The sequence below is a fragment of the Enterobacter quasihormaechei genome, assembly GCF_004331385.1.
Lineage (GTDB): Bacteria > Pseudomonadota > Gammaproteobacteria > Enterobacterales > Enterobacteriaceae > Enterobacter > Enterobacter quasihormaechei.
Window position 1 is genome coordinate 1 of record NZ_SJON01000016.1, and the last position, 56,789, is coordinate 56,789.

54 protein-coding genes (1 of these 54 running past the window's edge) are annotated in these 56,789 nt (G+C 55.7%); 29 read left to right on the top strand and 25 right to left on the bottom strand.

Features of this window, described 5'->3' with window-relative positions:
- From E0L16_RS17500 to E0L16_RS17515, 4 genes are all read right to left on the bottom strand, one after another.
- Window positions 1–477: DMSO/selenate family reductase complex B subunit (locus tag E0L16_RS17500; RefSeq protein ID WP_063843861.1), on the bottom strand; the 477-nt coding region annotated here is incomplete at its 3' end.
- A 10-nt stretch (window positions 478–487) separates the two neighbouring features.
- On the bottom strand, window positions 488–2,926 hold the full coding sequence (gene ynfE / locus E0L16_RS17505; RefSeq protein ID WP_131637558.1) for a selenate/tellurate reductase subunit YnfE: 2,439 nt from the start codon (window positions 2,924–2,926) through the stop codon (window positions 488–490).
- A gap of 130 nt (window positions 2,927–3,056) precedes the next feature.
- Entirely contained in the window at window positions 3,057–3,362 is a 306-nt protein-coding gene (locus tag E0L16_RS17510; protein ID WP_045621663.1) for a DUF1161 domain-containing protein, read from the bottom strand.
- A gap of 128 nt (window positions 3,363–3,490) precedes the next feature.
- Window positions 3,491–4,294 carry a glycosyltransferase family 25 protein gene (locus E0L16_RS17515; protein WP_131637560.1) on the bottom strand — a complete coding sequence of 268 codons (804 nt, stop codon included), beginning with the start codon at window positions 4,292–4,294 and terminating at the stop codon, window positions 3,491–3,493.
- 169 nt (window positions 4,295–4,463) lie between these two features.
- On the opposite strand from E0L16_RS17515, the gene E0L16_RS17520 reads away from it, so the two are divergent.
- Window positions 4,464–5,174 carry a YnfC family lipoprotein gene (locus E0L16_RS17520; RefSeq protein WP_131637562.1) on the top strand — a complete coding sequence of 237 codons (711 nt, stop codon included), beginning with the start codon at window positions 4,464–4,466 and terminating at the stop codon, window positions 5,172–5,174.
- A 17-nt stretch (window positions 5,175–5,191) separates the two neighbouring features.
- On the opposite strand, the gene speG is transcribed toward E0L16_RS17520, so the two are convergent.
- Both speG and E0L16_RS17530 read right to left on the bottom strand, forming a co-directional pair.
- Window positions 5,192–5,752, bottom strand: a complete 561-nt coding sequence (speG, locus tag E0L16_RS17525) for a spermidine N1-acetyltransferase (protein WP_063451460.1) — start codon at window positions 5,750–5,752, stop codon at window positions 5,192–5,194.
- Window positions 5,752–6,090: a DUF1283 family protein gene (locus tag E0L16_RS17530; protein WP_063451459.1), complete on the bottom strand. Its 339-nt coding sequence runs from the start codon at window positions 6,088–6,090 to the stop codon at window positions 5,752–5,754. Before E0L16_RS17530 ends, speG begins: the two co-directional genes overlap by 1 nt.
- A gap of 150 nt (window positions 6,091–6,240) precedes the next feature.
- Between E0L16_RS17530 and E0L16_RS17535 the strand changes: the two genes are divergently transcribed.
- The 5 genes from E0L16_RS17535 to E0L16_RS17555 all read left to right on the top strand — a co-directional run bounded on the left by E0L16_RS17535 (window position 6,241) and on the right by E0L16_RS17555 (window position 12,062).
- Window positions 6,241–6,567: a YnfA family protein gene (locus E0L16_RS17535; RefSeq protein WP_131637565.1), complete on the top strand. Its 327-nt coding sequence runs from the start codon at window positions 6,241–6,243 to the stop codon at window positions 6,565–6,567.
- Window positions 6,568–6,677: 110 nt separating this feature from the next.
- The gene (gene manD / locus E0L16_RS17540) at window positions 6,678–7,892 is read left to right on the top strand and encodes a D-mannonate dehydratase ManD (RefSeq protein ID WP_063866823.1); all 1,215 of its coding nucleotides are present in this window, start codon (window positions 6,678–6,680) and stop codon (window positions 7,890–7,892) included.
- Window positions 7,893–7,906: 14 nt separating this feature from the next.
- Window positions 7,907–8,926, top strand: coding sequence for a Zn-dependent oxidoreductase (locus tag E0L16_RS17545; protein WP_063866822.1), 1,020 nt, complete (start codon window positions 7,907–7,909; stop codon window positions 8,924–8,926).
- Between the two features lie 72 nt (window positions 8,927–8,998).
- On the top strand, window positions 8,999–10,375 hold the full coding sequence (locus tag E0L16_RS17550; protein WP_131637567.1) for an MFS transporter: 1,377 nt from the start codon (window positions 8,999–9,001) through the stop codon (window positions 10,373–10,375).
- A 223-nt stretch (window positions 10,376–10,598) separates the two neighbouring features.
- On the top strand, window positions 10,599–12,062 hold the full coding sequence (locus tag E0L16_RS17555; protein WP_131637570.1) for a mannitol dehydrogenase family protein: 1,464 nt from the start codon (window positions 10,599–10,601) through the stop codon (window positions 12,060–12,062).
- A 44-nt stretch (window positions 12,063–12,106) separates the two neighbouring features.
- On the opposite strand, the gene ydfZ is transcribed toward E0L16_RS17555, so the two are convergent.
- Window positions 12,107–12,310, bottom strand: coding sequence for a putative selenium delivery protein YdfZ (gene ydfZ, locus E0L16_RS17560; RefSeq protein ID WP_063451453.1), 204 nt, complete (start codon window positions 12,308–12,310; stop codon window positions 12,107–12,109).
- A gap of 287 nt (window positions 12,311–12,597) precedes the next feature.
- On the opposite strand from ydfZ, the gene E0L16_RS17565 reads away from it, so the two are divergent.
- Window positions 12,598–13,029 carry a universal stress protein gene (locus E0L16_RS17565; protein WP_131637572.1) on the top strand — a complete coding sequence of 144 codons (432 nt, stop codon included), beginning with the start codon at window positions 12,598–12,600 and terminating at the stop codon, window positions 13,027–13,029.
- 34 nt (window positions 13,030–13,063) lie between these two features.
- Here E0L16_RS17565 and E0L16_RS17570 read toward each other — a convergent pair whose 3' ends face one another.
- Together E0L16_RS17570 and ydfG are read right to left on the bottom strand one after the other, a co-directional pair.
- On the bottom strand, window positions 13,064–13,750 hold the full coding sequence (locus E0L16_RS17570) for a GntR family transcriptional regulator (RefSeq protein ID WP_131637574.1): 687 nt from the start codon (window positions 13,748–13,750) through the stop codon (window positions 13,064–13,066).
- 90 nt (window positions 13,751–13,840) lie between these two features.
- Complete coding sequence (ydfG, locus tag E0L16_RS17575; RefSeq protein WP_063866818.1) at window positions 13,841–14,587, bottom strand: bifunctional NADP-dependent 3-hydroxy acid dehydrogenase/3-hydroxypropionate dehydrogenase YdfG; 747 nt, start codon at window positions 14,585–14,587, stop codon at window positions 13,841–13,843.
- A 143-nt stretch (window positions 14,588–14,730) separates the two neighbouring features.
- On the opposite strand from ydfG, the gene dcp reads away from it, so the two are divergent.
- Window positions 14,731–16,764 (top strand): peptidyl-dipeptidase Dcp, encoded by a 2,034-nt coding sequence (gene dcp / locus E0L16_RS17580; protein WP_131637576.1) that lies wholly within the window; start codon window positions 14,731–14,733, stop codon window positions 16,762–16,764.
- Window positions 16,765–16,903: 139 nt separating this feature from the next.
- Complete coding sequence (locus tag E0L16_RS17585; RefSeq protein WP_107535272.1) at window positions 16,904–17,707, top strand: DUF6694 family lipoprotein; 804 nt, start codon at window positions 16,904–16,906, stop codon at window positions 17,705–17,707.
- A gap of 189 nt (window positions 17,708–17,896) precedes the next feature.
- Here the strand turns inward: E0L16_RS17585 and E0L16_RS17590 are convergent, their stop codons facing one another.
- Window positions 17,897–18,136, bottom strand: coding sequence for a DinI family protein (locus tag E0L16_RS17590; protein WP_006808847.1), 240 nt, complete (start codon window positions 18,134–18,136; stop codon window positions 17,897–17,899).
- Window positions 18,137–18,462: 326 nt separating this feature from the next.
- Between E0L16_RS17590 and E0L16_RS17595 the strand changes: the two genes are divergently transcribed.
- From E0L16_RS17595 to E0L16_RS17605, 3 genes are all read left to right on the top strand, one after another.
- Window positions 18,463–18,882, top strand: coding sequence for a translesion error-prone DNA polymerase V autoproteolytic subunit (locus E0L16_RS17595; protein ID WP_063866815.1), 420 nt, complete (start codon window positions 18,463–18,465; stop codon window positions 18,880–18,882).
- 1 nt (window position 18,883) lies between these two features.
- Window positions 18,884–20,152 carry a Y-family DNA polymerase gene (locus tag E0L16_RS17600; protein WP_107535273.1) on the top strand — a complete coding sequence of 423 codons (1,269 nt, stop codon included), beginning with the start codon at window positions 18,884–18,886 and terminating at the stop codon, window positions 20,150–20,152.
- Between the two features lie 242 nt (window positions 20,153–20,394).
- Complete coding sequence (locus tag E0L16_RS17605; RefSeq protein WP_063866814.1) at window positions 20,395–21,156, top strand: OBAP family protein; 762 nt, start codon at window positions 20,395–20,397, stop codon at window positions 21,154–21,156.
- Between the two features lie 86 nt (window positions 21,157–21,242).
- Here the strand turns inward: E0L16_RS17605 and E0L16_RS17610 are convergent, their stop codons facing one another.
- From E0L16_RS17610 to E0L16_RS17625, 4 genes are all read right to left on the bottom strand, one after another.
- Window positions 21,243–24,551, bottom strand: coding sequence for an autotransporter outer membrane beta-barrel domain-containing protein (locus E0L16_RS17610; RefSeq protein ID WP_165498420.1), 3,309 nt, complete (start codon window positions 24,549–24,551; stop codon window positions 21,243–21,245).
- A 320-nt stretch (window positions 24,552–24,871) separates the two neighbouring features.
- Window positions 24,872–25,837, bottom strand: a complete 966-nt coding sequence (locus E0L16_RS17615; RefSeq protein ID WP_131637580.1) for a magnesium and cobalt transport protein CorA — start codon at window positions 25,835–25,837, stop codon at window positions 24,872–24,874.
- Window positions 25,838–25,910: 73 nt separating this feature from the next.
- Window positions 25,911–26,321 carry a GNAT family N-acetyltransferase gene (locus tag E0L16_RS17620; RefSeq protein ID WP_107535278.1) on the bottom strand — a complete coding sequence of 137 codons (411 nt, stop codon included), beginning with the start codon at window positions 26,319–26,321 and terminating at the stop codon, window positions 25,911–25,913.
- Between the two features lie 203 nt (window positions 26,322–26,524).
- Complete coding sequence (locus E0L16_RS17625) at window positions 26,525–27,382, bottom strand: alpha/beta hydrolase family protein (protein ID WP_131637582.1); 858 nt, start codon at window positions 27,380–27,382, stop codon at window positions 26,525–26,527.
- Window positions 27,383–27,751: 369 nt separating this feature from the next.
- Between E0L16_RS17625 and E0L16_RS17630 the strand changes: the two genes are divergently transcribed.
- Complete coding sequence (locus E0L16_RS17630) at window positions 27,752–28,117, top strand: hypothetical protein (protein WP_063866809.1); 366 nt, start codon at window positions 27,752–27,754, stop codon at window positions 28,115–28,117.
- 10 nt (window positions 28,118–28,127) lie between these two features.
- Entirely contained in the window at window positions 28,128–30,224 is a 2,097-nt protein-coding gene (locus E0L16_RS17635) for a pyrroloquinoline quinone-dependent dehydrogenase (RefSeq protein WP_131637584.1), read from the top strand.
- A 78-nt stretch (window positions 30,225–30,302) separates the two neighbouring features.
- On the opposite strand, the gene E0L16_RS17640 is transcribed toward E0L16_RS17635, so the two are convergent.
- Window positions 30,303–30,893, bottom strand: coding sequence for a DUF4142 domain-containing protein (locus E0L16_RS17640; RefSeq protein WP_102750664.1), 591 nt, complete (start codon window positions 30,891–30,893; stop codon window positions 30,303–30,305).
- A gap of 251 nt (window positions 30,894–31,144) precedes the next feature.
- Between E0L16_RS17640 and E0L16_RS17645 the strand changes: the two genes are divergently transcribed.
- A complete protein-coding gene (locus E0L16_RS17645; protein WP_063451437.1) occupies window positions 31,145–31,423 on the top strand; it encodes a YdgH/BhsA/McbA family protein in 279 nt (92 codons plus the stop codon).
- 59 nt (window positions 31,424–31,482) lie between these two features.
- Here E0L16_RS17645 and E0L16_RS17650 read toward each other — a convergent pair whose 3' ends face one another.
- Together E0L16_RS17650 and E0L16_RS17655 are read right to left on the bottom strand one after the other, a co-directional pair.
- Window positions 31,483–32,319, bottom strand: coding sequence for an alpha/beta fold hydrolase (locus E0L16_RS17650; protein WP_047050820.1), 837 nt, complete (start codon window positions 32,317–32,319; stop codon window positions 31,483–31,485).
- 271 nt (window positions 32,320–32,590) lie between these two features.
- Window positions 32,591–33,580: a 2-hydroxyacid dehydrogenase gene (locus tag E0L16_RS17655; RefSeq protein ID WP_063866805.1), complete on the bottom strand. Its 990-nt coding sequence runs from the start codon at window positions 33,578–33,580 to the stop codon at window positions 32,591–32,593.
- 210 nt (window positions 33,581–33,790) lie between these two features.
- Between E0L16_RS17655 and E0L16_RS17660 the strand changes: the two genes are divergently transcribed.
- Genes E0L16_RS17660 through E0L16_RS17670 form a run of 3 tightly spaced genes read left to right on the top strand, consistent with a single transcriptional unit; the run spans window position 33,791 to window position 36,943 of the window.
- Complete coding sequence (locus tag E0L16_RS17660; RefSeq protein ID WP_131637585.1) at window positions 33,791–36,430, top strand: YdbH family protein; 2,640 nt, start codon at window positions 33,791–33,793, stop codon at window positions 36,428–36,430.
- The gene (locus tag E0L16_RS17665) at window positions 36,427–36,618 is read left to right on the top strand and encodes a YnbE family lipoprotein (RefSeq protein WP_003857369.1); all 192 of its coding nucleotides are present in this window, start codon (window positions 36,427–36,429) and stop codon (window positions 36,616–36,618) included. The genes E0L16_RS17660 and E0L16_RS17665 overlap by 4 nt, the downstream gene beginning before the upstream one ends.
- Before the next feature lie 7 nt (window positions 36,619–36,625).
- Window positions 36,626–36,943, top strand: coding sequence for a YdbL family probable chaperone protein (locus tag E0L16_RS17670; RefSeq protein WP_063451434.1), 318 nt, complete (start codon window positions 36,626–36,628; stop codon window positions 36,941–36,943).
- Here E0L16_RS17670 and feaR read toward each other — a convergent pair whose 3' ends face one another.
- A complete protein-coding gene (gene feaR / locus E0L16_RS17675; RefSeq protein WP_131637587.1) occupies window positions 36,944–37,852 on the bottom strand; it encodes a transcriptional regulator FeaR in 909 nt (302 codons plus the stop codon). It lies immediately after the preceding gene.
- A 241-nt stretch (window positions 37,853–38,093) separates the two neighbouring features.
- Between feaR and E0L16_RS17680 the strand changes: the two genes are divergently transcribed.
- Window positions 38,094–39,593, top strand: coding sequence for an aldehyde dehydrogenase family protein (locus E0L16_RS17680; RefSeq protein WP_131637589.1), 1,500 nt, complete (start codon window positions 38,094–38,096; stop codon window positions 39,591–39,593).
- Window positions 39,594–39,663: 70 nt separating this feature from the next.
- On the opposite strand, the gene E0L16_RS17685 is transcribed toward E0L16_RS17680, so the two are convergent.
- The 7 genes from E0L16_RS17685 to paaZ all read right to left on the bottom strand — a co-directional run bounded on the left by E0L16_RS17685 (window position 39,664) and on the right by paaZ (window position 48,923).
- A complete protein-coding gene (locus tag E0L16_RS17685; RefSeq protein ID WP_131637591.1) occupies window positions 39,664–40,770 on the bottom strand; it encodes a GGDEF domain-containing protein in 1,107 nt (368 codons plus the stop codon).
- Between the two features lie 52 nt (window positions 40,771–40,822).
- Window positions 40,823–42,796 (bottom strand): alkyl/aryl-sulfatase, encoded by a 1,974-nt coding sequence (locus E0L16_RS17690; protein ID WP_107535285.1) that lies wholly within the window; start codon window positions 42,794–42,796, stop codon window positions 40,823–40,825.
- Between the two features lie 171 nt (window positions 42,797–42,967).
- On the bottom strand, window positions 42,968–45,238 hold the full coding sequence (gene tynA / locus E0L16_RS17695; RefSeq protein ID WP_131637593.1) for a primary-amine oxidase: 2,271 nt from the start codon (window positions 45,236–45,238) through the stop codon (window positions 42,968–42,970).
- A gap of 159 nt (window positions 45,239–45,397) precedes the next feature.
- Window positions 45,398–45,793: a hypothetical protein gene (locus tag E0L16_RS17700; RefSeq protein ID WP_131637595.1), complete on the bottom strand. Its 396-nt coding sequence runs from the start codon at window positions 45,791–45,793 to the stop codon at window positions 45,398–45,400.
- Entirely contained in the window at window positions 45,771–46,064 is a 294-nt protein-coding gene (locus E0L16_RS17705; RefSeq protein WP_236330859.1) for a polymorphic toxin type 44 domain-containing protein, read from the bottom strand. The genes E0L16_RS17700 and E0L16_RS17705 overlap by 23 nt, the downstream gene beginning before the upstream one ends.
- 113 nt (window positions 46,065–46,177) lie before the next feature.
- On the bottom strand, window positions 46,178–46,660 hold the full coding sequence (gene tssD / locus E0L16_RS17710; protein ID WP_131637597.1) for a type VI secretion system tube protein TssD: 483 nt from the start codon (window positions 46,658–46,660) through the stop codon (window positions 46,178–46,180).
- A 223-nt stretch (window positions 46,661–46,883) separates the two neighbouring features.
- Complete coding sequence (gene paaZ, locus E0L16_RS17715; protein ID WP_131637599.1) at window positions 46,884–48,923, bottom strand: phenylacetic acid degradation bifunctional protein PaaZ; 2,040 nt, start codon at window positions 48,921–48,923, stop codon at window positions 46,884–46,886.
- Between the two features lie 285 nt (window positions 48,924–49,208).
- Between paaZ and paaA the strand changes: the two genes are divergently transcribed.
- The 10 genes in view from paaA to pcaF are tightly spaced (at most 12 nt apart) and all read left to right on the top strand, a layout consistent with a single transcriptional unit that may run on beyond the window.
- A complete protein-coding gene (gene paaA, locus E0L16_RS17720) occupies window positions 49,209–50,138 on the top strand; it encodes a 1,2-phenylacetyl-CoA epoxidase subunit PaaA (protein WP_063866796.1) in 930 nt (309 codons plus the stop codon).
- Between the two features lie 12 nt (window positions 50,139–50,150).
- The gene (paaB, locus tag E0L16_RS17725) at window positions 50,151–50,438 is read left to right on the top strand and encodes a 1,2-phenylacetyl-CoA epoxidase subunit PaaB (RefSeq protein ID WP_003857353.1); all 288 of its coding nucleotides are present in this window, start codon (window positions 50,151–50,153) and stop codon (window positions 50,436–50,438) included.
- Window positions 50,439–50,446: 8 nt separating this feature from the next.
- Window positions 50,447–51,193, top strand: coding sequence for a 1,2-phenylacetyl-CoA epoxidase subunit PaaC (paaC, locus tag E0L16_RS17730; protein ID WP_131637601.1), 747 nt, complete (start codon window positions 50,447–50,449; stop codon window positions 51,191–51,193).
- An 11-nt stretch (window positions 51,194–51,204) separates the two neighbouring features.
- Window positions 51,205–51,702 (top strand): 1,2-phenylacetyl-CoA epoxidase subunit PaaD, encoded by a 498-nt coding sequence (gene paaD, locus E0L16_RS17735; RefSeq protein ID WP_107535289.1) that lies wholly within the window; start codon window positions 51,205–51,207, stop codon window positions 51,700–51,702.
- A gap of 7 nt (window positions 51,703–51,709) precedes the next feature.
- Window positions 51,710–52,780 (top strand): 1,2-phenylacetyl-CoA epoxidase subunit PaaE, encoded by a 1,071-nt coding sequence (paaE, locus tag E0L16_RS17740; protein WP_063866793.1) that lies wholly within the window; start codon window positions 51,710–51,712, stop codon window positions 52,778–52,780.
- Entirely contained in the window at window positions 52,777–53,544 is a 768-nt protein-coding gene (paaF, locus tag E0L16_RS17745; protein WP_063866792.1) for a 2,3-dehydroadipyl-CoA hydratase PaaF, read from the top strand. Before paaE ends, paaF begins: the two co-directional genes overlap by 4 nt.
- Entirely contained in the window at window positions 53,544–54,332 is a 789-nt protein-coding gene (paaG, locus tag E0L16_RS17750; protein ID WP_131637603.1) for a 2-(1,2-epoxy-1,2-dihydrophenyl)acetyl-CoA isomerase PaaG, read from the top strand. Before paaF ends, paaG begins: the two co-directional genes overlap by 1 nt.
- A 1-nt stretch (window position 54,333) precedes the next feature.
- Window positions 54,334–55,761, top strand: a complete 1,428-nt coding sequence (gene paaH / locus E0L16_RS17755; RefSeq protein ID WP_131637605.1) for a 3-hydroxyacyl-CoA dehydrogenase PaaH — start codon at window positions 54,334–54,336, stop codon at window positions 55,759–55,761.
- Window positions 55,751–56,173: a hydroxyphenylacetyl-CoA thioesterase PaaI gene (paaI, locus tag E0L16_RS17760; RefSeq protein ID WP_063866790.1), complete on the top strand. Its 423-nt coding sequence runs from the start codon at window positions 55,751–55,753 to the stop codon at window positions 56,171–56,173. Before paaH ends, paaI begins: the two co-directional genes overlap by 11 nt.
- Window positions 56,173–56,789 carry the 5' portion of a 3-oxoadipyl-CoA thiolase gene (pcaF, locus tag E0L16_RS17765; RefSeq protein WP_131637607.1) on the top strand. Its footprint extends 589 nt past the window's final position, so 617 of the gene's 1,206 nt are visible here — the first part of the coding sequence; it begins with the start codon at window positions 56,173–56,175; its stop codon lies off the right edge, out of view. The genes paaI and pcaF overlap by 1 nt, the downstream gene beginning before the upstream one ends.

Here is a 56,789-nt window from a genome sequence, read left to right on the forward strand (position 1 = left end):
ACGCAGCTCCTCAATCGGGCCAAAATCCAGCGCGCGCAGCGGGCAGGACTCGACGCAGATGGGCTTTTTGCCGTCCGCGACGCGGCTGTGGCAGCCGTCGCACTTGGTCATGTGGCCTTTGGCGGCGTTGTACTGCGGCGCGCCGTACGGGCAGGCCATGTGGCAGTAGCGACAGCCGATGCAGACGTCTTCGTCCACCACCACAAAGCCGTCGTCGCGCTTGTGCATTGCTCCGCTCGGACAGACCTTGGTACAGGCCGGATCTTCGCAGTGGTTGCAGGCAATCGACAGGTAATAGGCGAAGACATTCTGATGCCAGACGCCGTTGTCCTCCTGCCAGTCGCCGCCTGCGTATTCATAAATACGACGGAAGCTGACGTCCGGGGTCAGGTCTTTGTAATCCTTGCAGGCCAGCTCGCAGGTTTTGCACCCGGTGCAACGGCTGGAATCAATAAAAAATCCATACTGGGTTGTCATTGTCTATTCCTTATGCCTTCTCGATCTGCACCAGGTTCGTGTGCTGCGGGTTGCCTTTCGCCAGCGGTGACGGGCGGTGCGTGGTCAGGGTGTTGATGCAAGACCCGCGATCGACGCGATCGCCGTTCATGTTGGCGTCGTGCCAGGCGCCCTGGCCCATCGCGCTCACGCCGGGCATGATGCGCGGCGTGACTTTGGCGGCAATGCGCACTTCGCCGCGGTCGTTAAACACGCGCACCATGTCCCCGTTTTTAATGCCGCGCTTCCCGGCGTCCACGGGGTTAAGCCACACCTCCTGGCGACAGGCGGCCTGGAGTACATCCACGTTGCCGTAGCTGGAGTGGGTGCGGGCTTTAAAGTGGAAGCCGAACAGTTGCAGCGGGAATTTACTGCGCTCGGGCGCGTCCCAGCCTTCGAAAGTTGGGGTATAAACCGGCAGCGGGGTAATGGTTTCGTCTTTTTGCAGCTCCCAGGTTGCCGCAATATCCGCCAGCTTGCTGGAGTAGATTTCGATTTTCCCCGACGGGGTTTTGAGTGGATTGGCGTCCGGATCGTCACGGAATTTTTTATAGGCCACAAAGTGTCCATTCGGATCTTTGCGCTTATAAATACCCATTTTCTTCAGCGCGTCGTAGGACGGCAGTTGGGGATCTCTGGCGACCATTTTAGCGTACAGATAGTGCAGCCACTGCTCCTGCGTACGGCCTTCGGTGAATTTCTGATGGATATCCGGTCCGAGGCGTTTCGCCACTTCGCTCATGATCCAGTAGATGGGCTTGCGCTCGAACTTCGGGGCGGTAACCGGCTGGAGGAAAATCAGGTAGCCCATGTTGCCGGCGTAATCGTTGGGGATGATATCTTCCTGCTCAACGGTCATCAGGTCCGGCAGAACAATATCGGCATACTTCGCGGAAGAGGTCATGAAGTTGTCGATGACGACGATCGTTTCGCACTTACTCTCATCCTGCAAAATGTCGTGGGTTTTGTTGATATCGGAGTGCTGGTTGATGAGGGTGTTACCCGCGTAGTTCCAGATGAACTTGATTGGCACATCGAGCTTATCCTTGCCGCGCACGCCGTCGCGCAGGGCGGTCATCTCCGGGCCACGGACAATGGCATCCGTCCAGCTAAAGCAGGAGATTTGCGTTTTCACCGGATTCTCCGGTAGCGGCATGCGTTCGATGGTGATGGTGTAGGTCGATTCGCGCGCGCCGCTGTTGCCGCCGTTAATGCCGACGTTGCCGGTCAGGATCGGCAGCATGGCGATGGCGCGGGAGGTTTGCTCCCCGTTGGCCTGACGCTGCGGGCCCCAGCCCTGGCAAATGTAGGCCGGTTTCGCCGAACCGATTTCACGGGCCAGCTTAATGATGCGATCGGCGGGGATGCCCGTAATGCGCGACGCCCACTCCGGAGTTTTCGCGGTTTTGTCATCACCCTGGCCGAGAATATAGGCTTTGTAATGACCATTAGCAGGTGCGCCTTCCGGCAGGGTTTTTTCGTCATAACCCACGCAGTATTTATCGAGGAAAGGCTGATCGACGAGATTTTCAGTAATCAGCACCCACGCGATACCCGCCACCAGCGCGGCATCGGTGCCCGGACGAATGGGGACCCACTCGTCTTCACGCCCTGCGGCGGTGTCGGTGTAGCGCGGATCGATAACGATCATCCGCGCGTTAGAGCGTTCGCGTGCCTGTTCGAGGTAGTAGGTTATCCCGCCGCCGCTCATGCGCGTTTCCGCCGGATTATTGCCGAACATCACCACCAGTTTAGTGTTTTCAATATCCGAGGTGCTGTTGCCGTCGTTGCTGCCGTATGTGTAGGGCATGGCGCAGGCGATCTGCGCGGTGCTGTAGGTGCCGTAGTGGCTAAGGAAGCCGCCGTAGCAGTTCATCAGGCGCGCGACCAGCGAGGCGTAAGGGGAGGAGCGGGTGATATTTCCGCCTACGATCCCGGAGGAGTAATTAATGTAGACCGCTTCGTTGCCGTATTTTTCGACCACGCCTTTCAGGCTGGCGGCGATGGTGTCCAGCGCTTCTTCCCAGGTGATACGCTCAAACTTACCTTCTCCGCGTTTGCCCACGCGTTTCATCGGATAGTTCAGACGGTCAGGATGGTTAATACGACGGCGGATAGAACGACCGCGCAGGCAGGCGCGAACCTGATGGTTGCCGTAAATATCCTCGCCGGTGTTATCCGTTTCAACCCAATAAACTTCGTCATCGCGTACGTGCAGTCGCAGCGCGCAGCGGCTCCCGCAGTTCACCGAGCAGGCGCCCCAAACGACTTTGTCTTCCGCGGGCTGCACGGCGGTTTGCACTGCGGCGGCGGCGCTTTTCAAACCGAAAGGTAATGCGATCCCACCGGCGGCAAGCGCCAGCGATCCTATGGCAGTGGATTTAACCAGAGCTCGACGGCTTATCCCGCCGTGATGTTCAACTTCGGACATGACTCACCCCATCATTGGTAATAATTATTTTCACCCGTGACTACAACTGGGCTAATGATGGGGGGAGTGTTACTTATTTGGAGGTATTAAATATTAATCCTCGTCAAATCAGGGGAATTGAGTGGCAAAATCATTGCGGCTCAGTAGGCGCATTCTCCTGCGTTCCCGCCCCGCTTACCGGGTAGTTGCCGCTGCTGGTGCGGGTGTACAGAATTTTGAAGGTATCGTTGGCACAATGCCCAACGACCTGCGCATCCGGCTGATCGGCCTGATCGTTCGGAACGATGTTCAGGGTAAAGCCAGACTCCGGCACGCCGTTGTTGATAATCTTCTGCTGAATGTCGCTTTTCACGCGCTCGCAGGAGTCCGGGGCCGCAAGAATCGCAGGTGAAGCACTCATTAACAGCAGGGCGGTAATCCAGGGTAACCGTTTCATCTGTAGCTCCTTTTCACTGTGTAGATAATAAGCATAGCAGGGTTAGGGTAAGCTTTTGTTTTAGTGTGCCTCTTTCTGAATTGTCCTGGAAGTGCTGAAACGCCCAGTCATTGAAAAGAATCGTCAGCTTACCCTTTGCCTTGATTGATTATTGGATTAAACAGTGGAGTAATTGCGCGTCGATAACGGTGGCGAAGCTTTGCAGCTAAAGGTCTTTCTCGCATCAGTAACTTCCAAATTTCTTTCTTTTTAGCATCTAAGATGGCTTCGCCCTTTGATTCATTAATGGTTGAAGCGTTCGCTTCTTCAGAAAGTCGTACTGGGAAGGGTACTATTGAGTAAATTTTAGCCAAGGATAAATCTTCGAATAAGCTCCATTTATCTGAAACCATCCATACAGGGTAAAGGTGTTGAAGGAGATTACCGGCAGCTTTTTGATTAATAATATAAGCGTGAGCAGTCGTGGCTTGCTGAGTTTTATGTATATTATAAGAGCCGCAAATGGATTTAAGCGGCTTTTTGTAATATTTATTGACCCGGCTCAAAAGAAGAATCTCAGGTTTGGTCTTGCTAAGCGTCACGCTATTCAAGATTTCATGCAGATCACTGTTTAGTATGACATCATCCTCGAGAATGAGTGCTGCTTCGATATTTTCATTTATTATTTTTTTGTATATTTTTTGATGGCTTAATGCGCAACCGACTTCACCCGGTAGAAAGGCATAATTCAACTCGCGTGTGACATTATTACGTTCAACTTCAGTCATTTTCCGCCCATCAACAGCTTCAATAAATTCGTGCGCGATGTTTAACTTTAACAGTTGAGATTCCATTTTTTCACGGCGTTCGAGCGAGTGTTGAAGATTGATTATAAAAGTTCGCATACTCTGAACATCCCTTAAAGACTGAATGGCTGGGCCAAATTCATGCATTTTACCAGTATTCGAACCGATTCAACATAGCTCAGTACATTTGAGGGATGATAAAAAATTGTTTTTGCTAGAAGGATTGTGTGGATAGCACAATTGAAATTGCTATCCATCCTTACCACGCTCTTTGCTACTATAAGTGCAACAATCCTTTCATTCTTTGGTAAATGATGTGAAGAAATACGCAGCGATAACGCTACTGGCAACGGTACTGGTGGGATGTGACAACAACACCGCGCCGCTGTCATTTACGCCGGAGATGGCGAGTTTTTCAAACGAGTTTGACTTTGATCCTCTTCGCGGCCCGGTGAAAGATTTTACCCAGACGCTGTTCAACGACAAGGGTGAAGTCTCCAAACGCGTGACCGGCACGATGTCGAAGGAAGGGTGTTTCGATACGCTTGAACTGCACGATCTGGAGGCTAACACGGGCGTTGCGCTGGTGCTGGATGCGAACTACTACGTCGATGCTGAAACCCAGCAGCAGAAGGTGAAGTTGCAGGGGAAATGTCAGCTGGCGGAACTGCCATCGGCCGGGGTGACGTGGGACACCGACGATAACGGGTTTGTGGTTGCCGCGCACAGCAAAGAGATGGAAGTAAAGTACCAGTATGACGCCGACGGCTATCCGCTGGGTAAAACCACGGTGTCCGGCGACCAGCGTTTATCGGTCCATGCAACGCCGTCGAAAGATCTGCACAAGCGTATGGATTATACGGCGGTAAGCCTGTTGAACGATAAACCGATGGGCAATGTAAAGCAGAGTTGCGAGTACGATCGCCACAACAACCCGGTGAGCTGTGAACTGGCGATCGTCGACGACAGCGTCAAACCTGCCGTTGAGCGCAAGTACACCATCAAAAACAGCATTGAATATTATTGAGAATAAAACCGCGCAGGTTACTGCGCGGTGGGTTTAAGCAGGCTGGCAGAGGAGGACTTATGTCCGGCCAGATGCTGATGCTGGAAAATGCACATGCGGATGGTGTTACGGTATTCGCCGTTAATAAAGAACTCATGGATCAGTTCACCTTCTACCATAAAGCCCAGCTTACGGTAGATATGAATCGCTTTTTCGTTCTCTTTATCGACGATCAGGTAAAGCTTGTAGAGATTCAGGACGTTAAATCCGTAATCCATCGCCAGCTTTGCCGCCCGCGAAGCAAGACCTTTCCCCTGGTGTTCCGGTGAAATAATGATCTGAAATTCCGCCCGACGGTGAACGTGGTTGATCTCAACCAGTTCAACCAGCCCGGCTTTTTCACCTTCGCACTCCACCACAAACCGGCGTTCGCTCTGGTCGTGGATATGCTTGTCATAAAGATCGGACAGCTCAACAAAGGCCTCGTAAGGCTCTTCAAACCAGTAGCGCATCACGCTGGCATTGTTGTCGAGCTGGTGAACAAAGCGTAAATCTTCGCGCTCCAGCGGACGGAGCTTCACGTCACACAGCCTCGACATTACGGTGCTACCGTGCGGCCAGTACGACGATCCAGGCAGCGCAGGGTGTTAGGCTCCCAGTAAGCGTTGACGTTGGCACTTTGCTGGCACTTATCGCGCGCGTCAAACGCCACATCCTCTTTATCCCACTCTTTTTCAGCGCGTTTATTCACTTTCTGACGCAGGCTGCGGGTGTCATTCCATTGTTCTTTGTCCATCGCGGCGTTCTGACGGCTTTGCGCGCTGTCACCAGACTCAATGATGAGCTTGCTGGTTTCGGCTGATGCCGTTGCGGCAAAGGCGAACGAGGACAGCGCCAGTGCGGCTGTCAGACAAAGGCGTTTGCTTAATGTAGTCATAGCGTTTCCTTTAAACGGGTGCAGAAAATCGGATTACCCCGTTGGATTCTACACCAATCCGAAAGGGTGTCATACCCGCGCCGCAGGTATGGGAACGATGAGAGCATTATCGCGTATGATGTTTAAATCAATCCTCACGAAACGAGAAAAATGTTCAAAACGACGCTGCTTTTTTTCGCGACCGCGCTGTGTGAAATCATCGGATGTTTTTTACCGTGGCTCTGGCTAAAGCGGGGCGCTTCCGCGCTGCTGCTGATCCCTGCCGGGGTGGCGCTGGCCCTTTTCGTCTGGCTGCTTACCCTGCATCCGGCCGCCAGCGGACGAGTTTACGCCGCCTACGGCGGGGTATACGTCTGTACCGCACTGCTGTGGCTGCGCGTTGTCGATGGCGTCAGACTAAGCCTGTACGACTGGGCAGGCGCAGTGGTTGCCCTGTGCGGCATGTTGATCATCGTGGCTGGCTGGGGACGCTCATAAGCGTCCTTATAATGTGATCGTCCGCTGATTTTACGATCATTATACTTGTATGGTAGTAGTGTAGTTGCGTAAATTTCCTGCATCACAACGAAGATGTAAGGAAATGGATTATGAAGATTGTCGGGGCTGAAGTATTTGTCACCTGCCCGGGGCGTAACTTTGTCACCCTTAAAATCACGACCGATGAGGGCATTGTCGGCCTGGGTGATGCCACGCTGAACGGACGTGAACTTTCCGTTGCCTCCTACCTGAAGGATCACCTTTGCCCACAGCTGATTGGCCGCGATGCGCACCGCATCGAAGATATCTGGCAATTCTTTTATAAAGGGGCCTACTGGCGCCGTGGTCCGGTCACCATGTCCGCGATCTCTGCCGTGGATATGGCGCTGTGGGACATCAAAGCGAAAGCCGCGAACATGCCGCTCTACCAGCTGTTGGGCGGCGCATCCCGCGAAGGGGTGATGGTCTATTGTCACACCACCGGACACACCATTGATGACGTGCTGGAAGACTACGCCCGCCACAAAGAGATGGGTTTTAAGGCCATCCGCGTGCAGTGCGGCGTGCCGGGGATGAAAACCACCTATGGTATGTCTAAAGGAAAAGGGTTGGCGTATGAGCCTGCAACCAAAGGCGACTGGCCGGACGAGCAGCTGTGGTCCACCGAGAAATACCTTGATTTCACGCCAAAACTGTTTGATGCCGTGCGTAGCCAGTTTGGCTTCAACGAACATCTCCTCCACGACATGCACCACCGCCTGACGCCAATCGAAGCGGCGCGGTTCGGCAAGAGCATTGAAGAGTTCCGCATGTTCTGGATGGAAGATCCGACTCCCGCTGAAAACCAGGAATGTTTCCGCCTTATCCGCCAGCACACCGTCACGCCGATTGCCGTGGGTGAGGTGTTTAACAGCATCTGGGACTGCAAGCAGCTGATTGAAGAGCAGCTCATTGACTATATCCGCACCACCATAACCCACGCGGGCGGCATCACCGGGATGCGTCGTATTGCGGATTTTGCCTCACTCTATCAGGTGCGTACCGGTTCACACGGCCCGTCGGATCTGTCGCCGATTTGCCACGCCGCGGCGCTGCATTTTGACCTGTGGGTACCGAATTTCGGCGTGCAGGAGTATATGGGGTACTCAGAGCAGATGCTGGAAGTGTTCCCGCACAGCTGGCGCTTTGATAACGGCTATATGCACCCGGGCGACAAGCCAGGGCTGGGCATCGAGTTTGACGAGAAGCTGGCGGCGAAATACCCGTACGATCCGGCCTATCTGCCGGTGGCCCGCCTGGAAGACGGCACCCTCTGGAACTGGTAAACGAGGAGCGAATGATGAAAAGCGTAGTGATCCAACAGCCCAATGCGCTGGTGATTGAAGAGCGTCCCCTCCCGTTGCCGGGCGCAGGGGAGGTCCGCGTCAAAATCAGGCTGGCCGGGATCTGTGGTTCAGACAGCCATATCTATCGCGGGCATAACCCGTTTGCGAAATACCCGCGCGTCATTGGTCACGAATTCTTTGGCGAGATAGACGCGATTGGCGAAGGCGTGGAAAGCTCCCGGCTGGGCCAGCGCGTCTCGGTTGATCCGGTGATCAGCTGCGGGCACTGCTACCCGTGTTCCGTCGGAAAACCGAACGTGTGCACCTCGCTGGTGGTGCTGGGCGTCCATCGCGACGGTGGCTTCAGCGAATACGCCGTTGTGCCGGCAAAAAACGCCTGGCACATTCCGGCTGCGATCCCAGACAAACACGCGGTGATGGTTGAGCCCTTCACCATTGCCGCCAACGTCACGGGGCAGGCGAAACCCACCGAACAGGACGTGGCGCTGATCTACGGCGCAGGCCCGATGGGGCTCGTCACCGTGCAGGCGCTGAAGGGCGTTTACAAGGTGAAGCAGGTCATCGTGGTGGATCGTATTGATGAGCGGCTGGCGATGGCGCAGCGCAGCGGTGCAGACTGGGTCTTCAACAACGGAGAGCAATCGCTACAGGCCGCGCTGGATGAAAAAGGGATCAAGCCGACGTTGATCATCGATGCTGCCTGTCATCCCTCCATTTTGCAGGAAGCGATTACGCTGGCTTCCCCGGCGGCACGCATCGTGCTGATGGGCTTCTCCAGCGACCCGAGCCAGATCGTGCAGCAGGGGATCACCGGCAAAGAGCTGTCAATTTTCTCGTCGCGCCTGAATGCCAACAAATTCCCGGTCGTTATCGACTGGCTGGAAAAAGGGCTGATCGACCCTGAAAAACTGGTCACCCACACATTTGACTATCACCACGTTACAGACGCCATCGAACTGTTTGAAAAAGATCAGCGGCAGTGCTGCAAAGTCTTGCTCACGTTCGACCAATAAAAATCACGCGGTTAAGAGCCTGCGAAGACAGGCTCTAAGTGGTACGCATCTTACCTTTCAGAGACAGCCATTATGACTCAAGCACAACCTCAAAGAAGTACGTCAGACCTGGTGAAGGCCGCCGTATCTGGCTGGCTGGGCACCGCCCTGGAGTTTATGGATTTCCAGCTCTACTCCCTTGGCGCCGCGCTGGTATTCCATGAAATCTTCTTCCCTGAACAGTCTGCGGCCATGGCGCTGATCCTGGCGATGGGGACCTACGGCGCTGGCTACATCGCGCGTATCGTCGGGGCATTTATCTTCGGCAGGATGGGGGACAGAATTGGCCGTAAAAAGGTGCTGTTTATCACCATCACCATGATGGGGATCTGCACCACCTTAATTGGCGTATTGCCAACCTCCGCGCAGATCGGGATTTTCGCACCGGTGCTGCTGGTGACGCTGCGTATTATTCAGGGGCTGGGCGCGGGGGCGGAAATCTCCGGCGCAGGGACCATGCTGGCGGAGTACGCGCCGAAGGGGAAACGCGGCATCATCTCCTCGCTGGTCGCCATGGGAACCAACTGCGGAACGCTGAGCGCCACGGCGATCTGGGCCGTCATGTTCTTTGCCCTCGATCGTGAAGAGCTTATTGCCTGGGGCTGGCGCGTGCCGTTCCTCGCCAGCGTCGTGGTGATGATCTTTGCCATCTGGCTGCGTATGAACCTTAAAGAGAGCCCGGTGTTTGAGAAGGTTAACGACGCCGAAACCGTTGCGCCGGCGGCGCAGGATACCTCATTAGGCGCGATGTTTAAGAGCAAATCGTTCTGGCTGGCAACGGGGCTGCGCTTTGGTCAGGCCGGGAACTCAGGTTTGATTCAGACGTTTCTTGCCGGGTATCTGGTGCAGACGCTGTTGTTTGATAAGGCGATCCCAACCGATGCGCTGATGATCAGTTCGATTCTCGGCTTCCTCACCATTCCGCTGCTGGGCTGGCTGTCCGATAAAGTGGGGCGCCGTCTGCCGTATATCCTCCTTAATATTTCAGCCATCATACTGGCTTACCCGATGCTGTCGATCATCGTCGATAAAAGTTACGCGCCGGGCGTGATCATGCTCTCTATCATCGTTATTCATAACTTCGCGGTGCTCGGGCTGTTTGCGCTGGAAAACATCACCATGGCAGAGATGTTTGGTTCGCGGAACCGCTTTACCCGCATGGCGATCTCGAAAGAGGCGGGTGGGCTGGTGGCCGTAGGCTTTGGTCCGGTGCTGGCGGGGATCTTCTGCAACATGACCGGGTCCTGGTGGCCGATTGTGGCGATGCTGGTAGCGTACTCGCTGATTGGGCTGCTCTCCGCTTTGCTGATGCCGGAAGTGCGCGATCGCGATCTGAGTGAAGCGGAAGATGCGGCAGAAGCGTCTCATAAGGGGTCGGTAGCCTACGGCGCGCTCTCTTCCCGTCGCTAATGGTTTACATCTTGTGCTACCTATCACACAACTTATCTCTGATGTCACACCACATGGCGAAAAGTTAATGTAAATCAAGATCTGAAAACGACGTATCAGTATGGTTAATGGCAGCGTTTTTTGACTCCGACTGCCATTCTAGTTGGTGTAGTCAGCAGGCGCTGCCGCTTTGTTAAGCAAGCGGCAGCGGATCACAGCTTTCATTAATTAACGAGTCTCAATCATGGAAAACCGGTTATTACAGGCGAAGGCAACGCGTCCGCAGTACGATCGCAGCAGCCTTAAGGCACGCATTGTTCATTTAGGGTTTGGCGCGTTTCACCGCGCGCACCAGGCGGTGTACACCGACATACTCGCCGCAGAACAGGGCAGCGACTGGGGTTACTGCGAAGTTAACCTGATTGGCGGCGAACAGCAGATCGCCGATCTGAAGGCACAGGATAACCTTTATACCGTGGCAGAAATGTCAGCCGATGCCTGGACGGCACGCGTGGTTGGCGTTGTTAAAACCGCGCTCCATGCGCAGGTGGACGGGCTGGAAACCGTGCTGGCGGCCCTGTGCGAGCCGCAGGTTGCCATTGTGTCGCTCACCATCACCGAGAAAGGGTATTGTCACTCACCGGCAACCGGAGAACTGATGCTCGATCATCCGTTAATCGTTGCAGACCTGCAAAACCCGCATCAGCCAAAATCTGCACCGGGCGTGGTGGTGGAAGCTCTGGCGCGTCGCAAGGCGGCGGGGCTACCGGCATTCAGCGTGATGTCCTGCGATAACATGCCGGAGAACGGCCACGTGATGCGCAATGTGACCTGTGCCTACGCGCGCGCTGTTGATGGCGAACTGGCAGACTGGATCGAAGCGAACGTCACTTTCCCGTCAACCATGGTGGATCGTATTGTACCCGCCGTCACGGCCGACACGCTGGATAAAATCGAGCAGCTGACTGGCGTACGCGATCCGGCAGGCGTGGCCTGCGAGCCGTTCCGCCAGTGGGTGATTGAAGACAATTTCGTTGCAGGCCGTCCTGAGTGGGAAAAGGCCGGTGCGGAACTGGTTTCTGATGTCATTCCGTTTGAAGAGATGAAGCTGAGAATGCTTAACGGCAGCCACTCGTTCCTGGCCTATCTTGGCTACCTGGCCGGTTATCAGCACATTAATGACTGCATGGAAGATGAACATTACCGTATCGCCGCGCATGCGCTGATGCTGAAAGAGCAGGCGCCGACGCTGAAAGTGAAAGGCGTGGATTTAGGTCGTTATGCCGACCAGCTGATCGCGCGCTACAGCAATCCGGCACTGCGCCACCGCACCTGGCAAATCGCCATGGACGGCAGCCAGAAATTGCCGCAGCGCATGCTCGATTCCGTGCGCTGGCACCTTGTCCACCAGAAGCCTTTCCCGCTGCTGGCCCTGGGCGTGGCGGGCTGGATGCGTTATGTCGGCGGTGTGGATGAGCAGGGTAACGCGATTGAGGTGAGCGATCCGCAGCTGGCGGTGATTCAGGCGGCAGTAAACGGTAGCCCTGAAGGGGAAAGCCGCGTTAATGCGCTGTTGGGCATTGAGTCTATTTTCGGTAACGAGCTGCCGAAGGACGCGGTGTTTGTGGCGGCGGTCATGCAGGCCTATCAGATGTTGCTGCAAAAAGGCGCGAAGGCCACGGTTGCGGAGTACGCCGCTCAGCTTTAACGCTATGACATGCCGCCGTTCGCGGCGGCATGTCGGGGCACGGCTTAGTGCATCCCCAGGCGAATCAGCTCAATCGGTTCGAACTTACCTTCGCATCCGTCCACTTCAACCGTTTTATTACGACGCACCTGCTCGGCATTAAGGCCGTCGCTGTGGATCGCTTTAATCACGCCGAACTGGCCTGTGCCGCTAATCATGACGCGGCTGCCGGTGGTGATTGCATTTCGGTTACGGTCGTATGTCATCATGGTATTTTCTCCTCTCTCACTTATCCGTTACGGCGCTAATTCAACGACTGCCGTTCACGGGGCACTATTAATACGCCTCTCTTAAACGAAATTATTTGCTTTTGATCAAGCTCACACTTTTTTCTTATTTCATGATGGCGTTGACGGTTCAGGACACCGCTTTACAAAGCGGACAGTTATTTTCCTTAATTGATAATTTCAGGATGCAAGTGTTTAGGCTTTGTTTATCTCCGCAATGCCATTCTGGAAGCAGAAAATAACCCTTCACTGGAAAAGGAGTCAGGCTTATGTATAAGAAAATTTTGATGCCTGTTGACGTGTTTGAAATGGACTTGAGCGACAAAGCGGTACGCCATGCGGCCAACCTCGCGAAGGCGGAAGGCGCGACCATCACCCTGGTCAACATTCTCCCTAACAGCAGCCGTTCGTTACTGCGGGGGTTCAATGCCGATATTAAGAAATTCGAAGAGTATATGACCGCCGAGTCTGATAAGAAGATGAAAGCACTGAAACGGCTCTTTGATATGTCCTCGGACAATATTGACTGTGAAGTACGCTTCGGCAACGTACGGGATGAAATCATCAAGCTCAGCAAAGAGGGGAAATATGATGTCATCGTTATCGGATCGAAAAATCCGAGTATCACAACGCATCTGCTGGGTTCGAATGCTGAAACTATCCTGCGCTACGCCACTATTCCGGTATTAGTGGTTCGCTAATCGCTTCGCCGCAACCGAAAGGGGCGGCGAGGTTTTATTCTTCGCTAAACCACTCGCTGTTTTCCTGACGAATTAACTGAACCGACTCGCTAATTTCCTGGAGGTGAAGCGTCATTGCTTTATCTACGGCTTCCACGTCGCGTTTTTCCAGCGCGCTGAAAATATCGTGATGCTGGCGCAGCAGCATTTCTGGCGGAGACACGTGGTCGAGGCTCATATAGCGCACGCGGTCGATGGTGGCCTTGATGTTTTCGACGGTATCCCACGCGAGCTGGCACTCGGCGATCTGCGCCAGTTTCTGGTGAAACTCATCGTCCAGCTGGAAAAAGTCGTTTAACTGTTTGCGATCGATGGCAATGCGTTGCTGATGCAGGTTTTGCTCCAGCTGGTAACACTGGTTGTCGTTGATGAGCGACGCGGCGCGACGCACAACGGCACACTCGATGGCCTGGCGAACAAAACAGCCGTTACGCACCTGCGAAAGCGAAATTTTATTCACGTAGCTGCCGCGCTGAGGGCGGATCTGAATAAGGCCGTTTTCTGCAAGCTTAATAAACGCCTCGCGCACGGGCTGACGGGAAACGTCAAAACGTACCGAAACCTCTTTTTCTGAGAGCGGCGTTCCCGGCGGGATCAGGCAGCGAACGATATCACGGCGTAAGATGCGATAAATTTGCTGATTAACGGGCTGGGTAGGATTAAGTTGCGATTCAGCGGCCATGGGTTGTGATTTCTAAGAGAGTTAACCTGAACATACTACCATTCTTTTACCCGTCATCACATACCCGGCCCGCAGGCCGGGAAGGGTGAATTACCCGCGATGCACGCTGAGTCCGGCATAGGTCTGGCTGACGGGCATCATCTCAACAGTATTGATGTTGACATGCTTCGGCAGCGTCGCGACCCACCAGACGGTTTCGGTGATATCTTCCGGCGTCAGCGCATTTGCATTTTCATAGGTTTTATCCGCTTTCGCGTCGTCACCCTTGAAGCGCACGTTGGAGAATTCCGTTCCGCCTACCAGGCCCGGCTCAACGTCGGTTACGCGGATGGCGGTACCGTGCAGGTCGGTGCGCAGGTTCAGGCTGAACTGGCGTACAAAGGCCTTGGTTGCGCCATAGACGTTGCCGCCCGCGTAAGGCCAGCTGCCTGCGGTGGAACCGATATTAATGATATGACCACGATTACGTTCAACCATGCCCGGCAGCACGGCGCGGGTCATGTACACCAGGCCTTTGTTGTTGGTGTCGATCATGTTTTCCCAGTCTTCCACGCTGGCTTTGTGGGCAGGCTCCATGCCCAGCGCCAGGCCGGCGTTATTGACCAGCACGTCGATGTCACGCCATTCGGCAGGCAGGTTTGCAATCATCTCTTCAATGGCGGCACGGTTGCGCACGTCCAGCTGCGCGGTCAGGATGCTGTCGCCCAGATCGTCTTTCAGCTCCTGCAAACGCTCCTGACGACGACCCGTTGCAATCACCTTGTGTCCGTTGGCGACGAAGCGACGCGTGATGCTTTCACCAAAACCTGCCGTCGCCCCGGTAACTAAAATAATCATCTCACTGTTCCTCAACGCTTTTTGTGTTGTACTACCATAGCACGCTCTCGGGCGGGTCGTTAAGGCAACATTTGTATGACGGCATTGCAGGCCGGAGCAGGCTGGCCTACTCTGGTGAGAAATACCGTGCTCAGGAGTAAACGATGTCGGTCAACAACCCTTTCTTTGACGTGAGCCTGCTGCCTTATCAGGCCCCGCGTTTTGATGTGATAGAAGACAGCCACTATCGCCCGGCGTTTGATGAAGCAATGCGCCTCAAGCGTGCTGACATTGACGTGATTATCGCGCAGCGCGCCGCGCCGGATTTCGATAACACCGTGCTGGCGCTGGAAAAGAGCGGGGCCATGTTGTCGCGCGTCAGCAGCGTGTTCTTCGCTATGACGTCCGCACACACCAACGATGATCTCCAGGCGCTGGACGAGCAGTTCTCCACCGAACTGGCCGGGCTGGCGAACGATATCTGGCTAAACGATACGCTTTTCGCCCGCGTGGAAGCCGTCTGGCAGGATCGCGACACGCTGGATGCGGAATCCCGTCGGCTGACAGAGGAGACCTATCAGCACTTTGTTCTGGCGGGCGCGCGACTGAACGCCGATGAAAAAGCCGAGCTGAAAGCCCTGAATACCGAAGCCGCCACCCTGACCAGCCAGTTCAACCAGCGCCTGCTGGCTGCAAACAAGGCGGGCGGGCTGGTGGTGGACGATGCTCAACACCTTGACGGGCTCAGCGCGGAGGAGAGAGACTCCGCCGCTCACGCTGCCGCAGAAAAAGGGCTGACGGATCGCTGGCTGATCCCGCTTTTGAATACCACGCAACAGCCCGCGCTGGCAGCACTCACGCAGCGCGAGACGCGGAAAAAGCTGTTTAATGCGGGCTGGGAACGCACTCAGAAAGGCGACGAAAACGATACGCGCAACCTGATCCGTCGGCTTACCGCGTTACGGGCAAGGCAGGCGCAGCTGCTCGGGTTTGAAAACTATGCCAGCTGGAGCATTGCCGACCAGATGGCGAAAACGCCGGATGCCGCGCTCGAATTCATGCGCGGGATAGTTCCTGCGGCGCGCAACAGGGCCGCGCTGGAGCAGGCAGATATTCAGAAGGTCATTGACGACGAGCAGGGCGGTTTTTCGGTGCAGGCCTGGGACTGGGCGTTTTATGCCGAACGCGTGCGCTCAGCGAAATATGCGCTGGACGAATCGCAGATTAAACCCTATTTCGCGCTTAATACCGTGCTGGAGGATGGCGTATTCTGGACCGCCACGCAGCTGTTCGGCATTCGCTTTGTCGAGCGTTTCGATATCCCGGTCTATCACCCGGACGTGCGCGTGTGGGAGATTTTCGATCATACGGGTGAAGGCATGGCGCTGTTCTACGGCGACTTCTTCGCGCGTGATTCCAAAGCCGGCGGCGCGTGGATGGGAAATTTCGTTGAGCAATCTTACGAGTTTGCCGCGCGTCCGGTGATTTACAACGTCTGCAACTATCAAAAACCGGCTAACGGGCAGACCGCGCTGATCTCCTGGGACGATGTGATTACCCTGTTCCACGAGTTTGGCCACACGCTGCATGGCCTGTTTGCCAGCCAGCGCTATGCCACGCTTTCTGGCACCAACACGCCGCGTGATTTTGTTGAATTCCCGTCGCAAATCAATGAACACTGGGCCAGCCATCCGCAGGTGTTTGCACACTTTGCCCGTCACTACCAAACCGGCGAGCCGATGCCGGATGCGCTGCGGGAAAAAATGCTCAACGCGACCCAGTTTAACAAGGGTTATGACATGACGGAGCTGCTGAGCGCCGCGCTGCTGGATATAAACTGGCACGGCATTCAGGTGCCGGTTGAGGACGTGGAAGCCTTTGAAGCCGCCGCGTTGAAAAAAGAGGGGCTGGATCTTCCTGCCGTACCGCCGCGCTATCGCAGCAGCTATTTCGCCCATATCTTCGGCGGCGGCTACGCGGCGGGGTATTACGCCTACCTGTGGACGCAGATGCTGGCGGACGATGGCTACCAGTGGTTTGTCGAGCAGGGCGGTTTGACGCGCGAAAACGGACAGACATTCCGCGAGGCGATTTTGTCGCGCGGAAATAGTACTGATTTAGCTGAACTTTACCGGAACTGGCGTGGGCACGATCCGAAGATTGAACCGATGCTGGAGAACCGTGGATTGAGTGCTTAAGGGCTTTTTAGGGTGGAAACAGAACCGGGCGGCCTTAGCTGGAATGCCGCGAAATCACATTAATGCTCGTTATGCATGTTTTGTCGTTGAGTTAATTCCTGATAGGATTGTTCCGAATATTTACTGATGGAATAGGGACATGAAAAAAATTATTGGCGTTTTATTACTCTCTTGCCTACTTGCTGGGTGCGATAAACCCAAAATTGATTCATCAACTGATGACGCAATGAAATCATCAATAGCAAAAGTCAGAGAGTCACTTCCGGAGAATAAACGGGAGGAATTTGATAGTGCCTTAAAAGTTGTCGCTTTTAGTAACATCAATATGGCTGACCTAATGCATGCATCTTCAGAGAGTGACAAAGAAGACTTAAGTAAGAAGATGCGCGAACCTTTGTCTGGCAAAACAGCTGAGGAAATCATCTCTTATGCTCAGCAAGTAACTGCCGAGCGAGAACTCAAGCAGAAAGAGCAGGCGCTTCAGGAAATCAAAGAGCTGGAACAGAAAAAAGCTGACTCCGGAAAGGCCAAAGAAGAGCTAAAAAAAGTGCAGGTTTTATCATCTCGATTTACCCTGGAGCCTGAGGAGTACGGCAAACCACAGCCTGTAATTAAACTTGTTGTGAAAAACAATACTGATAAAGCGATTTCCCGGGTGTTCTTCCATGGGGTTATAGCCAGTGATGGACGCTCAGTCCCGTGGCTGGAAAAAGATTTCAACTACGAAATTGCTGGTGGGCTGGAACCGAATGAAGAAGCCACCTGGGCTTTGGCTCCGAATAAGTTCTCTGAATGGGGCCAGGTTGATGCTCCAGCTGACGCCGTCTTCACAGTTACGGTAACGAGAGTGAATGGTGCAGATAAAGAGGCGCTGTTTGATGCATCTGGTTTTACAGAGCAAGATAACAGCAGGCTTGAAGATTTAAAGAAAAAATACCTTTGAGCTGTCACCACTACTTAACCCGCTTTGGCGGGTTTTTTTATGCCTGGAGAAAGGCCTGACTGGTCAGAAAGGGCGCCAGTCAACACAATGAAGCGATATTAATAAACACCTGCCCTGCGTTTATTGTACGTCGATGACAGGGAAACCTGGCCATATGCCATAGCGGGTTTCCCTGTTGCTAAACGCTGGTTACTCTTGCGTCAGCCACATGTCCGACTCTTCAAACATCTCCTCAAGCATACGGTTCAGCTTTTCCCGGTCGCTTTTGCTGGCATCGCTATTCAGGCCGTTCGCCTGCATCGGCTTAACCGTCACGCTGGCATCAGGAAAAATCCGGTGCACACGTTTTGTCAGTTCAGCCAGAATTATCTCCCTGGCTCCCTCCAGCCCCTGTACGTTTCGCTTGTCATAAACCAGTTCAACAAACATTATTTTTTCCCTATGAATATTAATTGTGCGATTCTGCCTGCACGTAAAAATACTACTGTATATGGGTACAGTCAAACAGCATTCTGGCTAAAGAAATGCCATGCCGCTCTTCATTTTGTCTGAGTTGATGACAATCTATTCATTTAGCGTTTAAAACGAGCAGTCGAAGCGTTTAATCGTAAAATTTACAAAAACTATAATTTGAAGCCAGAGAGAAACTTACAAACGAAACGGTGAAGGTTTAAACAGTCGCTACGGTTCAGCTGGCTTGCGTGCGCTTCAAAACAAAACTACTGTATATAAAAACAGTAGTAGAGGTATGCGTAATGGAATTTATCAGACCTACAGAACTGCGTGAGATTGTCGCGCTTCCGCTTTTCAGCGATTTAGTTCAGTGCGGATTCCCAAGCCCGGCTGCCGACTATGTGGAGCAGCGCATTGATCTTAATGAACTTCTGGTTGCCCACCCCAGCTCGACATATTTCGTTAAAGCCGCGGGTGATTCGATGATTGAAGGAGGAATAAGCGACGGCGATTTGCTGGTGGTCGATAGTTCCCGAACGGCCGAGCACGGAGATATTGTTATCGCCGCGGTAGAAGGGGAATTTACCGTTAAGCGCCTGCAACTGCGGCCTCATGTTCAACTCAATCCGATGAACAGCGCTTATTCGCCGATTATCGTTGGCAGTGAAGACACGCTGGACGTCTTCGGCGTGGTCACTTTTATTGTTAAATCGGCCAGCTGATATGTTTGCGCTCTGTGATGTGAATTCATTCTATGCATCATGCGAGACGGTATTCAGGCCAGATTTGAGAGGCCGACCGGTGGTTGTCCTCTCAAATAACGACGGTTGCGTGATAGCGCGCAGCGCAGAGGCCAAAGCCGCTGGCGTTACCATGGGGGCGCCATACTTTAAGCAGAAAGACCTGTTCCGGCGCGCCGGCGTGGTTTGCTTCAGCAGTAACTATGAACTTTACGCTGACATGTCCAGCCGGGTTATGACCACGCTGGAAGAAATAAGCCCGCGCGTCGAAATATATTCCATTGACGAGGCCTTTTGTGACCTCACCGGGGTTCGAAACTGCCGGGACCTGACTGATTTTGGCAAGGAGATCCGCGAAACGGTTTTGAAGCGTACACACCTGAGGATCGGCGTGGGTATAGCCCAGACGAAGACGCTGGCGAAGCTGGCAAATCACGCGGCGAAGAAATGGCAGCAGCAGACGGGTGGGGTAGTTGACCTATCCAATATCGACCGCCAGCGTCGGCTGTTGGCTATCGTGCCTGTAGAGGACGTGTGGGGCGTGGGCAGGCGCATCAGCAAGAAGCTCAACGCGATGGGCATCAAAACGGCGCTGGATCTCTCAGAGCAGAGCACATGGATTATCCGCAAGCACTTCAATGTGGTGCTGGAGCGAACGGTCCGGGAACTGCGCGGCGAGCCGTGCCTCGACCTGGAAGAGTTTGCACCGGCAAAGCAGGAGATCGTCTGTAGCCGGTCATTCGGTGAACGCGTGTCAGAATATGAGCAGGTGCGTCAGGCTATATGCAGCTATGCGGCCCGTGGCGCTGAGAAGTTACGCGGCGAGCACCAGTATTGCCGCTTTATCTCGGCGTTCGTAAAGACCTCTCCATTCGCGCTGAACGAACCCTATTACGGCAACAGTGCCTCAATGACGCTTCTCACGCCCACTCAGGACTCCCGCGACATTATCAACGCTGCGGTAAAGTGCCTCGACAAAATCTGGAAGGAGGGGCACCGCTACCAGAAAGCCGGCATTATGCTCGGAGACTTCTTCAGCCAGGGCGTTGCCCAGCTCAATTTGTTTGACAACAGCGCGCCGCGTGCCGGAAGTGAAAAGTTGATGGAAGTGCTGGATCGCCTGAACGCGAAAGATGGAAAGGGAACGCTTTACTTTGCCGGGCAGGGCATACAGCAGCAATGGCAGATGAAGCGTGAAATGCTTTCGCCGCGGTACACGACCCGCTATTCAGATTTACTGAGGATTCGATGAATGTTAACGGCTGTTTTGTGCCATAAGAGGATATTCACAACAGAACGCCGTTGATGCATTCCTGAACAGATGACGCATGATCTTTATTTTCGTAGGGTAACTGACACCTCTACATTATTTATTTCAGAAAATCAGTTTAAACGGAAGGTACGCCAGTTAGCCCGATGGTTTAATAAAAATTCGCCTGGCGTGTCTGCGCTAATGTACTACTTTCAGTAAAGTGACTTTTACAGGGAGGGTCAATGAAACCATTATCGCTTTTATTATTGTCGAGCCTGACTTTAGTGGGTTGCGGCGCGAACAACACCCCTTCAAATACGCCTGTTCCGGGTGTAAAAACCTCCGTCGGAACGAGCACGCTTGAAGCCGGTGCGCAGCTTATCCAGTCCCGTCCGCCCATTGATGCAATGAGTGCCTACCTGGACGGTTTCCATTTTTATAGCGGGGATAAAAATGGCCAGATGGAAGCCCATCATTATGTAACCGTCTTGAATGAAGACGTGATGCAGGCGGTGATCTACGACGGAAACACCAAAGATGCCCGTTTAATGGGCGTTGAGTACATCATTAGTGAGCGTTTGTTTAACACACTGCCGCCGGAAGAAAAAAAATTGTGGCACAGCCATCAATATGAAGTGAAATCCGGCAGTCTGATTGCTCCCGGTTTACCGGCAGTGGCTGACAAAGCATTGATGAGCAAAATTGTGAATACCTACGGGAAGACCTGGCATACCTGGCACACCGATCGCGATAAAAAGCTGCCGCTCGGCATTCCGGCACTAATGATGGGCTTTACCGGGGAAGGGCAATTAGACCCCAAACTCCTGGCGGACAGAGATCGACGCTTTGACGTAAGCACGCAAGCCATCAAACAAGAACGTAAGGATATTGTGGCGCACCCCGTTGCTAAGGGAGCTGATGCCTGGCAACGTGGTGAAGAGATCCAGCTTAAGCGGGTTGAAGGTTCAGGTGAGCATGGCCAGGGAGACACAAGCCATTTCTGATATCAAAAACCTTCAGAAATACCCCGGCAACGCCGGGGCTACGGTGAGTTAAATTACCAGCCCTGTTATTTTCTCGTCCTCAGACATCAGAAACGCCAGGTGGCTGAAAGATTACCTGCGATCGAGTCATAGCCAGAACGAAACATTTCGCTTTCAACCCCGATGCCCAATTCGACATCAGCGTTGATTTTATAGCTCATACCTGCCTTAACGCCCAGAGCGTCACGGCCAGTCACCTGATTCCTGGAACTAAACCCTGTGCTTCGATAGTTGGCGAAAGAGGCGTGTTGCACTACGTTGCCATCAAGCAGTTCATGATCCCAGGTAAGCTGCAACTCAGCTGCTATCGACGCCCCTGAAGCGAGGGGGACATTCCAGTTACTATTCACCCCGATACTTGATCTCAGAGAATCGAAGGTCTGCGAACCCAGCATCAGTCGGCTGCCGTCATTGCCGCTTTCCTTCACGCCGGGACGATGTAATGTGGTGTAATTCAATGAAGTTACCGGTCCGGCGTTCACATTATTATTTAGCGCCCATCGATAGCCCCCGCCGGCCGTAACAGAGCCTGACAATCCGGTCCAGGTGGCATGGTGGCTTGCTCCGTAAGCTTCTACATGAATGTTTCTGTCCAGCCAGCTGTCTTCAATACCCAATCGGCCAGTGCCGAATAAATACATTCCTTCGGACCTTTCAGCGCCGTAACGAGCATGAATACCCAGATCGAACGCAGTGGTTTTTCCGGTTGCGGTTTCTGGTGATTTCACCTTCACCGACTGGCCGCTGACCGCACCATGAAAGCCATAAATCCAGTTGTGATTCTGATCGTTTTGTTTTTCAGCACCGAATACAATGCCATAACTGCTGGCGTCATACCCTACACTGTCACCCTGACGCTGTTGCCAGAAGCCGCCGCCAAAGGGGATGGCAAAGCTGCGCCATTCGCCTTCCGCCAGTTGTTTCGGCATAGCCACAGGATTCGGCCCGCCAACGATCCGCGCTATCTGTTGTTCACGGTGAAGGGAACTTGCGAACATGGCGCTGTAGGCGCCCGCAGAAAGTTGCGGCAAGGCATTGCTGATACTCCTGCCATCAGTGGCGGAGAAATCCAGAGTACGGTACAGCGGTTGAATATCCGACTTAGCTTCTGCCACAATTTTATCCAGCGCTTGCCCTACCTGCCGCGCATTAGCGTCCTGCGCATACCGGCTGTATGCGTTTGAAGCGCGCAGCATTGAGAGCTGCCAGCCATTCTTTCCCTGAGGCGTGGTTTGCAGCGTTAGCGTGGGTGAGCGGAGCACGCTGTTCACGGCACTGAAATTGCCGCCGGAAGAGTCTGTTTTTAGCAAATCTTGCGTATTCAGACGCCAGTTTGTGGCGTACCAGTCCGGCTGCGGCGCAAACGTCAGTTGACCGTCAAATTGTGCGTGACCGTTCACACGCAGAGTATCATGCCTGCCGTGCCCGTCGACTTCCAACAACAACTGTCCGGTATCACCCTGTTGATAAGCACCGGATAGAGTGATTTGCCCAAGGGAATTACCCGGGGAAAGGATCCCGTTATTTACAAAGCGGCCTTCCTCATTAAGCGTGTAGCTGGCGTTGCCGGACAGGCTGGCACCTGGCGCGATAGTCATGCTGTAAATCTGAAAATCGCCATTAAGCGAGGTTTTCCCTCCGTGCGCGTCCAGTGCCAGATTATTGATACCTTCAATGTTTCCGCGGTAGGTAAAGCTGAAATCAGCATCAGCAGCTTCCGTCGCTTGGCCATACGCATTGGCCTTCCGACCGAAGGTAAGCTGCGTTAACCGCTGTTGGCCATCGTCATCCCGCTGGGCGTAGTCCGAATAAATATCACCTTCCAGCCGGGCACCCGTTAATATATTTATATTACCGACCAGCGCGTTCGGTGAAATATAAATCGCCGCGCCTTTACCGGCAACCCGTCCGCTGATGTCGGCATTATCTACCAGCGCTCCCTGCAACTCGGGTAATAACGCATCGTAATAGCCGTCCACGATATGAAGCCAGGATCCACGATAATCCACGTCGTTACCCAGGAGGTTATTGCCAAAATCAAAACTGATAGCGACGCCACGGGCTCCCAGTGCCTGGACGTCGCCACGTTGAATAAGGTTGTGCTGTTTACCGTAGGCAAACATTACCCCACGGCCATTTTCGCCATCGGCATATACCCGTACTCCGGGTTCAATGCTCAGGGTGTTATTTTGCCCATCTATACGGATGCCCGCGCCGCCACTCCCAGATGTCATCAGGTCCGCTTGTTGAAAGATATGGTTATTACTGCCATACACATGCAGGCCAACCCCCAGATTAGCGGTATTATATTGCCCCGCCAGATAGCCATCCGCCTGCTGATTACGCAGAAAATATCCATTGCGGTTAATGAGAGTTTGCCCGTTGCCATACAGCGAAAAACCGAAAAAGTTACGACGGTCAATCTGATATCCCATATCTTGCAGCAATGCCAGTTCCGCTTCCATAAACGTTGTGTAATTGCGGTAGTTCTGATGGCTCATCATGCTGTTTTTCAGCTCGATATGGCTCATGTAGTTATCATCGACGGAACCGTCGTCTGCTAACATTTTCACCGGTACGCCAGGCATGGCGCCTGCAAGTACTTCATCCACGTGCCTGCCGGTGAAATAGCCTTTATCGAGCCGTACATCAAAGCCTTGTGGATCCCAGGTGTTATTGCATCCATTACACAATATTACCTGCCCTGGTCGGGCAGGATTGCCACGGTCATCACGCAGATGGCTGGTCCAGGAGCCAAAAGGCACGGTATCAAAAGCGGGCGTGAATGTCCCACTGCCTTGCAGATCGGTAACCATATTGGATATTCCCAGACCATGGGCCAGCTCGTGAACAGCGACGCTGACCAGATCGGCCTTTCCAGTGCGCGGCAGCTGCGCAGGCACATAGGGAACGTTATCAAAATCCAGTTTGCCCATGATGAACTGGGCATGGGAGCCAAAGGTCAGCTCTCCGGTATCAATGCCGTTCAATGCTCCCTGCAACTGCGTCAGACTCATGATGCCGTCGGTAACTGAATCGCTGGAACCTGCGGCATTCTCATCGTTAAACGTCCCCACATTGATAATGGCGGGCAGTTGCCCTGGGCTGGGGCTAATAACCTCAGCCCAGTAACGCATGGCATCAAGTATTTTTTCTTTTTGCTGCTGGCCAAGATCCCAGGTTGACTCAGACGCATTCGGCCAGTCCGGCATAAAGGGGCCGTCGCCAACATTAAAGAAACGCACTTCAAATACCGCAATATTGTGTGGGTTATAGACCAGATAGCTTTCGCCTGCATACAGATTATTACTGACAAATAAACCCGTTAATGCAGCCGTCATAAAAACCCTTTTCATATTAATCATCCTTGTCTAAAAAAGTATTGCTTACGTTCCTCAATATAAATTCACACCTGAGCTCAATAAAGCATAAACGAATATAATAATTATCGATGTGGCTTGATAATTTGTAATAACGAGTGACCTCGCCCTGTGATAGCCTCGTTTTTCAGGATTTTATAAACGGTGAAGCGGGCGATCCCGGATCTCAATGAACAGGAATGTACCGACATATGCAGGGGAAATAACGGATAGGGTCTGGTGCCGTGGCATAATCGACATAAGCGTGAGGCTTTACGTTACTCCACGGCACCAAAAACGATCGGACGGCTTATCAATTAAAGCCAGCGAGAGCGTTTAAGTCGTAGCCACAGTAATACACAGGCGCCCAGCGTGACAGCGATCGTAGCCGGATAGCCATAGAGCGTCTTCAGTTCCGGCATATTGTCGAAGTTCATGCCATACATGCTGAAGACTACCGTCGGGATCACGAGTATGGCCCCCCAGCCGGCCAGTTTCTTCACAACTTCGTTTTGCTGCACTGAAACCAGTGCCAGGTTAACGTGCATCGCGCTGCTAAGCAGTTCACGCATGTCATTTACATCCGTGACTACATGGCTTGCGTGATCCTGAATATCTCTGAAATACGCCCTGAGGGGTTTTGGAATAAGTTCTTCATGAATGCGGATAAGCTCGGTACAGATTTCTTCTACTGGCTGAGCGGCGTTGCGAAGCCCGAGCAGATTACGGCGGAGGGAGTACACATCCTGAATAGCTTCACGGTCAAATTCACTGTGAAAAAGTGTCGCTTCTATATCACCAATTTTGGTGTTGAGGCGCGCAGTCAGCTCTGCATAACTGTCAACAATGAAATCCAGAATACAGTAAAGCGGATACGCCGGACCGTACGAAAGCATGTCCGGGGCTTCAGCAGCACGGGCGCGTATAGGCGCATAGCTCTCTGAAGCACCGTGGCGCACCGTAACAAGAAAGTTTCGCCCCACAAATAAATGCGTTTCGCCAAACTCAATGTTGTCACCCTGTCCACTGACGGTCTTCACAACGATAAATGCCGAGCTGCCATAACGCTCTATCTTAGGCCGCTGATGCGCGTTAAGCGCATCCTCAACGGCCAGATCGTGCAGACCGAACTCCTCCTGGACTTTATACATAAACGCCGGTTCAGGCTGCCAAAGCCCCAGCCAGATAAACGCATCGGTATCCTGGATGATTTCGCTGATATCCTCGATATCCACGGTTTCGGCGGGGCGGCCTGAACGGTAGACCATACAGTTAACAATCATTTTTTGGCTATCCCCTAAGCATGTTTCTAAGAAGCTTAACCCTTTGCGTTAAATTCCCAAATGGGGATGACTTCTAGTGTCCCCAAATCAGAGCCATGCCTTCGCTTTCAGGCCGTACGTTCTTAAAACCGAACTTTTCATATAGCGCGGGAACATCGGCTATCAGGGTAATATAGGCACCGGCGGGCACATGCTGTTCAAACCATAACATTAAATTTTGCATGATTTCTCGTCCCAAACCTTTTCCCTGATGCTCCGGGTCAACAGCAATATCAACGATCTCGAAGTTCAGGGCACCATCGCCAACAATACGCCCCATCCCTACAGCATTTCCGGCACACACAATGTGTACTCCATAACAGCTTGCAGGAAGCGCGCGTTTTGCCAATTCAAGTGGTCGGGGAGTCAATCCGGCGATGATGCGTAAACGGCAAAAATCTTCTGGAAGAGGTACTGTTTCAATTACTTCATAGTTTGATTGCATAATTTAACCTAAGCAGTAGCAGGGATAATTGAAATTAACACAAGTCATGCGTTAATAAAGTCTGCCAATCGGAATAATGACAACATATCGCGACTGATGCTCCGCTTCTCGCTCATAGCGGACCTTCAGCATGAGCCTGCCCACTTTGTGCCAGCCGCGGAAAACACCCTGCAAATAATCAGAAGGTCATATTGCCGCGTCGTTCAACCCGGGCACTGACTCTCCAGCCATTGACCGACGACGGGCCATAATTTCTCCGCACATCGCGTACGAAAAAATCCCATATGCCCAATGGACGAAAGGCCAAACTCTGCGTGCCGTATCTCGCAGCGTTCGATTTTTGCTTGCTGCACTGGCTCCATCAGCCGCGCAATAGCTTCACGGTTAGCCCAGGGGTCGTCATCAAATCCCATCACCAGCACGGGTAGCGTGATCTCACTTGCCCGTTGGCGTGCATTCCAGTCTGGATCATCGTAGAAATAACCTGGCATTGCGCTCCAGCGCCCCCATTGAAGCATGACTGGCGCCGGTAAATCTTCGCCCAATCCCAGGCGCCTGGCAGGCATGTAGCCGAAGATTCGGCACAGAACCGGAGCCAGAACACGCAATAAGCACCAGACACGCACCTTTTCTGTCGTTTGTTTTATGGAGCTCGTCACTCCGGCATGTGAAGCCACCATGACCGCAGCTTGCAGGGCGTGGGTGGCGGTTGAAAGCAGAACCGCATGCCCGCCTACACTGTGTCCTACCGCCAACAGGCTAAGCCCTGGAAAATGTGCTTTAGCCCAGGCGGTTATGCATCCGACGTCCTGGTCGATCCAGTCAGACATAGACACGCGGTAAGTCCGAACCCGCCCGGACTTAGAAAGGCCCGTGCCGCGATAATCGTAGGTAAGAACGTTGAATCCTCTGTTAAAAAGATACTCTGCGAATCCCTTATAAAACGCCTGCACAACCGCGGTTGCCGGATGAAGGAGAACCATCGCTTTGGCATCGCTTCTTTCCCATAGAGTGGCTGCCAGAAATCCGCCTTCTTTTACGGGTATTATGACTGAATGCATTCGTAGAGCCTTATTTGTGTGGTCATACCAGTTATGCCTGAATTAAATCTAGCCTTTACTATCCCATCTGGCGATTTTTTTGTTTTGCCCCCACCATCCGCCCCTCGCTCAAAGCAGACAATAAACCTCGCCCTTACGTTTTTCGCGAAACACGACGCTTTATGAACTCAGCGTGGGGCAGGGCACGCGTCGGATAAACGTCCCTTAAAAAAATCCTCTTCTATACTCAGTAACGTTTAGTGAAATATGCCGCCGTTCTTCATGCCGCGTTGTTTTAATAGCGATTGCACGCGCGAACAGCAGGGGCATATATCCACGAAAACGCCTTACGTTGGTCCATTTTGCATTTTTTAGAGGGGGATCCCTGGTATGTTGCATTCTCAATCTTCGCGCGTCGGCAGTATTTTGCTGCTGCTGGCCGCGATAATAGGCTTCGCGGTGGCGCTATACGCCTGGTGGACGCCGCTCACCGGCGTTACAGGCACCATTGGCGCACTGGGCGTGGCCATTGCCAGCGCGGTGCTGGCGATACTGACCTTTATGTTACGTGCGGCATCGGGGCGCGGGGCGCGTGTTTTCATGATGATTATCACCCTGGTCGTGTTAGTGGGTATTGGTTTTGCCGCCGCGCTGCTGCACCAGTACATCATAACGGCAGCCATGGTGGTCGGCCTGATCGGTCTGATTATGCTAAGCAGCAATTCCGCCCGTTACAAACATTCCGTCCGAACCTGAGGAGCCGCCCGTGCATAACGATAAGCATTATCCCTTCATAAAAGTCGGCATGACGGCGCTGGCGCTGCTGGTCGCTCCGTTCGCGCTTCAGGCGCAGGATAAAGCCGCTGAGGCCTCTCAGGGGACCCAGGACTCGCTTAACATTGATGCCGCCGATCAGCAGGCACCCGGGACCACAAAAACCACAGACGATGCCTCAACCGGCAACGGTGGCGGGCAAAAAGTCGCCTCGGCGAGCCAGCCAGCAACGCCGCTGGTGCCCGGCACCGCCACCTGGGACAGCTTCCATGGGCAGCTTAACGCGCAGAAATACAGCCCATTGACCCAGATCACGGCGGATAACGTCGGTAAATTAACGAAAGTGTGGGAGTTCCATACCGGCGACGTCTCGGATGGCAAAGGCGATACGCCTGCGACCGTATGGTCCGCAACGCCCATTTTCGCTAATGACACGCTCTATATCGGCACCCCTTTCGATCGCCTGATTGCGCTGGATCCGGGCACGGGTAAAGAGAAGTGGCACTATGACACCAAATCGTCGCGCAAGGCGCTGACCCAGCCGGTGCTCAAAAACCGCGGCGTTTCCTACTGGCAGGCAAAACAACCGGTGAACGGTCAGGCATGCCAGAAAATCGTCTATATGGGCACCGTTGACGGCAAGCTCTTTGCGCTGGACGCCGATTCAGGCAAACCGTGCAGCGGCTTTGCGGACAACGGCGTGCTGGATCTGAACCAGTGGAACACCGTTAACGCCAAGTATCCGCTCTCTGTCCTGCAACCGCCAACCGTCGTCGGCAACCATCTGCTGGTAGGCTGGGCCGGGAAAGACTGGGCCTATGCCGAAGCGCCTCCTGGCACCGTATTTTCATTCAACGCACAGACCGGCGAGCGTGAATGGACCTTTGACGCGATCCCGGAAGAGATCCGCAAGCGTACCGGTACCGCCAACGTCTGGACGCACATGTCTGCCGATGAGGCCAACGGCCTGGTCTATCTCCCGGTCTCGTCTCCGTCTCCCAACTACTGGGGCGGTAACCGCGTCGACGCTATTCCGCTTGGCACCTCCACCACTGCGCTGGACATCAACACCGGTAAAGTGGTCTGGTCTCGCCAGTGGGTACACCACGACGTCTGGGACTACGACATCAACTCCGCGCCAACGCTGATGGATATCACCGTAGACGGCAAACAGATCCCGGCGCTGGTTCAGGCCACCAAGCAGGGCTTCCTGTTTGTGGTTAACCGCCTGACGGGAGAGGACGTATGGCCTATCGAAGAACGTCCGGTTCCGCAGGGCGATGGTTCGGTGCAGGGCGAAGTGCTCTCGCCTACACAGCCGTTCCCGACCAAACCTGCGCCGCTGCTCGACCAGTCGAAAAAGCCGGAAATCTGGAAGCTGGCGGATATCGTCGGTGGCGGCCAGTGTTCCCGCCTGTGGGATAACCTGACCTATGAGGGAATGTACACCCCGCCGACCACCAAAGGCGAAGGCACGCTCACCTATCCCGATAGCGCCGGCGGCGTGCAGTGGGGCGGGGTGGCGTTCGATCCGCAAAAACAGATCGCCATCGTCAATACTTCGCATATCGTCCAGTACGTGAAGCTTTACAGCCGTGAAGATTACGATAACGCAGACAAAGACTCCGGCAACGAAAGCGGTTTTGCCCCACAGGAAGGCGCTCCGTACGGCATGCGTCTGCTGGTGGCGAGCAACTGGCTGGGCATGCCGTGCTGGAAGCCGCCGTTTGGCGAAATCGTGGCGCTGGATATGCACACGGGCGATGTGAAATGGCGTCGTCCGGTTGGCGCCTCCCAGCAGTATGGCTTCTTCATGCCGGAAAGCTGGGGTTCGCCTACCATTGGTGGCCCGGCCGTGACGGCGGGCGGCGTGATCTTCATCGGTGCCTCTATGGATGCCAAAGTGCGCGCCTACTCGGTGGAAACCGGTGAAGAGCTGTGGTCCGATCAGGCAGAAGCCCCGGCGGTAGCGAACCCGTCCGTCTATGAGTATAAAGGCCGCCAGTACGTGGCCTTCGTGGCGGGCGGAAACACGATCCTGAAGGACCAGGTAGGAGACCAGGTAGTGGTTTACGCGCTGCCTGAATAGTGTTGCCCGGGAAGGGGGAAATAAGCGTGGGGCCTGTGGGCCCCACTTTATTTTGCCTCTGCCGTTTTAACGGCGCGCTTATTTATCGGCTGATGCCCCGGCGCGCGTGGACATCTGCTCTGCGGACTTCAGGTGCTGCTCAACGACCGGAGTGTGCTCGTTGGCCAGGGCCTTCACATCCGGATCGCTGATTTTACTGGCGTCGCTCTGTAGCTTCGACAGCACGTTCTGGTGGTCTTTCACACCGGCGTATTCCATATACATCTTGTCAAAGGCGTCACCGCGCTGGTTTTCCAGCCTCGACGTCAGGGCCTTATGCGCGGCGTCGGGCTCGGTCGGCAGCTCTACGCCCTTTTTCTGGGCCACGGCCTGGACTTTGGTCAGGGCGGCGCCGTGATCGTCGACCATTTTCTGGGCGAATGTTTTCACGTCGCTGGTTTGAGCCTTGTCGAGGGCGAGCCTGGCGGCGGCAACTTCGTTGATATTTGCCTGCGCCATGTCCTTCAACGCATTTTCGTCGCCGGCGCTGAGTTTGGCGTCTGATTGAGCCTGGCCCGCAGCGCTAGTCTGCGCGGCGCCTGTCGTCTGAGCGTGTACGCCAACGGTGCTGAACATTGCTGCAACTGCTGATACGGCTAGCAGCCTTTTCAGGGTTTTACTCGTGTGCATATTGTTCTCCTGATGGTCATGGTACAGGTGAGTTTGAGTTGCTTTATGCGCAACCGGGCAGATAAGTGATAACTACCCCGGTCAGTATAGTAGATGAACCTGCTGCGCCCGCAGTTTACTCGTCAGCATGGCCGGTAATCATAATCAATGGCGCGCTTCTTATTGCTCAATCCATCTACAAAATTGATACGGATCATTTACATATTTGGTGCTAATGTTAAATATATAGATTCATCAACAGGAGGAATGATATGAAAAAAGCACTATTAGGGACTGTATTGGCTTTAACGGTAGCAAGCTTTGGCGCATCTGCGGCAGATATGATTTCCAAGGATGAAGCGCACCACTTCAAACTGGAATATCTGGGTAACGTATCTGTAGGGGCTTCAGGTGGACAAATTTCTTCACCTTCAGATCTTCATGAAAAACTCTCAAAACTGGCAGACGAGAAGGGCGGGAAATACTACGTCATCATTGCTGCTCGTGAGCATGGCCCGAACTTCCAGGCCGTAGCGGAAGTTTTCAAATAATCTTCACGATTAAAGAGAACCGGGCATGGCGCCCGGTTTTTTATGGATAATCTACGTCTTTATGAGCGAATAAATGCCAGAATATCGGCGTTTATGGTATCGGCATGCGTGGTATGCATCCCGTGCGGGAAGCCTGGATAAATTTTAAGTTCGCTGTTTGCGAGCAGCTTGTCCTGTAGAAGGGCGGCATTTTTATACGGTACGACCTGATCGTCATCGCCCTGCAACACAAGGACAGGAACCGTGATGGCTTTGAGATCGTCCGTCTGGTCGGTCTCTGAAAACGCCTTAATGCCTTCATAGTGGGCTTTGGCGCTACCGATCATACCCTGACGCCACCAGTTCTGGATCGTGCCCTGCGAAACGTCTGCTCCGTCCCGGTTAAATCCATAGAACGGACCGCTGGCGACGTCGAGGTAAAACTGGGCGCGGTTAGCTGCCAGCGCCTGGCGGAAGCCGTCGAACACCTCAATGGGCGTTCCGCCGGGGTTAGCGTCGGTTTTGACCATCAGCGGTGGAACGGCGCTAACCAGTACCGCTTTGGCCACTCGCCCCTGAGGCTGACCGTACTTCGCCACGTATCTGGCGACCTGGCCTCCGCCGGTGGAGTGGCCGACGTGCACGGCATTACGCAGATCGAGGCTTTCGACCACAGCCGATGCGTCGGAGGCATAATGATCCATATCGTGACCTTCACTCACCTGATCGGAACGACCATGACCGCGACGGTCGATGGCGATGACGCGGAAGCCTTCGGCAAGGAAAAAGAGCATCTGGTTATCCCAGTCATCGGCGCTCAGCGGCCAGCCGTGATGGAAAACAATAGGCTGCGCCTCTTTCGGACCCCAGTCTTTGTAATAAATACTGACACCATCTTTCGTTGTTACGAATGCCATATTTCAGACTCCTCTGCTAATGGCAAAAATGTGTGAAGGCTAAGTAAATAGCCCAGCATTTAAGAACGTAATAAAATTGACTTATATTAATCTTATTACCGATATATCCGCTTAAAGTGTAGAAGGGTTCCTGAAAACAGTTATAGGTTTATTTTATAGGGTCATTATAAATTTTAAACGAAATAGCCCCTATACACGCCGGGGCACTGTTATTTTTCCGATGGGCTTATTATTGGCCGGGCAGAGGCCACCGCCGCCCGGCCTGAAGGTCTTAAACGATCGCGTTAGGGCACGGTTCGCCCTTATCAAGCTGCTGTAAATTGCCCAGCGTGGTTTCCGAAATGCTGATCAGCGCTTCGGCGGTCAGAAACGCCTGGTGTCCGGTAAACAACACGTTGTGGCAGGCCGACAGGCGACGGAATACGTCGTCCTGGATCACGTCGTTAGATTTATCCTCAAAGAACAGATCGCGTTCGTTCTCATACACGTCCATACCCAACGCGCCGATTTTTTGCGTTTTCAACGCTTCGATAGCGGCCTGAGAGTCGATCAGCCCGCCGCGGCTGGTGTTAATGATCATCACGCCGTCTTTCATCTGGTCGAACGCCGACTGGTTAAGCAGGTGATAGTTTTCAGGCGTCAGCGGGCAGTGCAGGGAGATGACGTCCGACTGGGAGAAAAGCGTTTTCAGATCGACATACTCCACCCCCAACTCCAGCGCAGCGGCGCTTGGGTACGGATCGAACGCCAGCAAGCGCATGCCGAAACCTTTCAGGATGCGAAGGGCGGCTACGCCGATTTTGCCGGTACCGATCACGCCAGCGGTTTTACCGTACATGGTGAAGCCGGTCAGCCCTTCCAGAGAGAAGTTAGCATCACGGGTACGCTGATAGGCGCGGTGAATACGACGGTTGAGCGACATCATCATGCCAACGGCGTGCTCTGCCACCGCTTCCGGAGAATAGGCCGGGACGCGCACGACCTTCAGGCCCAGCTCTTTGGCGGCATCAAGATCGACGTTGTTAAAGCCCGCGCAGCGCAGGGCTATGTATTTCACGCCCTGTTTTTTCAACTCTTCCAGCACCGGTCGGCTACCATCATCGTTAACGAAGATACATACGCCTTCACAGCCGTGGGCGGTTTTAGCCGTCTTTTCAGTCAGCAGAAAGTCGAAAAATTCAAGATCGAAACCGTACGTCTCGTTAACATGTTGCAGATACTTTTTGTCGTACTGCTTTGTGCTATATACCGCGAGTTTCATAAGACTTTCTCCAGTGATTTTGGAACCACGTTAGCATGTTTAAAATTATCTTACAATTTTTCAAAATTCATTGAAATCAATAAGTTCTATGAATTATTGTAGAGCATCTACTCTTAAAAATGGCATAACCTTCAACTGACTGGCTAAACATGCGACAATGAGCGGCAAGAACGGCTTATTTATTTCGCAAAATCAGGATATTAACTGCCCATGAAGGGTAAATACAAAGCCGCAATCGCGCTATTACTGCTGCTGTTAATCGTGCCGCTGACGCTGCTGATGACGCTCGCCCAGTGGGTGCCCACGCTCGCCGGGATCTGGCTTCCCGTTGGAACGCGCATCGCATTTGAAAAAAGCCCGCGGCTAACGCGCCACGCCCTGATTATTCCCGATCTTCGCTATCTGGTAGAAGAGTGCGAAATTGCCCGCGTCGAAAACGTGACCCTGTCACACCCAAGCCGCTGGGATCTGGATATCGGCACGCTTGAACTCAACTCTGTCTGCCTGAGCAAATTACCGCAATCAGCGCCTTCGACGGTGGCGCCGAAAACGCTGGCACAGTGGCAGGCCATCCTGCCCAACACCTGGCTGACCATCCACCGCTTTACTCTTTCCCCCTGGCAGCAGTGGGAAGGTGAGCTGCATGCCTCCCTGACCCCAGCCCGCCAGGACATCACCTATAAGGGAGAGCAGGTGAGCATTAAGGGGCAGCTGCACGGCCAGACGCTTTCTGTAAGCCAGTTCGATGTACAGCTGCCGGACCAGCCTCAGCCCGTGAAGCTGGTGGGTGAATTTACCCTGCCGCTGGTGCCGGACGGCGTGCCGGTGAAGGGGCATACGGTCGCCACCTTTAACGTGCCACAGTTATCCTCGCTGGTCGATGCCGATCTGGACTGGGAAGGCAATCAGGGCCAGCTGGTGGTGATGGCGCGGGAGAACCCCGAGCCGCTGCTCGATTTACCGTGGCAGATCACCGCCCAGCAGCTAACGATCAGCGACGGACGCTGGAACTTGTCAGCCTCCGGTATGCCGATGAGCGGACGCGTCGGTCTGAAGGTGGATAACTGGCAGCAGGGGCTGGAGAAAGCTACCTTCACGGGGCGCCTCAACGTGGTGACCCAGGGGGATGCGGGTAAGGGCAACGCGGTGCTGAATATCGGTCCCGGCTCCCTCAGCATGGAAAACAGCGCGATGCCGCTGCACCTGAGCGGGGAAGCCAAGCAAAACGATCTGATCCTGTATGCCAGACTCCCGGCGAAACTGACCGGCAGCCTTTACGATCCGCAGCTTACGTTTGAGCCCGGCGCATTATTGCGCTCGCGCGGGCGCATCATCGACTCGCTGGATATCGATGAGATCCGCTGGCCGCTGGCGGGCGTGAAGCTGACCCAAAAGGGCGTGGATGGCCGCCTGCAAGCCATTCTGCGGGCGCATGAAAACGAAATGGGCGATTTTGAGCTGCATCTTGACGGCCAGGCTAACGACTTTTTACCCGATAACGGTCTGTGGCAGTGGCGCTACTGGGGGAAAGGGAACTTCACGCCGATGAACGCGCGCTGGGATGTCCGGGGAACCGGGGAGTGGCGCGACAACGTTATTGAGCTGACGGATCTTTCCACGGGTTTCGACAAATTACAGTACGGCACGATGCTGGTCAGCAAACCGCGCCTGGTGCTGGATCGCCCGGTGCGCTGGTCGCGCGACCCGGCTAACCCTGGCTTCAGCGGCGCGCTCGCGCTCAATGCCGGGCAAACGAGCTTCTCGGGCGGAAGCGTGCTGCCACCGTCCGTGTTGACCTTCAGCGTTGAGGGGACAGACCCGACGGTGTTCCAGTTTAAGGGAGACCTTCACGCTGACGACATCGGCCCGGTACGGGTAAATGGCCGCTGGGATGGCGAACGCCTTCGCGGTCAGGCCTGGTGGCCAAAACAGTCTCTTACGGTGTTCCAGCCGCTGATCCCGCCAGAGTGGAAAATGACCCTGCGCGGCGGCGAAATGTACGCTCAGGTGGCCTTCTCGGCGGCGCCCGATCAGGGCTTTGAGGCAGGTGGGCACGGGGTGCTGAAAGCGGGCAGCGCGTGGATGCCGGATAACGAGATTAACGGCGTTGACTTTGTCCTGCCGTTCCGCCTGAGCCAGGGCACCTGGTCGCTGGGCACGCGGGGGCCGGTAACGTTACGTATCAGCGAGGTGAAAAACCTGGTCACGGCCCGAAATATCACTGCGGATCTCCAGGGCGATTATCCGTGGACCGAAGCAAACCCGCTCCTGCTCACCAACGTGAAGGTCGAAGCGCTCGGCGGTAAAATCACCATGCAGCAGCTGAGAATGCCGCAGCACGATCCGGCTTTGCTGCGCGTGGATAATATTTCCTCCAGCGAACTGATAAGCGCGGTAAATCCGAAGCAGTTTGCCATGTCCGGCCCGGTGAGCGGCGCGCTGCCGTTCTGGCTGGACAATGAAAAATGGATCATTAAAGATGGCTGGCTGACCAACCCGGGGCCGATGACGCTGCGCATCGACCAGGACACGGCGGATGCCATTGTGAAAGACAACGTGGTTGCCGGGGCGGCGATCAACTGGCTCCGCTATATGGAAATTTCGCAGTCGTGGACGAAGCTCAATGTGGATAATCTGGGGGTGTTGACCATGCAGGCCGCCATCAAAGGCATCAGCCACGTCGAGGGCAAAAGCAGCTTCGTGAACCTGAATTACACCCATGAAGAGAATATTTTTACCCTCTGGCGCAGTCTGCGCTTTGGGGACAATTTGCAAACATGGTTTGAGCAACATGCGGCGATACCCCTTCTCCGCAGTGCGACAGGCAAGGAAAGTGAGGAACAACGATGAAAAAGAGGGCTGGTGTACTCACCGTGGCCGTCGTCGCGCTGCTGTCAGGCTGCACGCCGCGCATTGAAGTGGCGGCGCCCAAGGAGCCGATCACCATCAACATGAACGTGAAAATCGAGCATGAAATCCATATCAAAGTGGATAAAGACGTTGAAGCCCTGCTGAAGTCCCGCAGCGATCTGTTCTGAGGATGCCATGAAACGATTAGTTCTGATGTTACTGGCGCTGGGGATGAACGTTCACGCCGCCACGCTGACGCTCAACGATGCGCGCGCCCAGGGACGCGTAGGGGAAACCCTGAGCGGCTATCTGGCGCCCGTTCAGCACGACGCTGAAACGCTGGCGCTGGTGAACCGTATCAACGCCGCGCGTACGGAAAGCTATCAGCAGCTCGCTGACGATAATAATTTGCCCGTCGACGAGGTGGCGAAAATGGCGGGACAAAAGCTGGTGGCGCGCGCCCAGCCGGGCGAGTACGTGAAGGGGATTAACGGCAAGTGGCTGAAAAAATAGCTAGCGGTAACGCTTACGGTACTCGCCCGGCGAAACCCCGAAACGCTGCTTGAACGCGGTGGAAAAATGGCTATGGTCGGTGAAGCCCCAGCTGTAGCCAATTCCCGCCAGCTTTTCATCGTCGCTGATGCCACGTAGCGCCTGCGCGCACAAATCGAGGCGACGGTTCTTAATGTACTGCGCCACCACCAGCCCTTTCTCGGCAAACATGCGGTACAAGCTGCGCACGGACATGCCGCTCTCTGAGGCTATCCATTCCGGTCTTAACGCCTCCGACTGAATGTGGTCATCAATCAGGGAGAGCACGTGCCGGAACTGACGCTCCTTGCGCGGCAGCGCCTCGTCACGCTGCTGGAACGCCGGACGCAGCAGACACACCATTGCCTCCAGCGCCGCTTCACTTTCTCTGGCGCTCAGATCGGCATTCCCCATACTCTCCTGCAACAGACGGTAGCTCAGCTGCACCGTAGGCAGGCTGCGGGAGAGGGGGAGCGCACAGCGTACTTCCTGAAAACGTGCGTATTGCTCAATGATTTGTCGCGGTAGCAGCAGCGAAATCTGGCGGGAACGCTCCTGCCAGTAAATGGAGCACGGGCGGGAGGCGTCAATCAGCGTGATATCCCCGGCTTTCAGCACCGAGCGCCGGTCGTCCTGTTCGATCCCCGCGCTGCCTTCCAGCTGAAATACGGTGTAGAACCAGGCGTCATTGCCGCTTTTGATCTCATGACGGGTGCGAAACAGGTTAACGCCTGCGGTGGTCACCGTGCTCAACTTCAGACTTTGGGTGTAGCTGGTTTCCAGTTCGCCGAGAAACGCTCCCTCTAACGGACGCGCCGCAAAGCGCCCGCAAACCTGGTTAATTTGCGCCAGCCACTGCTGAAAATTGTCCTGTTCGCTTGCACATGCCATTGCTTTTCTCGCTGCACCGTCACCGTTTTCGCATTGTTGCATTTATGTTGCATTTTGTCTGGGCTACGAGGCTGACTATAGGAAAGAACGCTTACCGGTGACAGCGTTATAAGCGGGAATTATCACGATTTGCGGAGCCTGTCACAGCTGGCAAAGCGAATGTCACACAGACAAAAGCAGGAAGGCGAAACCCCTCTTAGACTGCTTACACACCCTGCGAAGCATAACGAAGGAGTACCCTATGTCCGAATCACACGTCGCCGTCCTGCCGGGCGTGCAGCAGTTTTTAGACCGTCAGCACGGCCTGTGGATTGAAGGGCGTCAGGCGGCATCCGACAGCGAAAAGCGTCTGAACGTCTACAACCCGGCGACCGGAGAGGTGATTGCCTCCACCGCCGATGCCAGCGTCGACGATGTCGATCGTGCGGTGATGTCCGGCTGGCGCGCCTTTGTCGCCCGAAGCTGGGCCGGGCGCCTGCCGGCAGAGCGGGAACGCATCCTGCTGCGGTTTGCGGATCTGGTGGAACAGCACGGCGAAGAGCTGGCGCAGCTCGAAACCCTGGAGCAGGGGAAATCCATCAATATTTCCCGCGCCTTTGAGGTGGGTTGTACCCTGAACTGGATGCGCTACACGGCGGGGCTGACCACCAAAATTGCCGGCAAAACTCTCGATCTCTCTATTCCTCTGCCGCAGGGCGCGCGCTATCAGGCGTGGACGCGCAAAGAGCCGGTTGGGGTCGTGGCGGGGATTGTGCCGTGGAACTTCCCGCTGATGATTGGCATGTGGAAAGTGATGCCCGCGCTGGCGGCGGGCTGTTCCATCGTGATCAAACCCTCCGAAACCACGCCGCTCACCCTGTTACGGGTGGCGGAACTGGCGAGCGAGGCGGGTGTCCCGGATGGCGTGTTCAACGTCGTAACCGGAAGTGGCGCTGTCTGTGGCGCGGCGCTGACCTCGCACCCGCGCGTTGCCAAAGTGAGCTTTACCGGTTCGACGGCGACGGGCAAGCAGATAGCCCGCGCGGCGGCGGATACGCTAACGGGCGTGACGCTGGAGCTGGGAGGCAAAAACCCGGCCATCGTGCTGAAAGATGCCGATCCGGCGTGGGTGATTGAAGGGCTGATGACCGGCAGCTTCCTGAATCAGGGGCAGGTCTGCGCGGCCAGCTCGCGCATTTATATTGAGGCCCCGCTGTTTGACACGCTGGTCAGCGGGTTTGAACAGGCCGTGAAATCCCTGACCGTCGGGCCGGGCATGTCGCCCGAGGCGTTTATCAATCCGCTGGTGTCGCGCGCCCACTGCGATAAGGTCCAGGCGTTCCTGGATGAAGCGAAGGCACACAATGCGGAGCTGATCGCCGGGAACCGGGGACCAGACGGCAAAGGCTATTACGTTTCGCCAACGCTGGTGGTCAACCCGGGTAATCATCTGCGCCTGACGCGTGAAGAGGTGTTCGGGCCGGTGGTCAACCTGGTCCGTGTCGCCGACGGGGAAGAGGCGCTTCAGCTGGCGAACGACACTGAATATGGCTTAACGGCCAGCGTCTGGACGCAGAACATCAGCAAAGCGCTGGAGTACACCGACAGGCTACAGGCCGGAACCGTGTGGGTGAACAGCCACACGCTGATCGACGCCAACCTGCCGTTCGGCGGTATGAAGCAGTCCGGCACCGGGCGCGATTTCGGTCCCGACTGGCTGGATGGCTGGTGTGAAACCAAGTCGGTGTGCGTGCGGTATTAAAAAAACGTCTTACCGGCCTACGAAACCGATCCCGTAGGCCGGGTAAGGCGTAGCCGCCACCCGGCGTAACTTACAGCGACCACCGATCCCGCCCGGCCTCTTTCGCCCGGTACAGCGCCGCATCGGCGCGGGCGATGATTTCCGGACCGGCAAGTCCTGCGCTATGGGCGGCAATCCCCATGCTGACCGTCACATATTCACTGACCTTCGACGCACCGTGCGGAATGGCTGCCGTGCGCAGGCCTTCCTGGATCCGCGCAGCGACTTTTTCAGCAACGTTTTCAGCACAGTCAAAGAGGATCACCACAAACTCCTCGCCACCGTAGCGGGAGACCACATCCTCCGGGGTGCGCACCGAGGCGTTCAGCACCTCTGCGACCCGCGCGAGGCAATCGTCTCCTGCCTGGTGACCATAGGTGTCGTTATAGAGCTTGAAGTAGTCGACATCCAGCATCAGCACCGTAAAGCGTTTGCCTTGCTCCACCGCGTTTTCCAGCACCAGCTCCATCGCCCGGCGGTTGGCCGTTCTCGTCAGCGGATCCTGGTGGGCCAGCGCATCCAGCCGTGAAATTAAACGCTGATTCTGCTGGTTGCGACGCCAGGCCTCGTCAAACCAGCTCAACAGGATGTAGCGTCCGCAAACGAGAATGAAGGTGAAGACCACCCACAGCCCGACAAAGCGAAGGTTAATCTCGTGATTCAGCAGCATGCTGGCAACGGGCAAAGTGATCCACAGCGGCGCGATAAAGCACACCAGCCCCACCGGATGAAAATAGAGCGCGGTCATACCGGCCATCAGCAGGGTAACGAATACCGGCCAAGGATGAGGAAGCTGGATCACAGTGATAAACCAGTAACAGCTTATCGACCACAGCAGGCTGCACATAAACAGCACGGCGCTGACGCCGCGGATGTGGCGCCAGGCCATGATGACCAGCGCTACGGAAAGAATGACTACCCCCAGCATGGAAGCGTCAATCATCTGTCTGAGAGGCGGGCTGATGTGCAAGAGGGCGTCAAAATGGCCGAACAGGGAATTGCGCAGCAGAACCATCAGCGCAAAGCTCGCATTGACAAAGGCGAGCCAGGGCAGATTCACGGCCAGCCCGTGGACAACCATTGATTTACGGGTCGGCCATGTCGCAGGTTCGGGTGTCGTTGGATGTCTTTTTTCCATTAAAGAGAATTTTCCTTGAGCGGGCGGAAGGTCCGCCCGCGTGTGCATGCCGTTACGGGGTCACAATGTTAAACCAGAATTCAAATTTATCCATATAACCGAGCATGGCATCGAGCTTGGCGGCATCGCCGGTCACTTTGATATCGCCGTTATCCTGCGCCTGTTTTAGCGTCACTTCTTTCAGGATGATTTTATTCAGCGTATCGCGGTTGAGGGTCACGGTCGCGTCAGCGTCTTTCGCTTCGGCGTTCGCCGTGTGGTTCAGCACGCCGTTTTCCAGCTCCAGCTTGTATTTGCCGCCGTCGCTGCCGAGGTCGATGTTAAATACCGATTTAGCGTCCGCCGCTTTTTCGCCGTTGATGTGCACCGCCAGATAGTCAAAGAACATTTCTGGCGTCATTGCGCGCACGGTATCCGGGCTGGCGGTGTTCGGAGTAGGGCCTTTCACCACGCCGTTACGCAGTTCCTGCGCGCCGGTCAGGTAGAAGTTACGCCACGGGCCTGATTCAGCCTGATAACCGAGCTGCTCCAGCGCGTCCGCTTCCAGGTTTCGCGCAGCCTGATTGTTTGGATCGGCAAAGACCACTTTGCTGACAACCTGAGCCACCCAGCGGTAGTTCCCCTGGTCAAAGTCGGTTTTGGCTTTGCTCAGGATGGCATCCGCGCCTCCCATATACTCCACAAATTTCTTCGCGGCTTCTTCAGGCGGCAGTTCGTCCAGGGTCGCCGGGTTGCCGTCAAACCAGCCTAAATAGAGCACGTAGGTGGCTTTAACGTCATGGCTGACGGAACCGTAATAGCCCCGGTTGGCCCAGGTATTGGCCAAAGAATTTGGCAGCTTGAAGTTGGCGGCGATCTCGTCACGCGTCAGCCCTTCGTTCGCCATGCGCAGGGTCTGGTCGTTGATGTAGCGGTAGAGGTCGCGCTGGCTTTTCAGCAGGTTAACCACATTTTCGTTGCCCCAGGTCGGCCAGTGGTGCTGCGCCATAATGACGTCGGCCTTATCACCCCAGCGTACAATGGCCTGGTTGATGTATTTCGACCATGGCAGCGGTTCACGAATTTTCGCGCCGCGCAGGGAGTAGGTATTATGCAGCGTATGGGTGACGTCTTCCGCAGACTCGATCAGCTTTTTCTCTTCAATATACCAGAGCATCTCGGAAGGTGCTTCGGAGCCCGGCGCGAGCATAAAATCGTAGGTCAGGCCATCGATGACCTCTTTCTGTCCATCTTTCTCGATGATATTGGTCGGGGCAATCAGGGTTACCGTCCCGGCGGAGGTGGTGGTGCCGAGACCCGCGCCGACCTGGCCTTTCGCATCCGGCTTCAGCAGGTTGCCGTACATATAGCTGGCGCGGCGGCTCATGACGTTACCCGCCATGATATTTTCCGCGACGGCGGCCTCCATAAATCCGGCTGGCGCGTAGACTTTGACCTTGCCGGCCTTCACGTCGGCTTCGTCCACCACGCCGCGCACGCCGCCGTAGTGGTCAACGTGGCTGTGGGTGTAAATCACGGCGACGACAGGTTTCTTGCCGCGATTTTTATAGTAAAGATCCATCCCGACTTTGGCCGTTTCCGCTGAAACCAGCGGGTCAACGACGGTAATGCCTTCTTTACCTTCGATTATGGTCATGTTTGACAGGTCGAGGTTACGGATCTGGTAGACGCCCTCGGTGACTTCAAACAGGCCGCTGATGTTAATCAACTGGGACTGACGCCATAAGCTCGGGTTAACCGAATCGGGCGCTTTATCGCCTTCTTTGATAAAGGCGTACTGCTTCGGATCCCAGACGGTGTTGCCTTGTTCACCTTTGATCATTTCCTGAGGAAGAGGGGCAATAAACCCTTTGTGGGCGTTCGTAAAATCGGTGTTATCGGAGAAAGGGAGCTGGTTGAAGAGTGCGTTGTTGGCCTGTTGCGTTGCTGCGGTTGCGTCCTTGGGTGCTTCGGCTGCCCAGGCTGAACTTGCGGATGCAACACATCCTGCCAGCACCAGCCCTCTGACTATCTGATTGATTTTCATCCTAAAACCTCTCGATGGTGTTTCGCGTCGTTTGTGGAAACTTCGGTTGCTGCAAAATGTTTCAAGAGTTGCAAAAGGATTAAGCGAAGTAACATTAACTATAATTCGGGAGGGGGATTCAGCAAGTAAGCGGATGAAAAGCCGGGCATTGCGCCCGGCGGTTGCTTATTTTTACTCGGCTTTTTTCTTGCCGAGCGTTGGCGTCTCGTCAAAAAAGTTCCACGGCTTGAGCAACGTGTGCACCCATTCCGTCGGCATGATCGGCCACTCTTCGGCGCGGGCGACGTGGGTGGTGCCGGTAGTCATCCAGATGACGTTATCCTGGTCGTTGAGCGACTCGTTATCTTTGCTGTACTGCCCGAGGCCCGTATCGTGGGTGGAACGGTTCGGGTATTTCCCCTCCGGATACATTTCGTCAGGATGGTAACGGGTCACCCACAGCTGTTTATCCATAAAGCTCAGGCGGTGGTAAATCCACTCGTCCGGAGCAAACTTCGCGCCCGTCGCCACCGGGTGGGTGCCCCCCGCGTAAGGGATAATCTGATACGAAACCGGGTTGCCCATGCGGTTCTCTTTGCGGGTGTTGCTCAGCAGGCGGATGGTGCCCGGGTCGAACTTCTGGGCGGCCTGCTGTTCGGTATCAATATCATACTGATTAACCTGCATGGTACTGGTGCGCGGGCCGCCAGCGGCGTTTGGTTTGACTTCCGGATCCATGGCCACCAGCTTGTTGTTAATGCCATCCACGTCCATATCCAGACGGAAATTATAGATGTGCTGGTGCGTGGTACCGACAATGTTATGGTCGATCAGCGTCCCGTATTTCGTGTCATCCTTCGCGGTGGCGTCATGCATCGTTTTTGTCTGTACGCCTTTTACCGCTTCAATGCCCGTGGCACCCGCATCAATGCCGATGGTGCCGTTTTCATGGAACACCCAGTCGAAGATGTAATCGTAGTTACCCACGGTGCTGACCCAGCGCACGACCAGCTCGCGGCGTTCGGTGCTGACGTTGGGTTTACCTAACTCCTGGTGCTTATATTCTGGCCCGGCGTAACGCTCAAAAATAGCGATCGCACGGGGGATCTCCATTGGCGCACCGGTGTAGTCCGGGATAGTTTCGTTGAGCATCACGGCGTTGGACGGCGCGTCTTTACCGCGCACCAGCGGGGAGGTCAGGGTACCCATGCCGTAGTCACCGGAGTCCAGGTAGGCTTTAAAGTACCAGCCGATATCCGGGTCGCCGTACGGCACGATCATTCCGCCGAGCGAACCCTGATACATCACCTGGCGCTTTTTGCCGTTGTCGTTATAGGTCACGGTGGAGATCATCGGGCCGACGCGTGAGTCCAGGCTCAGATGAAAATCCCAATTCTGCCAGTGCACCCTATCCCCGGTGATGGTGTAGTTCTTGCCTTCCGGCTCGATAATATCCAGCGGTTTTTTCTCCGCCTCAACGCGGTCGCGGCCATCATACGGCCGCGGGGTGAGCGGCACCGGCACGACCGGGCCTTCCTCAATCTTCTGAATTTTCTTCTGCTCAAGATCCACCACCGCGACCAGGTTTTCAATTGGGTGCGCCCAGTAATTCCCGTCGCCCACGTCGAGATAGCTGATCACTTTCAGCAGGCGATCTTCCTGTTTTAGCCCATCCTTGCCGTCAAAAAAACCGACGGTAAGCGGCGTGGTGATCACTTTCTTTGGATCGTTAATGCCGCGCTTTTTCAGCACCGCGGCAAACTCCGGGCTTTCACTGACGATCTGCTGCACGGTGTTGAAGTCATCCAGCAGCACCATGCCGTGCGCGTCTTTAATCGGCGCCCAGTGGAGGATCTTCTTGTCCTTCAAATCCACCCGGCTTTCGACGATGCGTTTGCCGTCAAGCATGATGATATTGGCCTGGCGGGGCGCGTCCACCGCCGTGCCGTTCAGCACAAATTCCCAGACTTTGGCTTTATCTGGCTCCGCCAGCGCGATCTGGGTAAAGCGGGTATTGGGCTTAAAATCCGCAGACGCTTTCACAATCGCCACGGCCTGCTTGATTTCATCAGCCGTCAGCGCGTTTAACGGATGGGGGCTTTTTTCGACCTGGAAGGTCCGATCAAGACCGGACTGAAAGACATCGTTGATAAAGGTTTCCGGGATATACGCCTTGTTGTCCTTCATCACCACGGGCACCTGTAGCGTCAACGGCGTGCCGTTAACGATGGCGGTGTTTGCGCCGGGTTTGACCTTCACAAAGGCACCGTCTTTAACGATGGTAAACATCTGGGCATAATCGTCCCACTGCACATCGGCCCCGAACGCCTGGAGCGTTTTGTCCATCGGAACCATATGCGCCTCGCTGCCGTGCGCGTAAACAGGGGATTGCCAGGCGCAACAGAGCGCAACGGCCATGGCCAGCGCCGTTCTACGGGCAGAAAAAGAAGAATAGCTTCCCATCGCAGACCTCATCTTGTTGTGTTTATTGTGTTGTGTCAGCCTTATCCTGACAGGCGCGCACGAAAAGCGTTTGCCTGCATCTGCCAGGTTGTTTGTCAGTCTTGCCAGGTTAAAAAAAGACCGGGGGTGCATCACACCCCGTGACAGAAAAAGGGTGCTTCAATAAGGTGAACTGTCGAGATGTATGTGGACGTCGAAACCTACCGTCGTGAACGAATAGACCTTACCGCGAACGCGAAAATAAATGTCTCCCTCTTTAATCGTCACCGAAGCTTTATCATCATCGGTGATCATGACGGGGGGAATGTCCTTAACGTTGGACATGAAATCTTCCGGGCTTTTTTTCGCATCAAAGAGATAAATATGATACCTGTTCTTAGACAGTGAACCTGCCTCAACCTGGGTGATATAAAGCGTTAAACGCTCGTTAACCTGGATTTTTTCCTGCAAATGTTCATATACGGTAAACAGATCGCGGAAAGGGTATGCAATGAATATAAGGAAAAAAAGTAAAATCACACCAGCGCGCCAGTTAAAAACCCGAACGTCGTGCATAATCAATTCCTGCCCTTATCCATAACTGATCGACTGGGTCATCACCGTAGTTATTATGACTCTGGAATTTTGCAAATTCGACAGGATCGCTTGTCCCGGCAAGAATCTGTGCAGTACCTGCCCCCCGGAGCAGAATGCCATCCGGAATACCCGCAGCGGCGCCAACGGCACCGTAATGAAAATTGCCAAAGTTGGCAAATTGTGCCCGGCCTTGTTTATAATCCCAGGGGCCATGATTCCTGACCATTTGATAAAACCATATGTAGGTCATTAATGAGGGGCCACCGTGAAATCGCGCAATTACCATGTGGCTCACAACGTCCACGCCAGGTGGTGCAAAGGATGCAATATTATAGGGTGTTGAATATAATGGGATTCGCATATTTAACGCTCAGCCCAGCAGTCAGCAAACTGTAAATTACCATCACAATACGTCCAGGTTATTTTATCGTAGCGTAGTTCCACGACTTCAAGATGATTGTGTTTTTCTTTCGTCGGGTCCTTAATGTCATGCATCAATGGCGTAACGGAAACGACGCGAATATTATCGAGGCGCATATTGTAATATTCTACTTCCTGCCCCGCGTCATTAATGCGATACCACCTGAACTCAGCCGTTTTAAGGCTTTGGCCAGTCGCAACGGCTTTCATCAGGAAAGGGGAGGAGGAATCGATTTCTATTTGAAAAACGACTGGGGCATGGTTGCGTTTACTGGTAATTTTCCCAGTCAATGGATCGGTTGGTAGGCTTAGATTATGTGTAAAGCCAGTGACTTCAATGCTTCCCTTACGATAACGTATATCCACCGAGCCTGTAATTGTTGCGCCACCATCATCAGTTAAGAAAAGATAAACAGGAATTGCCATAGCCTAATACTCTTCCATGTAATTTAACGTGGGAATATTCCCGACGCTAAATAATAACCATGCTAATCACATGGTCAATTTGCTTACTGTTTCCGGTTGTAACTTATCCAGACCGGGCTGACTGGATGGTTTGATTAATCAAAGCCATCCAGTCCATGTTTCTATTCAGGCTTTTTGATGTTCTTAAACGATTGAAGCAGCAACGTCAATCTTGTTGCTTTGATCAGAAATCACCCTGCTGGCGCGCCACCAGCGTAAGGATGGAGTAGAGCGCCACGGCCTGCTGATGCTGGTTGAAAATCTCAACCGCCCATTCCACCACGCCGGTGGGCCTTTCATCGGCAGCACGCTGTTTCTTCAGCGTTTTACGTTTGCAGGTCAGGCGCACCTGAATGGTGTCGCCCGGTTTAACCGGCTCGATAAAGCGCAGGTTTTCCATACCGTAGTTGGCAATAACCGGCCCAACCCCGGCATCAACAAACAGCCCCGCCGCGGCGGAAATCAGAAAATAGCCGTGCACCACGCGCTCGCCAAAAATCGACTCCGCCGCACCAATTTTGTCCATATGGGCATAGAAGTGATCTCCGCTCAGGCAGGCAAAATTCACGATATCCGCTTCCGTCAGGGTACGGCGCGGGGTCAGCAGGCTGTCGCCCGGCTGTAACTCTTCGAAGTATTTACGGAACGGATGAACGCGATCTTCCTGCACCCCGGCGCCACGCACCCACTGTTTGCCGATGGCGGCGAGCATGGACGGGCTGCCCTGAATGGCCGTGCGCTGAAGATAGTGCTTCACGGCGCGCAGGCCGCCCAGCTCTTCGCCGCCGCCCGCACGTCCCGGGCCGCCGTGCACCAGCTGCGGCAGCGGGGAACCGTGTCCGGTAGACTCTTTGGAAGATTCCTCGTTGAGGATCTGAATACGTCCGTGGGCGCGTGCTGCCCCGGCAATGAACTGCCGCGCCACGTTTGAATCTGCCGTGACCAGCGTTCCCGCCAGGCTGCCGCCGCCCGCTCGCGCCAGCTGCATGGCGTGTTCGGTATTGCGATACGGCATCAGGGTGGCGACGGGGCCAAAGGCTTCGGTGGAGTGAACGGCCGGCGTCTCGTCCGGCTGCGGGCAGAACAGCAGGGTGGGCGGGAAGAATGCCCCAGCCGCCTGCAAATCGGCTTTACCTCCCAGACGGATCTGGCAGCCTGCGGCAAGCAGATGATCGACTTTTTCCTGCACGTCGGCGCGTTGCTCATGGTTGACCAGGGCACCCATCTTCACCCCTTCCTGCGCCGGATCGCCGACGACCACGTTCTCCAGCCGCGCAATCAGCGCCTGGCTGACGGCCTCAACCTGCGCTTCCGGCACGATGATGCGGCGGATGGCGGTACATTTTTGCCCGGCCTTGGCGGTCATCTCGCGCACCACTTCACGGATAAACAGCGCAAACTCCGGCTGCTCCGGCGTTACGTCTTCACCGAGCACGCAGCAGTTCAGGGAATCCGCTTCCATGGTAAACGGAATGGAATTGGCGACGATATTCGGGTGCACGCGAAGGCTCTGTCCGGTGCTGGCCGATCCGGTAAACGTCACCACGTCCTGGCTGTCGAGCTGGCTCAGCAGATCGCCCGCGCCGCCGCAGATCAGGCTGATGGCGCCGTCCGGCACCAGACCGCTCTCGACAATCGCTTTCACCATCGCCTGCGTGACTTGCGCGGTGGCGGTGGCGGGTTTGATGATGGCGGGCATCCCGGCAAGCCAGGTCGGGGCAAGCTTTTCCAGCATCCCCCAGCACGGGAAGTTGAACGCGTTGATATGTACCGCCACGCCGGACCTGGAGGTCAACACGTGGCGCGCCGCAAAGCCGCCTTCTTTTGATAGCGGGATCAGCTCATCTTCTGGCCACAGGGTATCGTCCGGCAGTTCGCGGCTGCCGAGGCTGGCGTAGGTGAAAAGGGTGCCGATACCGCCTTCAATGTCCACCCAGCTGTCGGCCTTCGTTGCGCCGGTCTGGGCTGAAAGGGCGTAAAACCGATCCTTCTGGCTCAGCAGGTGTTTGGCTACCGCCTTCAGCATGGCGGCACGCTCGATAAAGCTCATTGCGCGAAGCGCCTCCCCGCCGTGTTCAATGGCGTAACGGCGTGCGGCCGCCATATCCAGCCCTTCGCTGGTGACTTCAAATAGCGTTTCCCCGCTGATAGCGTGGGTTATGGTGCGCTCGCGGCCCCGGCCTGTCTGCCAGGTGCCGGACAAGAAGCTGGCTAACTGCTGCATTTCTTCTCTCCAGATGTTTCGTGATTTCACTATAGATAGTTTGATCATGAATCATAAAAATCAAGCTGAGTTTTAATGAATTGTTAACGTTGTGATCTGCATTGCTCAGCTTCGTCATTAAAAACCCGCGCTATTCCTGCTGTTCAGGAAAACCCTTGCGAGCGTCGTCACAAAATAAGCAAACTCTTCTTGGGGTTATATTTAACCTTTGTGTAACTTTTAAGAAACCAAGTGATTCACCATTTTGCTACATATGGTGATCTAACGAATCATAAAGGTGGTTATGTGACGCAAGAACAACGCTTTGAGCAACGCATCGCGCAGGAGACGGCCATCGAGCCGCAGGACTGGATGCCGGAAGCTTACCGCAAGACGCTGATCCGCCAGATTGGACAGCACGCCCACTCTGAAATTGTCGGCATGCTGCCGGAAGGGAACTGGATCGCCCGCGCGCCGACGCTGCGCCGGAAAGCCATTTTGCTGGCGAAGGTGCAGGACGAAGCCGGACACGGCCTGTACCTCTACAGCGCGGCGGAAACGCTGGGCTGCGCCCGGGAGGACATCTATCAAAAGATGCTCGACGGCAAGATGAAATACTCCTCCATCTTCAACTATCCAACCCTGAGCTGGGCCGATATCGGCGTTATCGGCTGGCTGGTGGACGGTGCGGCCATCGTGAACCAGGTGGCGCTGTGCCGCACGTCTTACGGCCCGTATGCCCGGGCGATGGTGAAAATCTGTAAAGAAGAGAGCTTCCATCAGCGTCAGGGTTTTGAGGCCTGCATGGCGCTGGCGCAGGGCAGCGAAGCCCAGCGGCAGATGTTGCAGGACGCCATTAACCGCTTCTGGTGGCCAGCGCTGATGATGTTTGGACCCAACGACGACAACTCGCCAAACAGTGCCCGCAGCCTGGCCTGGAAGATCAAGCGCTTCGGCAACGATGAGCTGCGCCAGCGCTTCGTTGATAACACGGTGCCTCAGGTGGAAATGCTCGGCATGACCGTGCCGGACCCTGACCTGCGGTTTGATGACGCGAGCGGCCACTACCGCTTCGGCGATATCGACTGGCAGGAATTTGATGAGGTCATCAACGGGCGCGGGATCTGTAACCACGAACGTCTGGCCGCAAAACGTAAAGCCTGGGACGACGGCGCGTGGGTGCGTGAAGCCGCGCTGGCGCATGCCGAAAAACAACGCGCCCGCCAGGCTGCATAAGAGGAATCAACCATGAGCAATGTTTACTGGCCGTTATACGAAGTGTTTGTCCGGTCTAAGCAGGGGCTGTCGCACCGTCACGTGGGCAGTCTGCACGCTGCCGACGACCGCATGGCGCTGGAAAACGCGCGTGACGCTTATACCCGCCGCAGCGAAGGCTGTTCCATCTGGGTGGTAAAGGCGAGCGAAATCGTCGCCTCCCAGCCGGAAGAGAGCGGTGAATTTTTCGATCCGGCGGAAAGCAAGGTCTACCGCCATCCGACGTTTTACACCATCCCTGATGGCATTGAGCACATGTGAGGTTGGGGATGAACAACGTATCTGCATATGCCCTGCGACTGGGCGACAACGGTCTGGTGCTCTCCCAGCGTCTGGGCGCCTGGTGCGGCCACGCGCCGGAGCTGGAGATTGACCTGGCCCTCGCCAACATCGGCCTCGACCTGCTCGGCCAGGCGCGCAACTTCCTGACCTATGCCGCTGATCTGGACGGTACGGGGGATGAAGACACCCTGGCCTATGGCCGCGATGAGCGTCAGTTCAGCAATCTGCTGCTGGTGGAGCAGCCAAACGGCAGCTTCGCCGACACCATTGCCCGTCAGTACCTTATGGATGCGTGGAACGTGGCGCTGTACGAGCGACTGATCCACAGCAGCGACGGCCAGCTTGCCGCCATCGCCGCAAAAGCCATTAAGGAGGCGCGCTATCACCTGCGCTTTAGCCGCGGCTGGCTGGTGCGTCTGGGCGACGGAACAGAAACCTCCGCCCAGAAAATGCAGCAGGCGGTGGATAGCCTGTGGCGCTTTACGGCCGAGCTGTTCGATGCCGACGACGTCGAGCTGGCGCTGATTGACGCCGGCGTGGCGGTCGATCCCCGCACCCTGCGCGAGCCGTGGGAGCGCGAAGTGTTTGCCGGGCTGGCGGAAGCCACCCTCCGCGTGCCCGAAGACGTGGCGTATCGCACGGGCGGCAAGCAGGGGCTTCATACCGAACATCTGGGGCCGATGCTGGCAGAAATGCAGTATCTCCAGCGCGTCTACCCCGGCCAGCAGTGGTGAAGGAGAACGCTATGCAACGCCTCGTCGACATTGCGCCTGCCCAAATCCCGCAGATTTGGGCGCTGCTAAGCCAGATCCCCGACCCGGAAGTGCCGGTGCTCACCATCACCGATTTAGGCATGGTGCGCAGCGTGAAGGCGCAGGGGGAAGGCTGGGTTATTGGCTTCACGCCGACCTATTCCGGCTGCCCGGCAACGGAGCATCTGCTGGGGGCCATCCGCGAAACCCTGACCGGGAACGGCTTTTCCCCGGTACATATTGTGCTGCAACTGGAGCCCGCCTGGACCACCGACTGGATGACCGACGATGCGCGCAGGCGCCTGCGTGAATATGGTATCAGCCCGCCTGTCGGCCATAGCTGCCATGCCCACGCTCCCGCAGAGGTGAGCTGCCCGCGCTGTGCGAGCACCGATACCGCGCTTATCAGTGAATTTGGTTCGACGGCCTGCAAAGCGCTCTACCGCTGCAATACCTGCCGTGAGCCCTTCGACTATTTCAAATGTATTTGAGGCCGCCATGACAACGTTTCATTCATTAACAGTGGCAAAAGTAGAACCTGAAACCCGCGACGCGGTGACCATTACCTTCGCGGTGCCGCAGGCGTTGCAGGAGGCGTACCGCTTCCGCCCCGGTCAGCATCTGACCCTGAAAGCCAGGCTTGGCGGTGACGAACTGCGCCGCTGCTACTCCATCTGCCGGAGCACCGCACCGGGGGAGATCAGCGTAGCGGTCAAAGCCATCGACGGCGGGCGCTTCTCCCGCTACGCCCGGGACGAGATTAAGCAGGGCATGGCTTTAGAGGTGATGGTGCCCCAGGGGCAGTTCGGCTACCAGCCGCAGGCTGAACGTGAAGGCCACTATCTGGCAATAGCCGCCGGGTCCGGGATCACCCCGATGCTGGCCATTTTATCCGCTACGCTGGCCACGGAACCGCACAGCCACTTCACCCTGATTTACGGCAACCGCAGCAGCCAGAGCATGATGTTCCGTCGGGCGCTGGCAGACCTGAAGGACAAATATCCGCAGCGCTTGCAGCTGGTCTCTATCTTCAGTCAGGAGACGCTCGACAGCGATCTGCTTCATGGCCGCATTGACGGCGAAAAGCTCCAGGCGCTGGCAAAAACGCTGATCAATTTCCGCCAGTACGACGAAGCCTTTATCTGCGGCCCGTCGGCGATGATGGACGAGGCCGAGGCGGCGCTGAAAGCGCTCGGCATGCCGGAAAAAGCGATCCATCTTGAGCGGTTTAATACGCCGGGCACTACCGTGAAACGAACGCACAGCGTGCAGGCCGAGGGGCAGAAGGTCACCGTCCGTCAGGACGGACGCGACCGGGAAATCACCCTGACGGCGGACGATGAGAGCATCCTGGACGCCGCCCTGCGTCAGGGTGCGGATCTGCCGTATGCCTGCAAGGGCGGCGTATGCGCCACCTGCAAATGCAAAGTACTGCGCGGAAAAGTCGATATGGCGACCAACTACAGCCTGGAGCCGGACGAGCTGGCCGCGGGCTATGTGCTGAGCTGTCAGGCGCTGCCGTTAACCGCCGACGTCATCGTCGATTTTGACGCGAAGGGGATGGCATGAGCGAACTGATTGTCACCCGTCATGGCCGCGTGTTGCAGCTAACGCTAAACCGTCCGGCGGCGCGCAACGCGCTCAACAATGCGCTGCTGATGCAGCTTGCCGAACAGCTTGAGGCCGCCGCAGCGGATGCTGAAATCGCCGTCTGCGTGATTTCCGGCAATGAACGCTGCTTTGCCGCCGGGGCCGATCTGAACGAAATGGCGGAGAAAGATCTGTCCGCCACCCTGAATGATATTCGCCCCCGGCTGTGGGCACGGATAGACGCCTTCAATAAACCGCTGATCGCCGCCGTGAACGGCTACGCATTGGGCGCCGGCTGCGAGCTGGCGCTACTCTGCGACGTGGTGATTGCCGGCGATAACGCCCGTTTTGGCCTCCCGGAAATCACCCTCGGGATCATGCCGGGCGCAGGCGGCACCCAGCGGCTGATCCGCAGCGTGGGCAAATCCCTGGCCTGCAAAATGGTGCTGACGGGTGAAAGCCTCACGGCGGTTCAGGCGCACAGCGCCGGACTGGTCAGCGACGTCTTCCCGGCCTCGCTGACGCTGGAGTACGCCCTGAAGCTGGCGGCACGGATGGCGAGCCACTCGCCGCTGGCGCTACAGGCGGCGAAGCAGGCGCTACGCCAGTCGCAGGAAGTCCCGCTCCAGGCCGGCCTGGCGCAGGAGCGTCAGCTGTTTACGCTGCTCGCGGCCACCGACGATCGCCGGGAAGGTATCGACGCCTTCTTACAAAAACGCACCCCAGACTTCAAAGGACGCTAATTGTGGAATGTATTCTGAGCCATGTTGAGCAGGGCGTAATGACCATTACGCTGAACCGCCCGGATCGCCTGAACAGCTTTAACGATGTCATGCACCAGCAGCTTTCCGAATGCCTGAAGCAGGCCGAGCGCGATGACGCCATCCGCTGTCTGCTGATCACCGGGGCGGGGCGCGGTTTCTGCGCCGGGCAGGACCTTAACGATCGTAACGTGGATCCCAACGGTCCCGCGCCGGATCTGGGCATGTCCGTTGAGACCTTTTACAACCCGCTGGTGCGCCGCCTGGCGAAGCTGCCGAAGCCGGTGATCTGCGCGGTTAACGGCGTGGCGGCGGGAGCGGGTGCCACGCTGGCCCTCGGCTGCGACATGGTAATTGCCGCCCGTTCTGCCAATTTTGTGATGGCCTTCAGCAAGCTCGGACTGGTGCCGGACTGCGGCGGCACCTGGCTGCTGCCGCGCGTGGCCGGACGTGCCCGCGCCATGGGGCTGGCGCTGCTGGGCGATAAGCTCAGCGCCGAACAGGCGCAGGCGTGGGGGATGATCTGGCAGGTGGTGGACGATGAACAGCTCTCTGACACCGCCCGGCAGATGGCGCTGCATTTTGCCTCCCAGCCTACCTTTGGCCTGGGCCTGATCAAGCAGGCGATTAACGCCGCCGAAACCAACACCCTTGATGCCCAGCTCGATCTGGAGCGCGACTACCAACGTCTGGCCGGACGCAGCGACGACTACCGGGAAGGCGTCAGCGCGTTTCTGGCAAAACGTACGCCGAACTTTACGGGGAAATAAGATGGCGACCAACCTTCATACGATCGCCGTGATTGGCAGCGGCACTATGGGCGCCGGCATTGCCGAAGTGGCGGCCAGCCACGGTCATCCGGTGCTGGTGTACGACATTGACGCAGCGGCGATTTCCCGAGCCGTTGACGGCATTCGCCAGCGCCTGATCTCTCGCGTTTCGCGCGGAAAACTTTCTGCCGACGCCGCGGAGCAGATCCTGTCCCGCCTGACGCCGGTGACGACTATCAATGCCCTGGCGAAAGCCGATCTGGTGATCGAGGCGGCCTCCGAACGGCTTGAGGTGAAAAAAGCCCTGTTTAGCCAGCTGGCAGAGGTCTGCCCGCCGCAGACGCTGCTCACCAGCAACACCTCGTCCATTTCCGTTACCGCGATTGCGGCGGAGATTAGCCACCCTGAACGCGTCGCCGGGCTGCACTTCTTCAACCCCGCGCCGGTGATGAAGCTGGTGGAGGTGGTCAGCGGGCTGGCCACCTCGTCCGAAGTGGCCGATGCGTTGTGCGAGCTGGCGCTGAGCTGGGGAAAGCAGCCGGTACGCTGTCAGTCCACGCCGGGGTTTATCGTCAACCGCGTGGCGCGTCCGTTCTATTCGGAAGCCTGGCGCGCGCTGGAAGAGCAGGTGGCAACGCCCGAGGCGATCGACGCCGCCCTGCGAGACGGCGGCGGCTTCCCGATGGGGCCGCTTGAGCTGACGGACCTGATCGGTCAGGACGTCAACTTTGCCGTGACCTGCTCCGTGTTTAACGCCTTCTGGCAGGAGCGCCGTTTTCTGCCGTCGCTGATGCAGCAGGAGCTGGTGCTGGCGGGGCGTCTGGGCAAAAAAAGCGGGCAGGGCGTTTACCGCTGGCAGGAGGAAAAACCCGCCGTCAGCTGGCTCGACCCGGTCAGAGACAGCTTCAGCTCGATGCGCGTACAGCGAAGAAGTGACGGTGTCACGGAAATTGACGAACTGCTGCTGATTGAAACGCAGGGTGAAACCGCGCAGGCGCTGGCGCTGCGCCACGGCTGCCCGGTGGTGGTAGTCGACCGTATCGAGCGGGATGTGGCCGTGATTGCCGCCGCGCCCGGCAACCCGCGCTCCGCCACGCAGAAGGCCATTTACTGGTTGCAGCATCAGGAGAAGCGGGTGTTACAGATTGCGGACTACCCCGGCCTGCTGGTCTGGCGCACGGTGGCGATGATTGCCAACGAAGCGCTGGACGCCCTGCAAAAAGGGGTCGCCAGCGAGCAAGACATCGATACCGCCATGCGCTTAGGGGTCAACTATCCCTGCGGCCCCATCGCCTGGGGCGAGCGCCTTGGCTGGCAGCGTCTGTTAACCCTGCTGGAGAACCTGCAACGTCACTACGGCGAGGAACGCTATCGCCCCTGTTCCCTGCTGCGCCAGCGTGCGCTTCTGGAGAGTAGCTATGAGTCATAACGCCTGGCATAACGCCCGCGCGATGTACGAACAAGACGCCTGCGCGCAGGCGATGGGGATGGATATCATCGACATGGACGAGGGCTATGCGGTGGTGACCATGACTATCACCCCGCAGATGCTTAACGGGCATAAAACCTGCCACGGCGGACAGCTGTTCTCACTGGCCGATACTGCCTTTGCCTACGCCTGCAACAGTCAGGGGCTGGCGGCGGTAGCCTCAGGGTGCGCCATCGACTTTCTGCGACCGGGCTTTGCCGGAGACAAGCTGACCGCCACCGCGCGGGTGAAGCATCAGGGCAAGCTGACCGGCGTATACGACATTGAAATTCAGAACCAACACCAGAAAACCGTCGCGCTTTTTCGCGGGAAATCCCACCGCACCGGCGGCAGTGTGACAGGAGAAGCCTGATGCGTGACGCATTTATTTGTGAGGGGGTGCGTACCCCGGTCGGCCGTTACGGCGGAGGGTTGTCCAGCGTGCGCGCCGATGACTTAGGGGCCGTGCCGCTGCGCGCGCTGCTGGCGCGTTATCCGCAGCTCGATCTGGAGCTCATTGATGACGTGATCTTCGGCTGCGCGAATCAGGCCGGGGAGGATAACCGCAACGTGGCAAGAATGTCGGCGCTGCTGGCCGGGCTGCCGCAGACGGTGTCCGCCACCACCATTAACCGCCTGTGCGGGTCGGGGCTGGACGCGATTGGCTTTGCCGCACGCGCCATTAAAGCGGGCGACGGCGATCTGCTGATCGCGGGCGGCGTGGAGTCCATGTCCCGCGCACCGTTCGTGATGGGCAAGGCCACGGCGGCGTTTCAGCGTCAGGCGGAGATCTTCGATACCACCATCGGCTGGCGATTTGTGAATCCGCTCATGCATCAGCAATACGGAACTGACAGCATGCCCGAAACGGCAGAGAATGTAGCGGAATTGTTAAATATCAGCCGTACCGATCAGGACGCGTTTGCCCTGCGTAGCCAGCAGCGCACCGCGCGGGCGCAGCAGAACGGCGTTCTGGCGCAGGAGATTAT

What these genes read in the sequence shown, in the direction of transcription:
- paaI (WP_063866790.1), top strand. Translation starts at nt 55,751, where the DNA reads ATGAGTCATAACGCCTGGCATAACGCCCGCGCGATGTACGAACAAGAC.
- E0L16_RS17640 (WP_102750664.1), bottom strand. Translation starts at nt 30,893, where the DNA reads ATGCACACGAGTAAAACCCTGAAAAGGCTGCTAGCCGTATCAGCAGTT.
- E0L16_RS17645 (WP_063451437.1), top strand. Translation starts at nt 31,145, where the DNA reads ATGAAAAAAGCACTATTAGGGACTGTATTGGCTTTAACGGTAGCAAGC.
- E0L16_RS17685 (WP_131637591.1), bottom strand. Translation starts at nt 40,770, where the DNA reads ATGGAAAAAAGACATCCAACGACACCCGAACCTGCGACATGGCCGACC.
- E0L16_RS17590 (WP_006808847.1), bottom strand. Translation starts at nt 18,136, where the DNA reads ATGTTTGTTGAACTGGTTTATGACAAGCGAAACGTACAGGGGCTGGAG.
- E0L16_RS17585 (WP_107535272.1), top strand. Translation starts at nt 16,904, where the DNA reads ATGAAAAAAATTATTGGCGTTTTATTACTCTCTTGCCTACTTGCTGGG.
- E0L16_RS17680 (WP_131637589.1), top strand. Translation starts at nt 38,094, where the DNA reads ATGTCCGAATCACACGTCGCCGTCCTGCCGGGCGTGCAGCAGTTTTTA.
- paaF (WP_063866792.1), top strand. Translation starts at nt 52,777, where the DNA reads ATGAGCGAACTGATTGTCACCCGTCATGGCCGCGTGTTGCAGCTAACG.
- E0L16_RS17700 (WP_131637595.1), bottom strand. Translation starts at nt 45,793, where the DNA reads ATGCACGACGTTCGGGTTTTTAACTGGCGCGCTGGTGTGATTTTACTT.
- E0L16_RS17555 (WP_131637570.1), top strand. Translation starts at nt 10,599, where the DNA reads ATGGAAAACCGGTTATTACAGGCGAAGGCAACGCGTCCGCAGTACGAT.
- E0L16_RS17595 (WP_063866815.1), top strand. Translation starts at nt 18,463, where the DNA reads ATGGAATTTATCAGACCTACAGAACTGCGTGAGATTGTCGCGCTTCCG.
- E0L16_RS17545 (WP_063866822.1), top strand. Translation starts at nt 7,907, where the DNA reads ATGAAAAGCGTAGTGATCCAACAGCCCAATGCGCTGGTGATTGAAGAG.
- E0L16_RS17665 (WP_003857369.1), top strand. Translation starts at nt 36,427, where the DNA reads ATGAAAAAGAGGGCTGGTGTACTCACCGTGGCCGTCGTCGCGCTGCTG.
- E0L16_RS17610 (WP_165498420.1), bottom strand. Translation starts at nt 24,551, where the DNA reads ATGAAAAGGGTTTTTATGACGGCTGCATTAACGGGTTTATTTGTCAGT.
- E0L16_RS17655 (WP_063866805.1), bottom strand. Translation starts at nt 33,580, where the DNA reads ATGAAACTCGCGGTATATAGCACAAAGCAGTACGACAAAAAGTATCTG.
- paaD (WP_107535289.1), top strand. Translation starts at nt 51,205, where the DNA reads ATGCAACGCCTCGTCGACATTGCGCCTGCCCAAATCCCGCAGATTTGG.
- E0L16_RS17620 (WP_107535278.1), bottom strand. Translation starts at nt 26,321, where the DNA reads ATGCAATCAAACTATGAAGTAATTGAAACAGTACCTCTTCCAGAAGAT.
- E0L16_RS17535 (WP_131637565.1), top strand. Translation starts at nt 6,241, where the DNA reads ATGTTCAAAACGACGCTGCTTTTTTTCGCGACCGCGCTGTGTGAAATC.
- paaB (WP_003857353.1), top strand. Translation starts at nt 50,151, where the DNA reads ATGAGCAATGTTTACTGGCCGTTATACGAAGTGTTTGTCCGGTCTAAG.
- E0L16_RS17515 (WP_131637560.1), bottom strand. Translation starts at nt 4,294, where the DNA reads ATGCATGAATTTGGCCCAGCCATTCAGTCTTTAAGGGATGTTCAGAGT.
- E0L16_RS17625 (WP_131637582.1), bottom strand. Translation starts at nt 27,382, where the DNA reads ATGCATTCAGTCATAATACCCGTAAAAGAAGGCGGATTTCTGGCAGCC.
- E0L16_RS17565 (WP_131637572.1), top strand. Translation starts at nt 12,598, where the DNA reads ATGTATAAGAAAATTTTGATGCCTGTTGACGTGTTTGAAATGGACTTG.
- tssD (WP_131637597.1), bottom strand. Translation starts at nt 46,660, where the DNA reads ATGGCAATTCCTGTTTATCTTTTCTTAACTGATGATGGTGGCGCAACA.
- E0L16_RS17600 (WP_107535273.1), top strand. Translation starts at nt 18,884, where the DNA reads ATGTTTGCGCTCTGTGATGTGAATTCATTCTATGCATCATGCGAGACG.
- E0L16_RS17670 (WP_063451434.1), top strand. Translation starts at nt 36,626, where the DNA reads ATGAAACGATTAGTTCTGATGTTACTGGCGCTGGGGATGAACGTTCAC.
- tynA (WP_131637593.1), bottom strand. Translation starts at nt 45,238, where the DNA reads ATGGGAAGCTATTCTTCTTTTTCTGCCCGTAGAACGGCGCTGGCCATG.
- E0L16_RS17660 (WP_131637585.1), top strand. Translation starts at nt 33,791, where the DNA reads ATGAAGGGTAAATACAAAGCCGCAATCGCGCTATTACTGCTGCTGTTA.
- E0L16_RS17530 (WP_063451459.1), bottom strand. Translation starts at nt 6,090, where the DNA reads ATGACTACATTAAGCAAACGCCTTTGTCTGACAGCCGCACTGGCGCTG.
- E0L16_RS17690 (WP_107535285.1), bottom strand. Translation starts at nt 42,796, where the DNA reads ATGAAAATCAATCAGATAGTCAGAGGGCTGGTGCTGGCAGGATGTGTT.
- paaE (WP_063866793.1), top strand. Translation starts at nt 51,710, where the DNA reads ATGACAACGTTTCATTCATTAACAGTGGCAAAAGTAGAACCTGAAACC.
- dcp (WP_131637576.1), top strand. Translation starts at nt 14,731, where the DNA reads ATGTCGGTCAACAACCCTTTCTTTGACGTGAGCCTGCTGCCTTATCAG.
- speG (WP_063451460.1), bottom strand. Translation starts at nt 5,752, where the DNA reads ATGTCGAGGCTGTGTGACGTGAAGCTCCGTCCGCTGGAGCGCGAAGAT.
- E0L16_RS17705 (WP_236330859.1), bottom strand. Translation starts at nt 46,064, where the DNA reads ATGACCTACATATGGTTTTATCAAATGGTCAGGAATCATGGCCCCTGG.
- E0L16_RS17570 (WP_131637574.1), bottom strand. Translation starts at nt 13,750, where the DNA reads ATGGCCGCTGAATCGCAACTTAATCCTACCCAGCCCGTTAATCAGCAA.
- ydfZ (WP_063451453.1), bottom strand. Translation starts at nt 12,310, where the DNA reads ATGATGACATACGACCGTAACCGAAATGCAATCACCACCGGCAGCCGC.
- paaH (WP_131637605.1), top strand. Translation starts at nt 54,334, where the DNA reads ATGGCGACCAACCTTCATACGATCGCCGTGATTGGCAGCGGCACTATG.
- E0L16_RS17630 (WP_063866809.1), top strand. Translation starts at nt 27,752, where the DNA reads ATGTTGCATTCTCAATCTTCGCGCGTCGGCAGTATTTTGCTGCTGCTG.
- manD (WP_063866823.1), top strand. Translation starts at nt 6,678, where the DNA reads ATGAAGATTGTCGGGGCTGAAGTATTTGTCACCTGCCCGGGGCGTAAC.
- E0L16_RS17510 (WP_045621663.1), bottom strand. Translation starts at nt 3,362, where the DNA reads ATGAAACGGTTACCCTGGATTACCGCCCTGCTGTTAATGAGTGCTTCA.
- ynfE (WP_131637558.1), bottom strand. Translation starts at nt 2,926, where the DNA reads ATGTCCGAAGTTGAACATCACGGCGGGATAAGCCGTCGAGCTCTGGTT.
- feaR (WP_131637587.1), bottom strand. Translation starts at nt 37,852, where the DNA reads ATGGCATGTGCAAGCGAACAGGACAATTTTCAGCAGTGGCTGGCGCAA.
- E0L16_RS17550 (WP_131637567.1), top strand. Translation starts at nt 8,999, where the DNA reads ATGACTCAAGCACAACCTCAAAGAAGTACGTCAGACCTGGTGAAGGCC.
- paaC (WP_131637601.1), top strand. Translation starts at nt 50,447, where the DNA reads ATGAACAACGTATCTGCATATGCCCTGCGACTGGGCGACAACGGTCTG.
- E0L16_RS17615 (WP_131637580.1), bottom strand. Translation starts at nt 25,837, where the DNA reads ATGATTGTTAACTGTATGGTCTACCGTTCAGGCCGCCCCGCCGAAACC.
- E0L16_RS17605 (WP_063866814.1), top strand. Translation starts at nt 20,395, where the DNA reads ATGAAACCATTATCGCTTTTATTATTGTCGAGCCTGACTTTAGTGGGT.
- E0L16_RS17650 (WP_047050820.1), bottom strand. Translation starts at nt 32,319, where the DNA reads ATGGCATTCGTAACAACGAAAGATGGTGTCAGTATTTATTACAAAGAC.
- ydfG (WP_063866818.1), bottom strand. Translation starts at nt 14,587, where the DNA reads ATGATTATTTTAGTTACCGGGGCGACGGCAGGTTTTGGTGAAAGCATC.
- paaZ (WP_131637599.1), bottom strand. Translation starts at nt 48,923, where the DNA reads ATGCAGCAGTTAGCCAGCTTCTTGTCCGGCACCTGGCAGACAGGCCGG.